Annotated in this window: 45 protein-coding genes (1 of these 45 only partly in view); 24 read left to right on the forward strand and 21 right to left on the reverse strand. The window is 60.3% G+C overall.

Annotated features, from left to right (window positions below; translation table 11 throughout):
• The 4 genes from ACQ4OB_RS13845 to ACQ4OB_RS13860 all read left to right on the forward strand — a co-directional run.
• A protein-coding gene (locus ACQ4OB_RS13845; protein ID WP_430955866.1) for a polysaccharide deacetylase family protein crosses the window boundary here: on the forward strand, positions 1 to 184 show its 3' end. The gene continues 704 nt to the left of window position 1, outside the view; 184 of the gene's 888 nt are visible here — the last part of the coding sequence; its start codon lies off the left edge, out of view; it ends in the stop codon at positions 182 to 184.
• Entirely contained in the window at positions 181 to 1,653 is a 1,473-nt protein-coding gene (locus tag ACQ4OB_RS13850) for an MmgE/PrpD family protein (protein ID WP_430955867.1), read from the forward strand. Before ACQ4OB_RS13845 ends, ACQ4OB_RS13850 begins: the two co-directional genes overlap by 4 nt.
• A 16-nt stretch (positions 1,654 to 1,669) precedes the next feature.
• Positions 1,670 to 2,848 carry an MFS transporter gene (locus tag ACQ4OB_RS13855; protein ID WP_102615457.1) on the forward strand — a complete coding sequence of 393 codons (1,179 nt, stop codon included), beginning with the start codon at positions 1,670 to 1,672 and terminating at the stop codon, positions 2,846 to 2,848.
• A 155-nt stretch (positions 2,849 to 3,003) separates the two neighbouring features.
• Positions 3,004 to 3,711 (forward strand): HPP family protein, encoded by a 708-nt coding sequence (locus ACQ4OB_RS13860; RefSeq protein WP_074876717.1) that lies wholly within the window; start codon positions 3,004 to 3,006, stop codon positions 3,709 to 3,711.
• Between the two features lie 131 nt (positions 3,712 to 3,842).
• Here the strand turns inward: ACQ4OB_RS13860 and astA are convergent, their stop codons facing one another.
• From astA to ACQ4OB_RS13895, 7 genes are all read right to left on the reverse strand, one after another.
• On the reverse strand, positions 3,843 to 4,877 hold the full coding sequence (astA, locus tag ACQ4OB_RS13865) for an arginine N-succinyltransferase (RefSeq protein WP_430955868.1): 1,035 nt from the start codon (positions 4,875 to 4,877) through the stop codon (positions 3,843 to 3,845).
• The gene (gene ctlX / locus ACQ4OB_RS13870; protein WP_430955869.1) at positions 4,874 to 5,812 is read right to left on the reverse strand and encodes a citrulline utilization hydrolase CtlX; all 939 of its coding nucleotides are present in this window, start codon (positions 5,810 to 5,812) and stop codon (positions 4,874 to 4,876) included. The genes astA and ctlX overlap by 4 nt, the downstream gene beginning before the upstream one ends.
• Positions 5,813 to 5,995: 183 nt before the next feature.
• Positions 5,996 to 6,475 carry an Lrp/AsnC family transcriptional regulator gene (locus ACQ4OB_RS13875; RefSeq protein WP_074876723.1) on the reverse strand — a complete coding sequence of 160 codons (480 nt, stop codon included), beginning with the start codon at positions 6,473 to 6,475 and terminating at the stop codon, positions 5,996 to 5,998.
• A 12-nt stretch (positions 6,476 to 6,487) separates the two neighbouring features.
• Positions 6,488 to 7,249 carry an ABC transporter ATP-binding protein gene (locus ACQ4OB_RS13880; protein ID WP_074876725.1) on the reverse strand — a complete coding sequence of 254 codons (762 nt, stop codon included), beginning with the start codon at positions 7,247 to 7,249 and terminating at the stop codon, positions 6,488 to 6,490.
• 56 nt (positions 7,250 to 7,305) lie between these two features.
• Positions 7,306 to 8,016, reverse strand: coding sequence for an ABC transporter permease (locus tag ACQ4OB_RS13885; protein ID WP_074876727.1), 711 nt, complete (start codon positions 8,014 to 8,016; stop codon positions 7,306 to 7,308).
• Entirely contained in the window at positions 8,013 to 8,738 is a 726-nt protein-coding gene (locus tag ACQ4OB_RS13890) for an ABC transporter permease (protein ID WP_033054762.1), read from the reverse strand. Before ACQ4OB_RS13890 ends, ACQ4OB_RS13885 begins: the two co-directional genes overlap by 4 nt.
• Positions 8,739 to 8,814: 76 nt before the next feature.
• Complete coding sequence (locus tag ACQ4OB_RS13895; RefSeq protein ID WP_074876729.1) at positions 8,815 to 9,594, reverse strand: transporter substrate-binding domain-containing protein; 780 nt, start codon at positions 9,592 to 9,594, stop codon at positions 8,815 to 8,817.
• A 446-nt stretch (positions 9,595 to 10,040) separates the two neighbouring features.
• Here ACQ4OB_RS13895 and ACQ4OB_RS13900 point away from each other — a divergent pair, with 446 nt between their 5' ends.
• Positions 10,041 to 11,147: an enoyl-CoA hydratase/isomerase family protein gene (locus ACQ4OB_RS13900; RefSeq protein ID WP_430955870.1), complete on the forward strand. Its 1,107-nt coding sequence runs from the start codon at positions 10,041 to 10,043 to the stop codon at positions 11,145 to 11,147.
• A 3-nt stretch (positions 11,148 to 11,150) separates the two neighbouring features.
• Entirely contained in the window at positions 11,151 to 12,302 is a 1,152-nt protein-coding gene (locus tag ACQ4OB_RS13905) for an acyl-CoA dehydrogenase family protein (RefSeq protein WP_430955871.1), read from the forward strand.
• A 171-nt stretch (positions 12,303 to 12,473) separates the two neighbouring features.
• On the opposite strand, the gene ACQ4OB_RS13910 is transcribed toward ACQ4OB_RS13905, so the two are convergent.
• The 7 genes from ACQ4OB_RS13910 to pssA all read right to left on the reverse strand — a co-directional run bounded on the left by ACQ4OB_RS13910 (position 12,474) and on the right by pssA (position 20,846).
• A complete protein-coding gene (locus ACQ4OB_RS13910) occupies positions 12,474 to 13,247 on the reverse strand; it encodes an enoyl-CoA hydratase (protein ID WP_030131385.1) in 774 nt (257 codons plus the stop codon).
• A gap of 14 nt (positions 13,248 to 13,261) precedes the next feature.
• On the reverse strand, positions 13,262 to 14,389 hold the full coding sequence (locus ACQ4OB_RS13915; RefSeq protein ID WP_102615452.1) for an acyl-CoA dehydrogenase: 1,128 nt from the start codon (positions 14,387 to 14,389) through the stop codon (positions 13,262 to 13,264).
• A 140-nt stretch (positions 14,390 to 14,529) separates the two neighbouring features.
• Positions 14,530 to 15,723: an acetyl-CoA C-acyltransferase gene (locus tag ACQ4OB_RS13920; protein ID WP_074876735.1), complete on the reverse strand. Its 1,194-nt coding sequence runs from the start codon at positions 15,721 to 15,723 to the stop codon at positions 14,530 to 14,532.
• A gap of 12 nt (positions 15,724 to 15,735) precedes the next feature.
• The gene (locus tag ACQ4OB_RS13925; RefSeq protein ID WP_074876737.1) at positions 15,736 to 16,497 is read right to left on the reverse strand and encodes an SDR family NAD(P)-dependent oxidoreductase; all 762 of its coding nucleotides are present in this window, start codon (positions 16,495 to 16,497) and stop codon (positions 15,736 to 15,738) included.
• A 16-nt stretch (positions 16,498 to 16,513) separates the two neighbouring features.
• Positions 16,514 to 18,178: an AMP-binding protein gene (locus tag ACQ4OB_RS13930; protein WP_430955872.1), complete on the reverse strand. Its 1,665-nt coding sequence runs from the start codon at positions 18,176 to 18,178 to the stop codon at positions 16,514 to 16,516.
• 252 nt (positions 18,179 to 18,430) lie between these two features.
• Positions 18,431 to 19,447 carry an AraC family transcriptional regulator gene (locus ACQ4OB_RS13935; RefSeq protein WP_074876742.1) on the reverse strand — a complete coding sequence of 339 codons (1,017 nt, stop codon included), beginning with the start codon at positions 19,445 to 19,447 and terminating at the stop codon, positions 18,431 to 18,433.
• Between the two features lie 55 nt (positions 19,448 to 19,502).
• Positions 19,503 to 20,846, reverse strand: coding sequence for a CDP-diacylglycerol--serine O-phosphatidyltransferase (gene pssA / locus ACQ4OB_RS13940; protein ID WP_074876745.1), 1,344 nt, complete (start codon positions 20,844 to 20,846; stop codon positions 19,503 to 19,505).
• Between the two features lie 238 nt (positions 20,847 to 21,084).
• Here pssA and ACQ4OB_RS13945 point away from each other — a divergent pair, with 238 nt between their 5' ends.
• Both ACQ4OB_RS13945 and ACQ4OB_RS13950 read left to right on the forward strand, forming a co-directional pair.
• The gene (locus ACQ4OB_RS13945; RefSeq protein WP_074876746.1) at positions 21,085 to 21,648 is read left to right on the forward strand and encodes a TetR/AcrR family transcriptional regulator; all 564 of its coding nucleotides are present in this window, start codon (positions 21,085 to 21,087) and stop codon (positions 21,646 to 21,648) included.
• Between the two features lie 56 nt (positions 21,649 to 21,704).
• Positions 21,705 to 22,181, forward strand: a complete 477-nt coding sequence (locus tag ACQ4OB_RS13950; protein ID WP_010460010.1) for a DUF1348 family protein — start codon at positions 21,705 to 21,707, stop codon at positions 22,179 to 22,181.
• A gap of 120 nt (positions 22,182 to 22,301) precedes the next feature.
• On the opposite strand, the gene sfnG is transcribed toward ACQ4OB_RS13950, so the two are convergent.
• Positions 22,302 to 23,396 (reverse strand): dimethylsulfone monooxygenase SfnG, encoded by a 1,095-nt coding sequence (gene sfnG / locus ACQ4OB_RS13955; protein ID WP_074876751.1) that lies wholly within the window; start codon positions 23,394 to 23,396, stop codon positions 22,302 to 22,304.
• 348 nt (positions 23,397 to 23,744) lie between these two features.
• On the opposite strand from sfnG, the gene ACQ4OB_RS13960 reads away from it, so the two are divergent.
• Both ACQ4OB_RS13960 and ACQ4OB_RS13965 read left to right on the forward strand, forming a co-directional pair.
• Positions 23,745 to 24,980 (forward strand): acyl-CoA dehydrogenase family protein, encoded by a 1,236-nt coding sequence (locus ACQ4OB_RS13960; protein ID WP_430955873.1) that lies wholly within the window; start codon positions 23,745 to 23,747, stop codon positions 24,978 to 24,980.
• A 209-nt stretch (positions 24,981 to 25,189) separates the two neighbouring features.
• Complete coding sequence (locus ACQ4OB_RS13965) at positions 25,190 to 25,969, forward strand: TSUP family transporter (protein ID WP_008152714.1); 780 nt, start codon at positions 25,190 to 25,192, stop codon at positions 25,967 to 25,969.
• Here the strand turns inward: ACQ4OB_RS13965 and nudC are convergent.
• Both nudC and ACQ4OB_RS13975 read right to left on the reverse strand, forming a co-directional pair.
• Positions 25,937 to 26,767 (reverse strand): NAD(+) diphosphatase, encoded by an 831-nt coding sequence (gene nudC, locus ACQ4OB_RS13970; protein ID WP_074876754.1) that lies wholly within the window; start codon positions 26,765 to 26,767, stop codon positions 25,937 to 25,939. The genes ACQ4OB_RS13965 and nudC overlap by 33 nt on opposite strands.
• Before the next feature lie 6 nt (positions 26,768 to 26,773).
• The gene (locus ACQ4OB_RS13975) at positions 26,774 to 27,586 is read right to left on the reverse strand and encodes a crotonase/enoyl-CoA hydratase family protein (RefSeq protein ID WP_430955874.1); all 813 of its coding nucleotides are present in this window, start codon (positions 27,584 to 27,586) and stop codon (positions 26,774 to 26,776) included.
• Between the two features lie 562 nt (positions 27,587 to 28,148).
• Between ACQ4OB_RS13975 and glgA the strand changes: the two genes are divergently transcribed.
• From glgA to ACQ4OB_RS14025, 10 genes are all read left to right on the forward strand, one after another.
• The gene (gene glgA / locus ACQ4OB_RS13980; RefSeq protein ID WP_074876758.1) at positions 28,149 to 29,735 is read left to right on the forward strand and encodes a glycogen synthase GlgA; all 1,587 of its coding nucleotides are present in this window, start codon (positions 28,149 to 28,151) and stop codon (positions 29,733 to 29,735) included.
• Positions 29,736 to 29,748: 13 nt separating this feature from the next.
• Positions 29,749 to 31,548, forward strand: coding sequence for a malto-oligosyltrehalose trehalohydrolase (treZ, locus tag ACQ4OB_RS13985; RefSeq protein ID WP_430955875.1), 1,800 nt, complete (start codon positions 29,749 to 29,751; stop codon positions 31,546 to 31,548).
• A complete protein-coding gene (gene malQ, locus ACQ4OB_RS13990; protein WP_430955876.1) occupies positions 31,545 to 33,623 on the forward strand; it encodes a 4-alpha-glucanotransferase in 2,079 nt (692 codons plus the stop codon). Before treZ ends, malQ begins: the two co-directional genes overlap by 4 nt.
• The gene (locus tag ACQ4OB_RS13995) at positions 33,620 to 36,406 is read left to right on the forward strand and encodes a malto-oligosyltrehalose synthase (RefSeq protein ID WP_430955877.1); all 2,787 of its coding nucleotides are present in this window, start codon (positions 33,620 to 33,622) and stop codon (positions 36,404 to 36,406) included. Before malQ ends, ACQ4OB_RS13995 begins: the two co-directional genes overlap by 4 nt.
• 21 nt (positions 36,407 to 36,427) lie before the next feature.
• Positions 36,428 to 36,745, forward strand: coding sequence for a DUF2934 domain-containing protein (locus tag ACQ4OB_RS14000; RefSeq protein ID WP_430955878.1), 318 nt, complete (start codon positions 36,428 to 36,430; stop codon positions 36,743 to 36,745).
• Positions 36,746 to 36,860: 115 nt separating this feature from the next.
• Complete coding sequence (gene glgX / locus ACQ4OB_RS14005) at positions 36,861 to 39,020, forward strand: glycogen debranching protein GlgX (protein ID WP_430955879.1); 2,160 nt, start codon at positions 36,861 to 36,863, stop codon at positions 39,018 to 39,020.
• 200 nt (positions 39,021 to 39,220) lie between these two features.
• Entirely contained in the window at positions 39,221 to 39,979 is a 759-nt protein-coding gene (locus ACQ4OB_RS14010; protein WP_074876770.1) for a PIG-L deacetylase family protein, read from the forward strand.
• A gap of 100 nt (positions 39,980 to 40,079) precedes the next feature.
• Positions 40,080 to 40,880, forward strand: a complete 801-nt coding sequence (locus ACQ4OB_RS14015) for an endonuclease/exonuclease/phosphatase family protein (RefSeq protein ID WP_074876771.1) — start codon at positions 40,080 to 40,082, stop codon at positions 40,878 to 40,880.
• 285 nt (positions 40,881 to 41,165) lie between these two features.
• Positions 41,166 to 43,727, forward strand: a complete 2,562-nt coding sequence (locus ACQ4OB_RS14020; protein ID WP_430955880.1) for an autotransporter outer membrane beta-barrel domain-containing protein — start codon at positions 41,166 to 41,168, stop codon at positions 43,725 to 43,727.
• Between the two features lie 323 nt (positions 43,728 to 44,050).
• Positions 44,051 to 45,124, forward strand: a complete 1,074-nt coding sequence (locus ACQ4OB_RS14025; RefSeq protein WP_074876775.1) for an autotransporter domain-containing protein — start codon at positions 44,051 to 44,053, stop codon at positions 45,122 to 45,124.
• A gap of 156 nt (positions 45,125 to 45,280) precedes the next feature.
• Here ACQ4OB_RS14025 and glgB read toward each other — a convergent pair whose 3' ends face one another.
• The 3 genes from glgB to ACQ4OB_RS14040 all read right to left on the reverse strand — a co-directional run bounded on the left by glgB (position 45,281) and on the right by ACQ4OB_RS14040 (position 53,013).
• On the reverse strand, positions 45,281 to 47,512 hold the full coding sequence (glgB, locus tag ACQ4OB_RS14030; protein WP_074876777.1) for a 1,4-alpha-glucan branching protein GlgB: 2,232 nt from the start codon (positions 47,510 to 47,512) through the stop codon (positions 45,281 to 45,283).
• Between the two features lie 2 nt (positions 47,513 to 47,514).
• Positions 47,515 to 50,856, reverse strand: coding sequence for a maltose alpha-D-glucosyltransferase (gene treS / locus ACQ4OB_RS14035; RefSeq protein ID WP_074876779.1), 3,342 nt, complete (start codon positions 50,854 to 50,856; stop codon positions 47,515 to 47,517).
• A gap of 162 nt (positions 50,857 to 51,018) precedes the next feature.
• Positions 51,019 to 53,013 (reverse strand): alpha-1,4-glucan--maltose-1-phosphate maltosyltransferase, encoded by a 1,995-nt coding sequence (locus tag ACQ4OB_RS14040; protein ID WP_102614332.1) that lies wholly within the window; start codon positions 53,011 to 53,013, stop codon positions 51,019 to 51,021.
• Between the two features lie 230 nt (positions 53,014 to 53,243).
• Between ACQ4OB_RS14040 and ACQ4OB_RS14045 the strand changes: the two genes are divergently transcribed.
• Positions 53,244 to 53,411: a hypothetical protein gene (locus tag ACQ4OB_RS14045; RefSeq protein WP_430955881.1), complete on the forward strand. Its 168-nt coding sequence runs from the start codon at positions 53,244 to 53,246 to the stop codon at positions 53,409 to 53,411.
• A gap of 122 nt (positions 53,412 to 53,533) precedes the next feature.
• Here the strand turns inward: ACQ4OB_RS14045 and ACQ4OB_RS14050 are convergent, their stop codons facing one another.
• Positions 53,534 to 54,040: an MgtC/SapB family protein gene (locus ACQ4OB_RS14050; RefSeq protein WP_074876782.1), complete on the reverse strand. Its 507-nt coding sequence runs from the start codon at positions 54,038 to 54,040 to the stop codon at positions 53,534 to 53,536.
• A 138-nt stretch (positions 54,041 to 54,178) separates the two neighbouring features.
• On the opposite strand from ACQ4OB_RS14050, the gene ACQ4OB_RS14055 reads away from it, so the two are divergent.
• From ACQ4OB_RS14055 to mapR, 3 genes are all read left to right on the forward strand, one after another.
• On the forward strand, positions 54,179 to 54,412 hold the full coding sequence (locus ACQ4OB_RS14055; RefSeq protein ID WP_074876784.1) for a DUF3203 family protein: 234 nt from the start codon (positions 54,179 to 54,181) through the stop codon (positions 54,410 to 54,412).
• Between the two features lie 195 nt (positions 54,413 to 54,607).
• A complete protein-coding gene (ccoG, locus tag ACQ4OB_RS14060) occupies positions 54,608 to 56,038 on the forward strand; it encodes a cytochrome c oxidase accessory protein CcoG (protein ID WP_430955882.1) in 1,431 nt (476 codons plus the stop codon).
• Between the two features lie 152 nt (positions 56,039 to 56,190).
• Positions 56,191 to 57,600 carry a GntR family transcriptional regulator MpaR gene (gene mapR / locus ACQ4OB_RS14065; RefSeq protein WP_076031034.1) on the forward strand — a complete coding sequence of 470 codons (1,410 nt, stop codon included), beginning with the start codon at positions 56,191 to 56,193 and terminating at the stop codon, positions 57,598 to 57,600.
• The last annotated feature ends 71 nt before the right edge of the window (positions 57,601 to 57,671 follow it).

Below are 57,671 nucleotides of genomic sequence, written 5' to 3' on the forward strand. Positions count from 1 at the left end.
CATTGCGACACCCGGGAGGATTGGCGTGTTGCGCGAGTTGCTGGAGGGGATTCAACAGCACGACGACGTGTGGATTGCCACAGGCGCCGACGTTGCTCAATGGTGGGCCGAATCGGCGCGGCCTGTGACCGAGGACCATCCGGCGGCCGTGTATGAGCGGCATTATCGGGATTACCTTTCATGAGTGAGCGGATGCAGCGTTTGGCGCAGTTCTGCGTCGACAGCCGATTCGAAGACTTGCCGCCTGCACTAGTGGCACAAGCCAAGCGACACATACTCGACACCTTCGGCGCGACCCTGGCCGGGGCTGGCAGTGATGTCGCGAAGCAGGCACGGCAGGTCTTCGACGGTGAGGTCGGGAACACGCTGATCTGGGGCACCGATCAACGCACTGGCGCGGCCCAGGCCGCCCTGCTCAATGGTGTCGCCGCCCATGCCCTGGAACTGGACGACACCGGTGGTTGCGACCACTCCGGCGCGGTGGTGCTGCCGGCAGTCATGGCGGCGGTGTCAATGTCTGGACAATCGGTGAATGGCCGGGAGCTGATCACCGCTGTGGTAATCGGCTACGAAATCGGCCGCCGGGTGCTCGAAGCCTGTGGCAGCTATTCAGCCCACAACGGCGCCGGCTGGCACTCCACCGCCACCTGCGGCGTGTTCGGTGCGGCGGCGGCCAGTGCGCGAATTCTTGGACTGGATACCGCGCAAACCGTCTCGGCGCTGGGCATTGCCGGCAGTTTCAGTGGAGGGTTGTGGGCGTTTATCCACGACGGTTCGCAAAGTAAAAAACTTCACAGCGGTCGTGCCGCCGAGGGTGGATTGCTGGCGGCGCGATTTGCGCAAAGAGGCATCACCGGGCCGACGAAGTTGTTCGATGATGTCTGGGGCGGGTTTCTGAAAACCCTGGCAGGCGAGACTGCACAACCTGACGCGCTGGATGCCGATCTGGGCGTCGTATGGAAACTTGCTCGCTGTTCGATTAAACCCTACGCCGCATGTCGCGGAACACATTCGGCCATCGATGCGCTGGGGCTGTTGCTGGATCAGCTGCAGGTCAGCGCAGATCAAGTCGAAGATGTTCAGGTGTCGTTGTGCGGGTTTCTTCAGGGCATGTGCGGCGGGCGCGACGTCGGTACGCTGGCGGCGGCGCAGATGAGCCTGCCGTATGCCCTCGCAGCCCGGCTGGTGCAGGGGCATTGCCGGCTGGAGGCGTATGACGATGAACAACGGGGCGATCCTCGGATTGCTCACTGGATGTCGCGCATCCGTCTTGAAGTGGATCCGCAACTGTCAGAGGATGGCGAGCCCATCGTCAGCGTGCGGACCGTGGACGGTCGGCAGGCGAGCCTGTGTGTCGACCCGCCATTGGGTGCGCCGGGCAATCCATTGAGTGATGCGGCGCTGGAGGAGAAGTTTTTCAGCCTGGCGTTGCGGGTGATGCCGCGGGGGCAAGCGGCAGAACTGCTTGAGCAGTTGTGGCGGGTTGAAGAGCTGGAATCTGTCGAGGCACTGATCGTTCCCACGCTCCGCGTGGGAATGCAGCCCGGGACGCTCCGCGTCCCAAAAGCGGACGCAGAGCGTCCGGTAAGGCATTCCCACGCAGACGGTTCGACGCCTCGACGTGGGTACGATCACTCAGAGAACATTAAATAAGGATATTTGCACCACCGTGGCCACTTACTCACTCGTTATCCGCCGGTTGATGATCGTTTCGCTGACCATCGTCGTCAGCCGCGCCATTACCAGCCCGCTGCTGACGCTGTTCCTGAGCAACAAACTCGGCCTCAACCAACAGGATGTCGGCTTGCTGCTGGGCATCGCGGTCTTCATCGCCACCCTGCTCGCGCTCTACGGCGGTTACATCATCGACCGCCTCGAGAAGCGCCGGCTGTTGATCCTGGCGATGCTCTCCAGCGCCATCGGCTTTGTGCTGCTGACTTTCGCCGACAACCTCTACCTGACCACCGCCACCCTGGTGATCACCGAAACCGCCTCGGCACTGTTCCTGATCGGTTCAAAGGCGATCCTCAGCGAAAACCTGCCCGTGGGCCAGCGCGCCAAGGCGTTTTCCCTGCGCTACACCTTGACCAACATCGGCTACGCCACCGGCCCGATGCTAGGCGTGGTGATTGCCGGCGTGTATCCGATAGCACCGTTCCTGATCGCGGGCGGCATCGCGTTCTTCAGTATTTTCCTGATGATCGGAATACCGAAGGATTCGGCCCAGGCTCCCGCGATTGGCCAGCCAACGAGTTTTCTCAAGACCCTGATCACCCTGAAAAACGATCGCACGCTGATCATGTTCACCTGCGGCTGCCTGCTCAGCACCGTGGTCCATGGCCGTTTCACCCTGTACCTGTCGCAATACCTGTTGGTGACTCAAGACACCAAACGGGCACTGGAAACCATGGCCGCCCTGCTCGCCTGCAATGCGATCAGCGTGATCCTGTTGCAATACCAGATCGGCCGTTTCCTCAAGCGCGAACAATTGCGTTACTGGATCGCGGGCGGTACCAGCCTGTTCATCGTCGGGTTGATCGGCTTCAGCCTGGCCGACAGCCTTGTGAGCTGGTGCGTGGCCATGTTCATCTTCACCCTCGGTGAAATGATCATTTACCCGGCCGAATTCCTCTTCGTTGACACCCTGGCGCCGGAAGAGCTGCGCGGCAGTTATTACGGCGCGCAAAACCTCGCAGCCCTCGGCGGTGCACTGAGCCCGGTGATTTGCGGTTTCCTGCTGATGCACACCCCAGCGCCAACGATGTTTTATGCCTTGAGCGCACTGACCGCGATGGGCGGATTCCTGTGTTTCATGAGCGGTCGCCGGGTGGCTTTACAGCAATATTAATGCACTAAAACTGCATTAATATGAATTTGTCAGCATCGGGAATGAGCGGCACACTGTGCCCCGTTCCTCCCCCAATAGTTGGAACAACTTCAAGGGCTTTCTGGGTATCCCAGCTAAGCCTTTTTTTTGCCTCGTTTTTTTGGATCGTCTGCCTCATGTTTGCTCGCTGGTTTCCCGCTGCCATCAACACCCGCCCCTCCGAATGGAGTCGCGCCGCGATCGGCATGTCCTTGGGCACGATGTTCAGCGTCTGGCTCTGCAGCCAGGTATTCGGCATGCAAGTGGCGCAACACCTGATCGGTCCACTGGGCGCATCGGCCGTGTTGCTGTTCGCAGTGTCCTCCGGCGCCCTTGCCCAGCCCTGGTCGATTCTCGGCGGCTACCTCAGCGCTGGAGTGGTTTCGCTGCTGGTCGCTCACGTACTGGGGCGAACCCTTGGCAGCGCTTGCCTGGCAGCCGGCATGGCGCTGATTCTGATGTGCTGGCTGCGTTGCCTGCACCCACCGGCCGGAGCCTTGGCGTTGCTGTTGGTATTGGCAGACCCGGCGACCATTGCCCTGGACTGGAAAGCCCTCGGCCCGGTGATGCTCAGCGGCTCGACCATGCTGCTCAGCGCCCTGGCCTACAACAACCTGACCCGTATTCGTTACCCAAAACGCGCCAGCGAACCGGCGTCCATCGTGCCGGCCGACCGCCCGCCCACCGACAGCCAGGCGATCACTGCCGCGGATCTGAAACTGGCCCTTGCCGACATGGAGGCCTTCTACGACGTCACCCCCGAAGACCTTGAACAGCTGATCCATGCCAGTGAGTTGCATGCCAAACGGCGCAGCATTGGTGAAGTCCTCAGCGGTAGAACCTGAAGAAACAAAGATCCCCTGTGGGAGCGAGCCTGCTCGCGAAGGCGGTGTGTCATACAAATCAATATTGACTGACAGCGCCCCATCGCGAGCAGGCTCGCTCCCACAGGTTCAGCGCCAACCCAAAAATCTGTTCAGGCTGCTGACTGTTGCCGCACCGGCACCGCCAGACTCACCGCGCGCACCGATGACCCGACATTCAATCCCAAACTCTTCGCAGTTGCTGCATCGACAATCAACGTCCCGGCAGCCACCCGCGCCGGTGCCGCGATAATCCGGCACTCGGCAAATTGACGGTTATGAATCAGGTAAGTCGCCGCCTGCTCCCCCGGTGTGCCAATGCTCAGTTGCAGCACCTGGCTGTCGCGCACCGCACGGATATCCCCGGTGGCGCATTCGATCAGCGGGCCGCCGTCGAAGATGTCGATGTAGTCGCGGTGCTCGAATCCTTCAGCCTTGAGCATCCCCAACGCCGGTTCGGTATTGGGGTGAACCCGCCCGATGACGGTTCGCGCCGCTTCAGGCAACAGGCAGGTGGGCAGCGGAAACTTGGGCATCAGCTCGGCGATGAAGGTTTTGTTGCCCAGCCCTGTGAGGTAGTCGGCATCGGCAAAGTCCATCTTGAAGAAGTGCCGACCCAGGCCTTCCCAGAACGGTGAAATGCCCTCTTCGTCCGAGTAGCCACGCATCTCGGCGATGACTTTCTCACCGAAGTGCTGACGAAATTCCGCCAGAAACAGGAACCGCGCCTTGGACAGCAAGCGCCCGTTCAGACCGCTGCGGTGATCGGCATGCAGAAACAGTGAACACAGTTCTGAGTGACCGGTCATGTCGTTACCGAGGAACAACGTCGGCAGTTGCTGATTGATCCCGAGGTTTTTCGAGGCCGCGACAAACAGGCCCAGTCGGTAGTTGTACCAGGGCTCGCGCAGGCCGACGGCCCCGGCCAGTGCGCAGATGCCGATGGCTTCATGCTGGTCATTCTCAAGCACAAACAGGTAATCGGCATCGGCGCGTTCGGCTTCGCCGGCGAAGGTCTTCGCTGCCCACTCCAGACGCTGGCGCAGACGCCCCGCGTCGGCAGGCAAGGTGGTCAAGCCGGTTCCGGCGCTATGGGCCAGGGCTAACAGTGCCGGCAGGTCTGCCGGTGTGGCTGGACGAACGATCATTGCATTTGCTCCTGGGTAGCCCGATGTTTGGACAGAAAGACTTCGGCCAACATGCAGCGCGCGCTGCCGCCGCCGATGCGTTCGATGGTGTCGATGTTCACGGGGAGCGGCGTGGCGTGGGTTTCGATCAAACGACGTTGGGCGGCATCCAGCGATTGCCAGGCCGTGCGCGACATCACCAGCAAGGGTTCGCCCGCAGCGTTGTGGACTTCCAGCATGTTGCCGGCGAAAGATTCCAGTTGTTCCCAGCTCAGGGCAATCACCTGTTTGCCGCTGTCTTCCAGGCGTTTACGCAGGGCCAGGCGTTCGGCCGGGTGCGTGACTGACGTCAGGCAGGCCACGGCCAGGCGTGTGCCGACACTCATCATCACGTTGGTGTGGTAAATCGCGACGCCCTGACGGTCCACCGCGTTGAAGGCGCACAGTTCGTAACCCAAATGACTGACCACCTGGTCCAGAGCGCGGGCATGGGTGCGGGTGGAGTAACCGGCGTAGCAAATTCGCTGCTGACGATCCAGCACCATGCTACCGGTGCCTTCGAGGAACACTTCCTGCTGTTCGAGGCTGGAAAGGTCCAGCAACTGTTCCACCCGGTACTCGTCCCGCAGCCAGTCAAGCACGCCTTTGTCCCGTTCCAGACGCCGATTGTGGCCCTGCATCGGGTACAGCACCAAGGTGCCGTCGGGATGGCTGCTCCACCAATTGTTGGGGAAGATCGAATCCGGGGTATGCGGCGCTTCGCGGTCGTTGTGCACCCTGACCTCGACACCGTGGCTGCGCAGCGCTGCAACGTAGCCATCGAACTCTTGCAACGCCTTTTGCTGCACGTCTTCGCTGACGGCGGCCGGCTGCTGGAAACGGTTGTTCGCCGCCGTGTCCTGATTGAAGGAGAAACGTGTCGGGCGAATCATCAAAACGGTATTGGTGGTTTGCATGGGCACAGATTCAATGAGGGCTGAGAGGTACTCATTGTCTGTTTCGCAGGCTGGAAAACCCGGTTGATAAGTGTCTGCGGCGTGATGGAAACGGCTGAAAAACGTGTGTGGCCCAGCCGATTCGGCGGAGCTGAACACAAAAAAAATCGCAGCCCGAAGCTGCGATTTTTTGTTCTGCCAAACCTATTCCATCGTGGTCTTGACCATCGCCAGTTCCGGATGGCTGACCAGTTTGTCGATGTGCAATTCCGGGTCATCGAACCAGACTTCGGTCAGCACCCGATAGTGCTCCATGTCCCGGCAACGCATGCGCAAGCTGTAGTCGAACGCACCGCTGATCAACTGACATTCCATCACCTGAGGGCAGGCGCGGACCTTGGCTTCGAACGCCTTCTGCGCCGCGCGCCCGCTCTGGTTCGACAACGCCACCAACACCAGCAACGACAAGCCTGGCGTCAGTTTCTTTTCATCGAGAATCGCGCCATACCCACGAATGACCCCGAGCTGTTCGAGTTTGCGCACCCGTTCCAGGCACGGCCTGGGCGTGAGATGGACGCGCTCGGAAAGCTTTTGATAAGTGATGCGCCCTTCGTGGCGCAACACTTCGATGATTGCCTGATCGATACGATCAAGCACGATCGACAGATCGCGGATATCCGCCATGTACGTCTTGCCTCACTTCAAACGACCCGATAGGAATTGCTGCAAACGTTCACTTTTTGGCTGGTCAAGGATCGTAGCATCACCCTGCTCCTCGACCTTTCCCTGATGCAAAAACAACACCTGGCTGGAAACCTGCCGGGCAAACCCCATTTCGTGGGTCACCATCAACATGGTACGGCCTTCCTCGGCCAGGGCCTGAATGACCTTCAGCACCTCACCCACCAATTCCGGATCGAGTGCCGAGGTCGGCTCGTCGAACAACAGAATCTCCGGTTCCACCGCCAGGGCACGTGCGATCGCCACCCGTTGTTGCTGGCCACCGGACAGAAACGCCGGGTATTGATCGGCCACTCGTTGCGCCAGACCGACCTTGTCCAGGTAAGCCCGCGCACTTTCTTCGGCGGCCTTGCGGCTGATCCCCAACACCCGGCACGGCGCCAGCACGATGTTCTCCAGCACCGTCAGATGGCTCCACAAATTGAAATGCTGGAACACCATTGCCAGGCGCGTGCGCAGACGCTGCAATTGCGCCGGATGAGCGACGCGCATGCCACCGGCACCCGGGCGCGTGATCACGCGCTCGCCGTCCAGTTCAATGGCGCCTTCGTCCGCGCGTTCCAGAAAGTTGATGCAGCGCAGCATCGTGCTTTTACCCGAACCGCTGGCGCCGATCATGCTCACCACATCGCCTGCCCGTGCATTCAACGAGACGCCCTTGAGCACTTCGTTGTCACCAAAACGTTTATACAGATTTTCAACCGTGAGTTTGTACATGTCAGCACTCCTGGAGCGGCAGGCCTGGCGGCACCGCTCTGGACAGAAAATGGGATTTAGTGAGTCGGGCCGAGAAAACCCAGCCAACGCTTCTCTGCGAACCGGAAGGCGCCGACCAGGCCGAACGACAGCGCGAGGTACAGCAGCCCGGCAATGCCGAAGGCCTGGAACGTCATGAAGGTCGCGGCATTGGCGTCCCTGGCGACTTTGAGGATGTCTGGAATGGTGGCGGTGAACGCCACTGAGGTCGCGTGCAACATCAGGATCACTTCGTTGCTGTAATACGGCAGTGCCCGGCGCAACGCCGAAGGCAGAATCAGCCGCAGGTACAGGCGCCAACCGCTCAAGCCATAGGCGTGTGCGGCCTCGATTTCACCATAGGGAATGCTGCGAATCGCCCCAGCGAAGATTTCAACGGTGTAGGCACACGTGTTGAGCGTGAACGCGAGCAAGGTGCAATTCATCGCATCGCGGAAAAATGCTTCGAGCAACGGTTGCGAGCGCACCACCGCGATGCCGTAGATCCCGCTGTAGCAAATCAGCAACTGGATATACAGCGGCGTACCGCGAAACACGTAGGTGAACAGCTGAACCGGCCAGCGCAGCAGGCCCCAGCGCGAGGTGCGCATGATCGCCAAGGGCAACGACAGGAAGAACCCCATCACAATGCTCGCCACCAGCAGCCACAACGTCATGGCCAACCCGGTGAGACTGTAGCCGTCGCTGAACAGAAAGGGTTTCCAGTATTCGGCAATCAACTCGATCATCGTGCCATCCCCCGCACACCCTGGTTATAGCGCCGTTCCAGCACGCGCAAAACGTAGTTCGAAGCGCTGGTGATCAGCAAATACAGCGCCGCTGCCAGCAGCAGGAAATCGAGCATGTTGAAGGTACTTTTTCCGGCTTCCTGCGCGACCTTGACCAGGTCCGACAAACCGATGATCGACACCAGCGCCGTGGCCTTGAGCAGTACCAGCCAGTTATTGCCCAGGCTCGGCAAAGCGAAACGCATCATTTGCGGGAACACCACAAAGCGGAATCGCTGCCAGCGGTTCAGACCAAAGCACGCGGCGGCCTCCTGCTGGCCGCGCGGCACGCTCAGAATCGCCCCGCGAAAGGTCTCGGTGAAATACGCGCCGTAGATAAAACCGAGGGTGATGACCCCGGCCACGAACGGATCGATTTCCATGTAGGGCCAGTCCATGGCTTCGGTCAGGCTGCTCAGCCAGCCTTGCAGGCTGTAGAAAATCAGCAGCATCAGCACCAGGTCCGGCACCCCGCGAATCAGCGTCGTGTAGAAGGTTGCCGGCAGGTTCAACAGCTTCAGCGGCGACAGTTTCGCTGCCGCGCCGAGCAGGCCCAGCGCCATGCTCACCAGCAGCGAGAGCGCTGACAATTTCAGCGTGACCCAGGTGCCATGCAGCAACAATGGGCCATAGCCTTGCAGGGCCGAGAGATCGACCCCGATCAGATTCAGGAAGGAGTTCACGTCAGTCACCTGTCTTGAGGCGCCCGCGCGCAAGCGCTGCGCCTGTCACCAGGACGCAGCCTTTGGGGCGCGGGGATCAGTAGTTGTAGAGGTCCAGATCGCCGAAGTGTTTCTGCTGGATCTGCGCGTAGATACCCTTGTCATGCAGGGCCTTGATGGCGGCATTGAGCATGCCTTTGAGTTCTTCGTTGCCCTTGCGTACGCCGATGGCGATGTCGGAAGGCACCAGCGGGTCGCTGATGCCTTCACTGTTCTTGAAGTCAGCGCCTTGAGGGGAAGTCAAAAAGCTCATCTGCGCCTGCATTTTGTCCTGGATCGAGGCGTCGAGACGGCCAAATACCAGGTCGGCGTAGACCTGATCCTGATTCTGATAGGCCCGCAGTTTCACACCGCCCGGCCCCAACTTGGCCTTGGCGTAGGTTTCCTGGATCGTGCCCTGCATGTAACCGATGGTCTTGCCCTGCAGCGACTCGGCGGTGGGCAACAGCCCGGAATCCTTGCGAGTGACGATGGCGGTCGGCCCTGCATACAGGCGGTCGGTGAAGTCGATCTGTTTTTTGCGCGCATCGGTCACGGTCATCGACGATTCGATGGCATCGAACTTGCCCGCCTTGAGCGCCGGAATCAGCCCGTCGAAGTCATTGCTGACCCACACGCATTTAACCTTCAATTCGGCGCAGATCGCATTGCCCAAATCCACGCCAAAGCCCTGCACGCCGCCATCGGCGGTGGAGGATTCAAAAGGCGGGTAGCTCGGGTTGACGCCGAATCGCAGCTCCTTCCATTCCTTGGCACTGGCGCCGGTGGTGCAGCACAGCAATGCGATTGCCGACAAGCTCAGCCATCTAGTCTTCATCTTCTTGAATCCCGATTTATTTGGAATTATCGCGGCCAGGCTAACCCGGCCACCTTTATGGGCAGGAACAGAGAGTCGATGCGGCTAACACCGCAACAGCGTTCTTATTGTTTTGCACGGTGGGCCGCACTCAGCGGCACCCGGCCTGAAACCCTCGGCAGAAGGCTTCAAACCCGAGGCCAGAATGCCAAGAGATGAGCGGGTACAGGTGTCGTACGGGCCGGTGTAGACACCCGGATTGCGCTGATAAGGCTGTTTTGACAGCCGAATCTGTCGTGAGCCCGGCCCACCGCCGTATTCAGAAAGGAATTCTCCACTGCCATTACAAAAATGCAGGCAAGACCTGCACATATGCCGGTTGTACATCACAAATTTGCACTGTTACGATCCAGCATCGCTCGCGCGCGAGCTTCTCTATAAAGAACAATAAAAGCAGGGAGTTAGTGATGACTGCTCAGGTTTCTTCTCCGCGGACTTCGTCCATGGATGCCACGCAAAACGAAGTGCTGGCCGAGGTTCGCAACCACATCGGTCACCTGACCCTCAATCGCCCCGCCGGCCTCAACGCCATTACCCTGAACATGGTGCGCAACCTGCAGCGTCAGCTCGACGCCTGGGCACTGGATCCGCACGTACACGCGGTGGTGTTGCGCGGTGCTGGCGAGAAGGCGTTCTGTGCTGGCGGCGACATCCGTTCGCTGTACGACAGCTTCAAGAACGGCGACACGCTGCACGAAGATTTCTTCGTCGAGGAATACGCCCTCGACCTCTCGATTCACCATTACCGCAAACCTGTGCTCGCCTTGATGGACGGTTTTGTCCTGGGTGGCGGCATGGGCCTGGTGCAAGGCGCCGACTTGCGGGTGGTCACCGAGAAAAGCCGTCTGGCCATGCCGGAAGTGGCGATCGGTTATTTCCCCGATGTCGGTGGCAGCCATTTCCTGCCGCGCGTTCCCGGTGAACTGGGGATTTACCTCGGCGTCAGCGGCGTGCAGATCCGTGCGGCCGATGCGCTCTATTGCGGCCTGGCCGACTGGTACCTGGAAAGCGACAAGCTGGGCACGCTGGACGAGCAACTCGATCAACTCGAATGGCACGAAACGCCGTTGAAGGACCTTCAAGGTCTGCTGGCGAAACTGGCGGTGCAACAGCTACCCGACGCGCCATTGAGCGCGTTGCGTCCGGCCATCGATCACTTCTTCGCCCTGCCCGATGTGCCGAGTATTGTTGAGCAACTGCGTGAAGTAACGGTCGCCGACAGCCACGAGTGGGCCATGACCACCGCCGACCTGCTGGAAAGCCGTTCACCGCTGGCCATGGGCGTGACCCTGGAAATGCTCCGTCGTGGTCGGCACTTGAGTCTTGAAGACTGCTTCGCCCTTGAGCTGCACCTGGACCGTCAGTGGTTCGAGCGCGGCGACCTGATCGAAGGCGTGCGCGCCTTGCTGATCGACAAAGACAAGAAGCCGCGCTGGAACCCGCCGACCTTGCCGGCGCTGGACGCCGAGCACGTCGCGAGTTTCTTCAGCGGTTTTGACCAAAGCGGGAGCTGAGCCATGCACGATATCGAATTGAGCGAAGAGCAAGTCATGATCCGCGACATGGCCCGGGACTTTGCCCGCGGCGAAATCGCCCCCCACGCCCAGGCCTGGGAAAAGGCCGGCTGGATCGATGACGGTCTGGTGGCGAAGATGGGTGAACTGGGCCTGTTGGGCATGGTGGTGCCCGAGGAATGGGGCGGCACCTATGTCGACTACGTCGCCTACGCCTTGGCCGTGGAAGAGATTTCGGCCGGTGACGGCGCCACTGGCGCACTGATGAGCATTCACAACTCCGTGGGTTGCGGTCCGGTCCTCAACTACGGCACCGAAGAACAGAAACAGACCTGGCTGCCGGATCTGGCCAGCGGTCAGGCCATCGGCTGCTTCTGCCTGACCGAACCCCAGGCTGGGTCCGAAGCCCACAACCTGCGCACCCGCGCCGAACTGCGCGACGGCCAGTGGGTGATCAACGGCGCCAAGCAATTCGTCAGCAACGGCAAACGGGCCAAACTGGCCATTGTGTTTGCGGTGACCGATCCGGACCTCGGCAAGCGCGGCCTCTCGGCGTTTCTGGTGCCGACCGATACCGCGGGTTTCATCGTTGATCGCACCGAACACAAAATGGGCATTCGCGCGTCCGATACCTGCGCGGTGACCCTGAGCAACTGCACGATTCCTGAAGCCAACCTGTTGGGTGAGCGCGGTAAAGGACTGGCCATCGCCCTCTCCAATCTCGAAGGCGGCCGCATCGGCATCGCGGCACAAGCGCTGGGCATTGCCCGCGCGGCGTTTGAAGCGGCGCTGGCCTATTCGCGGGATCGGGTACAGTTCGACAAGCCGATCATCGAGCACCAGAGCATTGCCAACATGCTGGCCGACATGCACACCCGGTTGAACGCGGCACGACTGCTGATCCTGCATGCCGCGCGATTGCGCAGTGCCGGCAAGCCGTGTCTGTCGGAGGCTTCACAGGCCAAATTGTTCGCGTCGGAGATGGCCGAGAAAGTGTGTTCGTCGGCGATGCAGATTCATGGCGGGTATGGGTATCTGGAGGATTACCCGGTGGAGCGTTACTACCGGGATGCGCGGATTACGCAGATTTATGAAGGGTCGAGCGAGATACAGCGGATGGTGATTGCCCGGGAGTTGAAGCACTACCTGGTCTAAATCAACGCCACAGAACTGATCGTTCCTACGCTCTGCGTGGGAACGCCGCCCGGGACGCTCCGCGTCCCTTCTCAAGCGTGACGCAGAGCGTCACAGGATGCATTCCCACGCAGAGCGTGGGAACGATCAAAGCTTCGACTTGCTCGCGAAAGAGCCTTCAAGGGCGCTACATCACTTGCCTTGGAATTCGGCTTCACGCTTGGCAATAAACGCCGCCATCCCTTCTTTCTGATCCTGTGTGGCAAACGCCGCATGGAACACCCGACGTTCAAAACGCACACCTTCCGACAGGCTCACTTCAAACGCGCGGTTGACGCTTTCCTTGATCATCATTGCAATCGGCAACGACTTCTTGGCAATCAGCGCCGCGACTTTCAACGCTTCTTCCAGCAACTCATCAGCCGGAACAATCCGCGCGACAATCCCGCAACGCTCCGCTTCCACCGCATCGATCAAGCGACCGCTGAGGCACATTTCCATGGCCTTGGCCTTGCCCACTGCGCGGGTCAGGCGCTGGGTGCCGCCCATGCCCGGCAGTACGCCGAGGTTGATTTCCGGCTGACCGAACTTGGCGTTGTCGCCGGCCAGGATGAAGTCGCACATCAGCGCCAGTTCACACCCACCGCCCAAGGCGAAACCGTTGACGGCGGCAATGATCGGCTTGCGGCGGTTAGCCACGCGATCGCTGTCGCTGAACAGGTCATCGAGGTAGATCTGCGGGTAGGTCAGCTCGGCCATTTCCTTGATGTCGGCGCCGGCCGCGAAGGCTTTTTTCGAGCCCGTGAGCACGATGCAGCCGATGTTCGAATCAGCTTCCAGGCCATCGAGGGCGTGGTTCAGCTCGCTGACGATCTGCGCGTTCAACGCATTCAGCGCTTGCGGACGGTTCAGGGTGATCAGGCCAACGCGACCATGGGTTTCCAACAAAATCGTTTCGTAGTTCACAAGTAGCTTCCTTCTCAAAGATTGCGCGAAATAACCATGCGCTGAATGTCGCTGGTGCCTTCGTAGATCTGGCAAACGCGTACGTCGCGGTAGATCCGTTCCAGCGGGAAATCGTTCAAGTAACCGTAACCGCCGAGGGTTTGCAACGCCGAGGAGCAGACTTTCTCAGCCATTTCCGAGGCGAACAGCTTGGCCATGGACGCTTCGACCAAGGCCGGCTTGCCGCTGTCACGCAGCGCCGCCGCGTAATGCACCATCTGCCGGGCGACGGCGATCTGGGTCGCCATGTCCGCCAGGCGGAACGCGACCGCTTGATGTTCGATGATCGGCTTGCCGAAACTTTCACGCTCGCGGGCATAGTCGCGGGCCGCTTCGAACGCAGCGCGGGCCATGCCCACCGATTGCGAAGCGATGCCGACACGGCCACCTTCGAGGTTGGCCAGGGCGATTCGATAACCTTCACCCTCCTCGCCCAAGCGGTTGGCCACCGGCACTTTCACGTCCTCGAACAGGATCTGGCAAGTGTCGGAGGCATGCTGGCCGAGTTTGTCTTCGACCCGTGCGACTTTATAGCCTGGCGAATCGGTCGGTACGATCAATGCGGTGATGCCGCGCTTGCCAGCACTCGGATCGGTCACGGCGAACACGATCACCACCCCGGCGTTCTGCCCGGAGGTGATGAACTGCTTGCAGCCGTTCAACACGTAGTGATCGCCTTCCAGACGGGCACGGGTTTTCAGGCCGCTGGCGTCGGAGCCGGCCTGCGGTTCGGTCAGGGCAAACGCCCCGAGCATCGAGCCGCTGGCCAACGGTTTGAGGAAGCGTTCTTTCTGGTCGTCGTTGCCGTACTTGAGAATCGGCACACAACCCACCGAGTTGTGCACGCTCATGATGGTCGAGCAGGCGCCGTCGCCGGCCGCGATTTCTTCCAGGGCCATGGCGTAGGCCAGGTAACCGGTGTCGCAACCGCCCCACTCTTCGGGCACCAGCATGCCGAAGAAGCCCAGTTCGGCCATCTCGCCGATGGCTTCCGTGGGGAAGCGATGCTCGCGGTCCCACTCGGCGGCGAACGGTTTCAGCCGTTCCTGGGCAAACTGCCGGGCCGCGTCGCTGATCTGAAGTTGTTCGTCATTGGGAATCATGGTGAATCCTTTAAATCCGGGGTACGGCACAGAACTCTGTGGGAGCCAGCCTGCTGGCGATGGCGTCGTGTCAGTCAATGTCTACTTTTATGACACACCGTCATCGCCAGCAGGCTGGCTCCCACAGGGGTGAGGTTGACCTAGTACAGGCATTCAACGGCCATGGCCGTGGCTTCGCCGCCGCCGATGCAGATCGCTGCAACGCCGCGTTTCAGGCCTTTCTGGCGCAGCGCCGAGAGCAAGGTCACGAGGATCCGCGCCCCGGATGCGCCGATCGGGTGGCCGAGGGCGCAGGCGCCGCCGTGAACGTTGATCTTCTCGTGGGGGATTTCCAGTTTGGTCATGGTCACCAGACTGACCACGGCGAAGGCTTCGTTGACTTCGACCAGATCGACTTCGTCCAGCGACCAGCCGGTTTTCTTCATCAGCTTCTCGATCGCGCCCACCGGTGCCACCGGAAACAAGCCCGGGGTGTCGGCAAACGCCGCGTGGCCGTGAATCACTGCCAGTGGTTTCAGGCCGCGCTTTTCAGCTTCGGAACGGCGCATCAACACCAGTGCCGCAGCGCCGTCGGAAATGGAGCTGGAGTTCGCCGCCGTCACCGTGCCGCCATCGCGGAACGCCGGTTTCAAGGAAGCGATTTTGTCCAGTTTGGCTTTCGGTGGCTGTTCGTCGTTGCTGATCAGCACCTGCTCTTTGCCGACGGTCACGGTGAGCGGCACGATCTCGTCTTTGAAGCTACCATCCTTGATCGCCTGCTGCGCGCGGGTGGTCGAAGCAATGGCAAACGCGTCCTGGGCTTCACGAGTGAAACCGTTGGTTTCAGCGCAATCCTCGGCGAAGGTGCCCATCAGGCGACCCTTGTCGTAAGCGTCTTCCAGGCCGTCGAGGAACATGTGGTCAAGGACGCGACCGTGGCCCATGCGGTAACCGCTACGGGCGCGGTCCAGCAGATACGGCGCGTTGGACATGCTTTCCATGCCGCCGGCGACAACCACGTCGGCGCTGCCGGCCACCAGCATGTCGTGGGCCAGAATGGCCGCTTCCATGCCCGAACCGCACATCTTGTTGAGGGTGGTGCAGCGGGTCGATTTATCCAGCCCGGCGCCCAATGCAGCCTGACGCGCTGGCGCTTGGCCAAGGCCGGCGGACAGGACGCAACCGAACAGCACTTCTTCAACCGAGTCTGGCGCCACACCGGCACGTTCGACGGCGGCGCGAATCGCCGCAGCACCGAGTTGCGGTGCGGTCAGGCTTTTCAGTTCGCCCTGGAAACCGCCCATCGGGGTGCGGACGGCGCTGACGATAACAATGGGATCGTTGGAAATAGTCATGACAAATCCTCCTTACTTGGCGGCCATGCGCAAGGCGCCGTCGAGACGGATCACCTCGCCATTGAGCATGCTGTTTTCAATGATATGCCTGACCAGCCCGGCATACTCGCTCGGTTTGCCCAAGCGTGGCGGAAACGGCACGCCAGCCGCCAAAGATGCGCGGACTTCCGGGGTCATGCCGGCCATCATCGGGGTTTCGAAAATGCCCGGGGCGATGGTCATCACGCGGATGCCGAAGCGCGCCAGTTCACGGGCGGCGGGCAAGGTCAGGCTGACGATCGCGCCCTTGGAGGCGGCATACGCGGCCTGACCGATCTGGCCGTCATAGGCGGCAGCCGAGGCGGTGTTGATGATCACGCCGCGCTCGCCGTCAGCATCGGCTTCGGTTTCGGCAATCGCCGCCGCGGCCAGGCGCAGCATGTTGAAACTGCCGATCAGGTTGACGTTGATCACCTGGCTGAAATTGGCCAGCAGGTGCGGGCCGTTCTTGCCGAGAATCTTCTCACCGCGCACGATGCCGGCGCAGTTGACCAGGCCATTGAGGCCACCAAAGGCTTTGACCGTCGCCTGCACAGCAGCTTCGGCCGCAGCTTCGTTGCTGATGTCCGCCACCACGCTTTGCGCGCCGAGACGTTCGGCCTGGGCCGCAACGGCTTCGGCGTTCATGTCCACCAGCATCACTTTGGCACCGGCCGCGACCAGCATTTCAGCCGTGGCCGCACCGAGGCCGGATGCACCGCCGGTGACGAGAAAAACCTTGTTTTCGATCTGCATCATTGTTTCCTTGGATTCAAGCTGAAACGTTCTTCGCGGCGGCCTCTTGAGCCTTGGCGATTTCCTGGTTGCGCAAGATAAAGCGCTGCAATTTGCCGCTTGGGGTTTTCGGCAATTCGCTGACAAACTCGATTTCACGGGGGTACGAGTGTGCGGCCAGTCGTTTGCGCACGTGTTGGCGCAATTCTTCGGCCAGTTCCGGCGCCGCGCGGTATTGCGGACTGAGCACGACAAAGGCTTTGACCAGTTCGGTGCGTTCCGGATCGGGCTTGCCGACCACCGCCGCTTCCACCACGGCCGGGTGTTCGATCAACGCGCTTTCCACGTCGAACGGACCGACGCGATAGCCGGAGGTGGTGATCACGTCGTCGCTGCGACCGACGAAGCTGATGCTGCCATCCGGGTTCCACTCGACGGTGTCGCCGCTCAGGTAATAGTTGCCGACGAAGGCCTTGGTCGGTGCGCCTTCGTAACCGGCGAACCAGCACATCGGCGACTGGGTGCGATCGATGGCCAGAATGCCCGGTTGGCCGACGCCGAGTTCCTTGTACTCGTCATCCAGCACCACGATGCGGTGGCCCGGCGAGGCAAAACCGGCGGCGCCCATGTGGATCGGGTGCTCCAGGCCATGGTGATTGCACAGCACCATGCCCAGTTCGGTCTGGCCATAGTGGTCGTGGATGACCACGCCGAGGTTGTCGGCGAACCAGCGAATCACTTCCGGGTTCAGCGGCTCACCGGCGCTGCTGACGATGCGCAGCTTGCCCTTGATCGAACGGGCGAACTCGTCGCCACCGGCGATCAACAGGCGATAGGCCGTCGGCGAACCGGTGAGGTTGGTGATCCCGTATTTGTTGATCACCCGGCAGGTGCTTTCGAGGGAGAACGGGCCATCGTAAAAGGTGATCGGATGCCCCATGGCCATCGGCCCGGTGACCCCGAAATAAATGCCGTAGGCCCAACCCGGATCGGCGAGGTTCCAGAAGGCGTCTTCAGGGCGCAAGTCCACGGCGTCACGGGTGTAGCTCTGGAAGGCGACGATGGCCTTGAGCGGAACGGACAGCGCTTTCGACGGACCGGTGGTGCCCGAGGTGAACATCAGCAGGAACGGGTCTTCGCCCGTCAGCAGGACCGGTTCGCACTCGGCAGAATAATTGGCCAGTTCGGCCCAGAAGCTGTAATCGCCGCGGACGATGCCTTGGCCTTTGGGGCCGGCCACGGTGACGATGGTCGGGCAGTCGGTGACTTCAGTAAGTTTGGAACGATTGCCCGCGTCGGTGACCACCACTTTGGCGCCCGAGGAGCTGAGGCGGTGTTCGATGGCTTTCGGGCCGAATGCCGTGAACAGCGGCTGGTAGACCGCGCCGATGCGCCAGGTGGCGAATACGGTGATCAACAGTTCGATGTTACGTGGCAGGAGACCGGCAACCTTGTCGCCTTTTTTCACGCCCTGGGCCAGCAGGAAATTAGCGAGACGCGCGGCTTTGTCCTGCAAGTCGCTGAAAGTGTAGGTCGCGCTGGCGCCATCGCGGCCTTCCCAGAACAGCGCGATACGCCCCGGCAAGGCATGCCGGTCGCAACACTCGACGCAGGCATTGAGGGCAGTCAAATCGCCTGCAAGTGCAGCGTTGACGGTGTGCTGATAATTGAACTGTGATGTAGCAGACAAGTAATCGCGCATTGCCAGAATCCCTTTGTTTTTTTATTAGGCTGGGGAACCTCGATTAACAAGGAAATACTCGCTCTGCGCGGGGCGCGGGACAATGGTCAAAGCTATCAAGTTGCGTGACTGGTTTGGCCAAGATTGGAGAGATACGGCGCCTGCCAGGGCCTCATCGCGAGCAGGCTCGCTCCCACAGGGGAACGCATTCCAAATGTGGGAGCGAGCCTGCTCGCGATAGCGTCAGCCCAGACACCACAGGCTTCGGATCAGTCAGCTGGCTTCGTTGAGGATCAGGCTGCGGTAATGCCCGGGATTTGACCCCGACCACTTGCGAAATGCCTTGTAGAACGAGCTGGTATCGGCAAAGCCCAGCCGCGTGGCGATCTCGGCAAAGCTGATGGTCGGTTCTGCCAGCCAGACAATCGCCAACTCCTTGCGCACGCTGTCCTTGAGCCCCTGGTAAGTCTGGCCCTCTTCGGCCAGGCGTCGACGCAAGGTGGAAGCCGACATGCACAGCTGTTGTGCCAGGGGTTCGGTTTCCGGCCAGTGTTCGGCGGGCAGTTGTCGCAAATCGTGCTTGATCCGGCTGGCCAGGCTCTCCGGGTCGCGGTACTTGACCAGAATATTGGCCGGCGCATGGGCCAGGAAACGCTTGAGTTCTTCCGGGCTGCGCTTGATCGGCAAGTCCAGGCACTCGGCGGAGAAAATCATCCGCGTGCGCGGCCGGTCGAAACGCAGGTTCTCGGAGAACATCACCTGATAGTCATCGCAGAAGTCAGGCTGCGGGCAGCGCAACTCGATGGCCAGGATCGGAATTCGTCGCCCCGCCAGCCAGCAGGCGACGCCGTGAACGATCATCCAGTAGGTGAAATACGTGAAGGCGCGGCGCGGGTCCTGGTCGTCTTCGAGCAGGACGATTTCCGCCAGGCTTTGCTGACGAACCAGTTGCGCGGGCAGGTGTTCGAGCATCAACGACAAAAAGCTCAAACCCGAGGTCAGGCCGGCAGCCAGGCTCGGCTGGACCATGGAGCAGCGACAGAGAAACTCAAGACTGCCGGATTTGAGTTTGCGCGGGTCCATGCCAAAAAACTCATCGTCCCCGCGTCGGGCCAGTAAACGCCACAGACGCGCATAAGCAGTGGCCGGCACGCGTGCATCGCTGCTGTCGAGCAGTGCCGGATCGATACCGACCTTGGTCAACACCTCATCGGTGGTCGCCCCGGGGGCGCAACTTTGCAACAGTGCTTCACGCACCAGTTGAATGGAGATGGTGTCTTTTTCCGACATTGACCGAGCTAAGCCCTGTTCTTGTTTGAAGTGGTGGGCCTATTTGCCCGCCGTGCTACAGAATCCGGTACAACAACCGCTCGATCCGCACCCGACTCACGCGCTTGAGAAACTTGGCCACCCCTGGCGGGTACTCCAGCAGCGTTTCCAGTTCCTGGTATCGCTCGATGCGACGGGTGTTCTCGAAAATCTCCGCCAGCTCCTTACGTCGCGGCTCCAGCAACTCGCCTTTCGGATCATCGATCAGCAAGGCGTTTTCCAGATCGAGCCGGAACGCCCGCGGGTTGAGGTTGTTGCCGGTCAGCAAAGTGTATCGCTGGTCGATCCACATGCCCTTGAGGTGATAGGTGTTGTCGCCGTCACGCCACAGATGCAGGTTCAACTGGCCGCTGTCGACGCTGCGATGATGACGCTTGGCGAAGCGCCGCAGGCTGATCTCGTAAAGGTACGGCAGCGCCGAAATCACCTTGAACGGCTCGCTCGGCGGAATGTAGAAGTCGTTGGCCGTCTTGTCGCCGACAATGATGTCGATCTTCACGCCGCGCGCCAGTGCCCGGTTGATTTCCCGGGTCACGGCCAGCGGCAGGTTGAAGTACGGCGTGCAGATGGTCAGTTGATGCTGAGCGCTGGCGATCAACTCGCAAATCACTCGACTCAACGGGTTGTTCTTGCCGACACCGAGCAACGGGCTGACCGACAAACTGCCCTTTTCCGTGGTGCCAGTCGTGGTGTCGTACGCCGCGTGCTTGAGGCGACTGCGCAGGTCGCCGATGTCGTTGCGCAGGCTGCGGGTGGTCGGCAGGTTTGGCAAATCCAGACGATGCACCGCTTTGGAGGCGATCAGACCGTGCTGGATCAGGTGCTGCATCGAATCGGCCAGGGCGCTGTTCTGCAGCAGGTGATAACGGTCGTAGCGGTACTTGTCGAATTTGTGCAGGTAAACGTTGTTCAGGCTCGCGCCGCTGTAGATCACGCAATCGTCGATCACGAAGCCCTTCAAATGCAACACGCCGAACAGCTCTCGGGTCTGCACCGGAACGCCATACACCGGCACTTCACTGGCATGAGTGCGGGTGGTTTCCTGATACCAGGCCGAGTTGCCCGGCTGCTTGCCGGCGCCGATCAAGCCGCGCTGGGCGCGCAGCCAGTCAACGACGACCACCACGTCCAGTTCCGGACGTGCCAGTTTGGCCGCGTGCAAGGCATCGAGAATTTCCTGACCGGCTTCATCCTGTTGCAGATAGAGCGCGACGATATAGATGCGTCGGGTGGCGCTGGCGATCTTTTCCAGCAGGCACCGACGAAACTCGGCAGCACCGGAAAGGAAGGTGACGGCATCGGCGGTCAGCGGAAAACTGCGCAGTTTAGGCAGCAGAGAGCGTTTGAAAAGCGACGGCATAGGGCTCGCAAAAAGGTCGAATCCGAAGAACCCGAGAGCTTACACCATGGATCGGCTCGGGTCTTCCCACCACATTGATCGTTCCCACGCTCTGCGTGGGAATGCATCCCGTGACGCTCTGCGTCACATCAACGGCGGACGCAGAGCGTCCATGGCGGCATTCCTTTGCGGCGCATGGGAACGAACAGTCAAAAACAATTGCTTGACCAAGGAGAACGATCGTTCTACTGTTCGCAACATGAACGAAATAACCAGCAACGACACACGCGACATCATTCTGGACGTCACCGAAAAGTTGATCTACAAAAGTGGCATCGCGGCCACCGGGATGGATCTTCTGGTGAAAACCGCCGGCGTCTCCAGAAAGAGCATTTACCGCTACTTCGCCAATAAGGAGGAGCTCACCGTCGCGGCGCTGCAACGCCGTGATGTGCGCTGGATGCACTGGTACAGAAGCGAAGTCGACCAGGCCGAAACGCCGGCCGACCGCTTGCTCAACCTGTTTACCGTACTTAAGGCCTGGTTCGCCTCCGAAGGCTTCCGTGGCTGTGCATTCATCAACACCAGTGGCGAAACCGGCGACCCGCAAGACCCGGTTCGCCTGGTTGCCAAAGAGCATAAACAGAAGCTGCTCGACTACGTGCGCGAGCTCTGCACCGAACATGGCGCCACAGACCCGGAGACGCTGGCCAAACAGCTGCTGATCCTGATCGACGGTGCCATTACCGTGGCGCTTGTCATGGGTGATCACAGTGCCGCCGATAATGCGCAATGCATGGCGCGAAAGTTATTGGACCTGTAACACTTTAATCAAGCCCGACAACTTGCTAGAACTTTACTTTGATAGGGAGACTATTAATGTCTAATGCCGAAGTTCGTCCGCCATTGCCGCCGTTCACCCGTGAGTCGGCCATCGAAAAAGTACGCCTGGCCGAAGATGGCTGGAACTCCCGCGACCCGGAACGGGTATCGCTGGCCTACACCCTGGACACCAAATGGCGCAACCGCGCCGAGTTCGCCTACAACCGCGAAGAAGCCAAAGGCTTCCTGACGCGCAAATGGGCCAAGGAACTGGATTACCGCCTGATCAAAGAACTTTGGGCCTTTACCGGCAACCGCATCGCCGTGCGTTATGCCTACGAATGGCACGACGACTCGGGCAACTGGTTCCGCTCGTATGGCAACGAAAACTGGGAGTTCGACGAAAACGGTTTGATGGCCAATCGGTTTGCCTGCATCAACGACATGCCGATCAAGGAAAGCGACCGCAAGTTCCACTGGCCGCTGGGCCGCCGGCCTGACGATCACCCAAGCTTGTCCGACCTGGGCCTGTAACTTCACATAGACCAAATGTGGGAGTGAGCCTGCTCGCGATGACGGTTGAACATTCAACAAATAAGTTGCCTGTTACACCGCTATCGCGAGCAGGCTCACTCCCACAGGGTTTTGGGGTGTTCAGGCGACCGCGGCCTGCTGCCTGGCCGCTGCATTAGCTTCCAGCTCACGCACCAACGGCAACACCCGCTTGCCGAAATACTCCACTTCTTCCTGGAAGTGCAGAAACCCCGCCAATACCAGGTCCACGCCCACCGCTTTCAACGCGACGATCCGCTCGGCAATCTGCTGCGGCGTGCCGATCAGGTTGGTCTTGAAGCCGTCGTTGTACTGCACCAGATCGTCGAACGTCGACTTGGCCCAGTTGCCCTCACCCTCAGGTGACGCCCTGCCCGCCTGCTTCGCCGCATCGCCAAACGCATTCACCGCCTCGGGGTCCGCCTGATCGATGATTTGCGCCAGCACCGCTCGCGCTTCTTCTTCGGTGTCGCGGGCAATGACAAACGCGTTCACGCCGACTTTCACCGAATGATTGTTCGCCGCCGCCTTGGCGCGGATGTCATCGACCTGGGCCTTGATGCCTTGCGGGGTGTTGCCGTTGGTGAAGTACCAGTCCGAAACCCGTGCCGCCATGTCCCGAGCCGCGCGGGAACTGCCACCCTGAAAGATTTCCGGCTGACCCAGCGGTTTGGGTTTGAGGCTGTAGTTGTCGAAGCGGTAGAAGTCACCACGAAAGCTAAAGTTGTCCTGGCTCCAAATGCCTTTCAGCGAGCGGATGAATTCTTCGGAGCGGCGATAACGCTCGTCGTGTTCCAGCCAGTGTTCGCCAATCGCCTGGAATTCCCCCTTGAACCAGCCACTGACAATGTTCACCGCCACCCGGCCGTTAGTCAGCTGGTCGATGGTTGCCAACTGCTTGGCCGCCAGCGCCGGTTGCCAAGGGCCGGGCAGGATCGCGGCGATCACTTTCAGTTTGGTGGTGGCGGCGAGTAGCGCGTGGCTGAAGGCAACCGATTCGTGCTGGTACTCGGCGCCGTAACCGGCGGTGAAGCGGATCTGCGTCAGGGCGTATTCAAACCCCGCCTCTTCGGCCAGTTGCGCCAGTTTGCGGTTGTAGTCGATGCCCCAGTGGGTGCGTTGCTCGATCTTACTGACCACCAGCCCGCCGCTGACGTTCGGCACCCAGTAGGCAAATTTGACGGCTTGCTGACTCATTGGCATGTCCTCGGGACGTTAGGGATGTCCTGGGGTGAGAGCAGCAACCGTGCCAGCGTTGAAATCTTGAGGTGAGCGAACTTTGTGGCGAGGGGGCTTGCCCCCGTTCGACTGCGCAGCAGTCCGATTTTTTGGGGCCGCTTCGCGACCCAACGGGGGCAAGCCCCCTCGCCACAAAGTGTGGTGTGCCTGGGGCAAATTGCTGATGCACTGTTGTTACAGCAACAATTCACTGCGTACCGACATCCAGTTTCTCCAGTAAATCCTGGCTCGCGAGTTTCGGCATGGACCCTGCAATTGCCCCTGGCAAACGCAACACTTTCTACTGCCGCCCCAAGGAGCTGTCCCATGACCGAACACCAGGTAATCAATCCGCTGTCCATTGGCACCGACTATGAAGCGCTTGCCGAAAGATTCCGGCCGATCTTCCAGCGCATCGCCACCGGTGCCGTTGAGCGCGAACAGTCCCGCAGTCTTCCGTACGAACCGATTCAGTGGCTCAAGGACGCCGGTTTCGGCGCGGTGCGGGTGCCGATTGAATACGGCGGTGGCGGTGCCTCCCTGCCACAACTGTTTGAGTTGCTGATCGAACTGGCCGAAGCCGACTCCAACATCCCTCAGGCCTTGCGCGGACATTTCGCATTCGCTGAGGATCGCTTGAACTCGCCACCCGGGTCGGCGCGGGATCTGTGGTTCAAGCGCTTCGTCGACGGTGACATCGTTGGCAACGCCTGGACCGAAACCGGCAGCGTGGCGATTGGCGACGTCATCACCAAAGTCTCGCCTCACGGCGATCAATGGAAGCTCAACGGCGAGAAGTTCTACAGCACCGGCAGCCTGTTTTCCGACTGGATCGATGTGTACGCGCAACGCAGCGACACCGGCGCCGATGTGATTTCCGCAGTCCGGACCCGCCAGCCGGGCATCGTGCTGAGCGACGACTGGGACGGCTTCGGCCAGCGCACCACCGGCAGTGGTACTTCACGGTTTATCGATGCCGATGTAGAGGCCGAGAACATCATCGACTTCGCCACTCGCTTCAAATACCAGACCGCGTTTTATCAGTTGGTGCTGCTGGCAACCCTGGCCGGGATCGGTCGTGCGGCGTTGCGCGATGTGGCTCATCAGGTGCGTGAACGCAAACGCATCTACAGCCATGGCAATGCGCAGCATGTCAGCCAGGATTCGCAGGTGCAGCAAGTGGTCGGCGAAATCGCGGCATTGGTGTATGCGGCCGAAGCGAGCGCCTTGAAGGCTGCACAACCGACGCAGCGGGCTTATCTGGCGCGTTTCTCGGGTGATGAGGCCGCGGAAAAAGAAGCTAATGTCGCGGCGGAAATCGAATCGGCCAAGGCGCAGGTGGTGGTGTCGGAGTTGATCCAGCGAGCGACCACAGCGCTGTTCAATGCGCTGGGGGCTTCGGATACTCGGGTGGGTAAATCGCTGGACCGGCATTGGCGCAATGCGCGGACGGTGTCGTCACACAATCCGGTGATCTACAAGGCGCGGATTGTCGGGGACTGGGCGATCAACGGGACCGAACCGCCGTTTGTGTGGCAGATCGGCAATGGTCCGCACAACTAACCACCACCGCGCTGATCGTTCCCACGCTCCGCGTGGGAATGCATCCCGGGACGCTCCGCGTCCCAGCGTTAACAGCGGACGCAGAGCGTCCATGGCGGCATTCCCACGCAGAGCGTGGGAACGATCAGCTGTAGGAGGACAACTTTATAGGTAAGATATCGGCCCTTCCCCGCAGCCTTGTCCTGCACCCCGCCGAATAAGCCGATTCCATGCCTTTCGAACTCAGTGTTGACCTCACCACCCTGGCCATTCTGGCCCTCGTCGCTTTCATTGCCGGTTTCATCGACGCCATTGCCGGCGGCGGTGGTCTGTTGACCACTCCGGCGCTGCTGACCGCAGGCCTGCCCCCGCATCTGGTGCTGGGCACCAACAAACTCAGTTCGACGTTCGGCTCGGCCACCGCCAGCTTCACCTTCTACCGACGCAAGCTGTTCCATCCAAGGCAGTGGATGCACGCGATTGTCGGCACGCTGGTGGGCGCGCTGACCGGTGCCGTGGTCGCTCACTACCTGCCGGCTGAATGGCTGAACAAGATGCTCCCGGTGATCGTTTTTGCCTGCGGCGTCTATCTATTGTTTGGCGGCACGCCGAAAGCGCCGCTGGACAGCGACGCACCGATCAAGAAAAAGTGGCAATCGACCCAAGGCTTCGGCCTGGGCTTTTACGACGGTGTGGCCGGTCCCGGCACGGGCGCGTTCTGGACCGTCAGCACGATGCTGATGTACCCCATCGATTTGGTGAAAGCCAGCGGCGTGGCGCGCAGCATGAACTTCGTCAGCAACATTGCGGCACTGTCGGTGTTCGTGTTTTCGGGACAAGTGGACTGGATCATCGGCCTGAGCATGGGCCTGTCGGTGATGGTCGGGGCGTTCTTCGGGGCTCGCACCGCCATCAGCGGCGGTGCGAAGTTCATCCGCCCGGTGTTTATCACCGTGGTATTGGGCTTGACCGTGCGGCTAGCCTGGCAACACTGGTTCAGCGTGGCCTAAGCGCCGCGCCACATAGACGTCGATCAGGTAACGGGCAATCGAGCGTGACGCCGGCAACGGCGGCAGCTCGTGCACGTTGAACCACTGGGCGTCTTCGATCTCGTCTTCCTGACACACGATCTCGCCACCGGCGTACTCGGCATGGAAACCCAGCATCATCGAATGCGGGAACGGCCAGCACTGGCTGCCCATGTACTGGATGTTCTTGACGTCGATCTGCACTTCTTCGCGGACTTCACGAATCAGGCAGTCTTCGGCCGATTCGCCCGGTTCGGCAAACCCCGCCAACGTACTGTAGACACCGGCGACAAAACGCGGCGAACGCGCCAGCAGGACTTCATCTCCCCGGGTCACCAGTACGATCATGCTCGGCGAAATGCGCGGATAGCTGCGTAAATCACACGGCTCGCAATACATCGCCCGTTCCCGGGTCACCTGGGTCATCGCCTGTCCGCAGTTACCGCAAAAGCGGTGTTCGCGGGCCCAGGTACCGATTTGCGCGGCGTAGCCGAGCATCTTGTAAACCGTATGGTCGCCTTCGAGCATGAACGCCCGCAGGCCTTTCCAGTTGCAGCCCGGCACTTCGCTGTGACTGCGTAGCTCCAGCAAATAGACCGGTTCGCCGTCCAGGTGACCGATGCCATGTTCGGCGAGGATCGACAGGTCCTGGCGCTTGAGCCATTCGCGGGGGAACAGCGCGCCATTGTCATCGAACAGAAAGCCTTCGGGGCTGCGCGCCACCGCCCAGCCGCCGGGCTGATCGGTGTCCAGTACTGCAGTGGTCCAGCGTGAAGTCATTTTCAATCAATCCAGAAATTCAGGTTTCTGTTTGCTCATATGGGCGGCCATGGCCACGCGCAGATCGTTGGATTGCAGCATGGCGGCGTTCCAGGTGGCGACGTATTCGAGGCCGTCGTCGATGCGATGGTCGCGCATGTAGCTGATCATCTCTTTGGTGCCGGTGATCGCAATCGGCGACTTGCTGGCGATCTCCCGGGCGATGCCCATGACACCGTCGAGCAGGCTGGCGGTGTCGCTGTAAACGCGATTGACCAGGCCCATGCCACGCGCTTCTTCGGCGCCGAACGTGCGACCAGTGTAAGCCAGTTCACGCAGCATGCCGTCACCGATGATCCGCGGCAAGCGTTGCAAAGTGCCAACATCGGCGGCCATGCCGATGTCGATTTCCTTGATCGAGAATTGTGCGTCTTCAGCGGCGTAACGCATGTCGCACGCGGAAATCAAATCAATGGCGCCGCCCAGGCAATAACCCTGAACCGCCGCCAGTATCGGCTTGCGGCAATTGTCGACGGCATTGAAAGAGGCTTGCAGGGCGAGAATCTTGCGACGCAGCAGGCGCGCGTTGCGCCCCACGTCCTTGCCCAGTTCATTGGCCACACCGGCCAGCATCATCAGGTCGATGCCGGAAGAAAAATGCTTGCCCGCACCACTGAGCACCACCACGCGGACTTCATCGGTGTCGTCGACCCATTGGAAAATCTCGATGATTTCGCTCCAGAACGCAGCATTCATCGCATTGATCTTTTCTGGCCGGTTGATCTGCACATGGGCGATTTTATCGGCCAGTTCGACGGTGAACGCAGTGTACTGAGACATGGCAGTGATCCTTTTACCGGGCAGAAAATGAGGCCCGGACTATAACAAGGCAACATGGCCGGCGGTAAGGCAGCGGTTCGGCCAAAGACAGGACTGGTCGTTATGCACCACAACAGTGCGCGAACGTGACCGCGCTTCGCACATTCATGTGACACCTAAATTATTTTTTGAGGCAAAAAGGTAAAAAAACATGCCCTTCATCGGGGCATTTTCCCTTCCAAGCGGTACGTCCGTACCTCTTTAAACCGATTGTCGAACAATTTTGCCATCCAGCGTCCCCCGCTCTAAGTTCTGGCCTAGACTCAGTTCCGCCAGGTAAAACCGGTCGGTCACAAAGTGAAAAAAAAGTCGAAACTTTTGCCGGTCGTGACGAGTCAGCTTAAAAGGAGGTGCGTTGCGACTGGTGCAATCCTTGCAACGATCTCTCCAGCCATTGTGCTTCAACGTGTTGGCAGCGTTTGCTCACCGATGCGTAGCGCGTTTGCGCCCGGCCACAGGAATTGGCCACGAAACAACGTTTCTGCCAGACCTAAGAATTAGATCAACAACATGGGAGATTCATATGATCAGTGCGGCTTTAGATATTCAGGGAGAACGTGCTCATCAGCAAGTCGGCGAAACAAGCGCCGTGAGTGCCCCCAGTCACCAATCGATCAGCGTCCCCGGCACCAAGACGCTGGCACCGGTGGCCAGTCGGAATCCCAACAGGAAGAAAGTGCTGTTCGTCACCTCGGAGATCGCCGACCTGGTGAAAACCGGTGGCCTGGGCGACGTTTCAGCAGCGCTGCCGCGAGCCATGGCTCATTTGCATGATGTGCGAGTGTTGATCCCCGGTTATCCGCAAGTGCTGCACAGTGAAAACCCGATTCATATCATTGGTGAGCTCGGTGGTCACGCCGCGTTGCCTCCCTGCAAGATCGGGCGTATGGACATGCCTGACGGTCTGGTCATTTACGTGTTGATCTGCCCCGAACTCTACGAGCGCGAGGGTTCGCCTTACGGCGCCAACAACGGCCGCGACTGGCCGGACAACCACATTCGTTTCGCCCGCCTGGGCCTGGCAGCCGCCGATATCGCCGCCAACCTCGCACAAATTCACTGGTGCCCGGACCTGGTGCACGCCCATGACTGGCCTGCCGGTCTGGCACCTGCTTACATGCACTGGCGTGGACAGCGCACCCCGACGCTGTTCACCATTCATAACCTCGCCTACCAGGGCGTGACCAGTCTTGGGTCGTGCCCGGAACTGGGTATTCCCATGCATGCCTTGCAACAGGAAGGCATGGAGTTCTACGGCAAGATGTCGTTCCTCAAGGCCGGCATGGCTTATTCGAGCCACATCACCACCGTCAGCGCCACCTATGCCCAGGAAATCACCACCCCGGCCTTCGGCTGCGGCCTCGACGGTTTTCTTGCCGCCAAGACCCAGCAAGGTCTGCTCAGTGGCATTCCCAATGGCATCGATGAAAGCTGGGACGCGGCCACCGACCCCCATTTGTTCTGCCCCTTCAAAATTGGCGACTGGGAAGGCAAAGCGGTCAACGCCGCCCACGTGCGTGAGCTGTTCGGCCTGGAAGATTCCAAAGGTCCGCTGTTCGCCGTGGTGTCGCGACTGGTCTATCAGAAAGGCCTGGACCTGACTGAAGCCGTCTCCGAGTACATCGTCAAATCTGGCGGGCAAATCGCGATCATCGGTCGTGGCGAGCCGGAAGAAGAACAAGCCATGCGTGAACTGGCCCTGCGTTTTCCAGGCCAGATCGGCGTGCGCATCGGTTTCAACGAGACCGACGCCCGGCGCATGTTCGCCGGCAGTGATTTCCTGCTGATGCCTTCGCGTTACGAGCCTTGCGGGCTGAGCCAGATGTACGCCCAGCGCTTCGGTTCGTTACCGGTGGCACGCAACACCGGAGGGTTGGCCGACACCATTGAAAACGGCGTGACCGGTTTCCTGTTCGACGAATCCACTCCTGAAAGTTATGAGGAAGCGCTAAGCCGGGCCTTCAAGGTTTTTGCATTCCCCGACCTGCTCAATGCCATGCGCTGCCGAGCCATGGCCGCGCCTTTCAACTGGTGCAAGGCGGTCGAACCGTACGCCGAACTCTACGAAAAACTGGTGACCAAAGCGCTGGGCAAATCGGGCAAACATTAAGAGGTTTTCAAAGATGCCGTTACGGACCCTTGAGACCTGGCCCCACGGCGCAATCATGCTGGACGCAGAACACACGCGTTTTGCCTTGTGGGCGCCAGATGCGTTTTACGTCAGTGTCGAACTGGAAGATGGACAATCCTTGCCGCTCCTGCCCCAGGCAGATGGCTGGTTCGTGATCAATACCCGCTGCCCCGCTGGCACGCGTTACCGCTACAACATCGACGGCGAGCTGGAGGTGCCCGACCCGGCCTCCCGCGCGCAGGCCGGTGATATCGACCGCCACAGCGTGGTGGTCGATCCACTTGCCTATCAATGGCAACACAGCGCCTGGCTCGGACGGCCGTGGAACGAGGCGGTGATCTACGAATTGCACGTCGGTGCGCTCGGCGGCTTCAGTGAAGTCGAGCAGCACCTGGCACGCCTCGTGGAGCTGGGCATCAGCGCAATCGAATTAATGCCGCTGGCGCAGTTCCCCGGTGATCGCAATTGGGGTTACGACGGGGTTCTGCCCTACGCGCCCCAAGCCTCCTACGGCACTCCCGAACAACTCAAACACCTGATCGACACCGCCCACGGCCATGGCCTGGCGGTGATTCTCGACGTGGTCTACAACCACTTCGGCCCGGACGGCAATTACCTGCATCGCTACGCCAAGGGTTTCTTCCGCGAAGACAAGCACACCCCGTGGGGTGCGGCGATCGACTTCCGGCGTCGCGAGGTGCGGGACTTCTTCATCGACAATGCGTTGATGTGGTTGCTGGAATACCGCTTCGATGGTTTGCGCCTGGACGCGGTGCATGCCATCGAAGACCCGGACTTTCTTCGGGAACTGGCACAAAAGGTTCGCCAGCAAGTCGATCCGGCCAGGCATGTGTGGCTGACCGTTGAAAACGAACACAACCAGGCCAGCCTGCTCGAAGAAGGCTTTGACGCGCAGTGGAACGACGACGGCCACAACGCCTTGCACGTGCTGCTGACCGGCGAAACCGACGCCTATTACGCCGACTACGCGCAAAACCCGACTGAACAACTGGCGCGCTGCCTGAGCCAGGGCTTTGTGTTTCAGGGCCACGTCACCCGTCACGGCACAACCCGTGGCGAGCCCAGTGGTCATTTGCCGCCGACGGCTTTCGTGCTGTTTCTGCAAAACCACGACCAGATCGGCAACCGCGCCCTGGGTGAACGGCTGCATCAACTGGCCAATCCCGACGCGCTCAAGGCAGCCACCGCATTACTGCTGTTGTCACCGATGATCCCGCTGATGTTCATGGGCGACGAGTTCGCCGCCGAGCAACCGTTCCTGTTCTTCACCAGTCATCACGGTGAGCTGGCGGAGTTGGTCCGCGAGGGACGACGCAACGAGTTCGCCGCCTTCAGCGCGTTTGCTGATCCGCACACACGCGAGCAGATTCCCGATCCCAACGCGCGCCAGACCTTCGAGGCTTCACGCCCCGAGCTGACGTCAACTCGACACTCCGCCATGCACGAGTTGTATCGCCAACTGTTGCAGATCCGCCACCAGCAGATCATTCCCCGTCTTCCAGGTGCGCAAGCCCTGGGCGCCGAGGTGCTGGCCACAGGCGCGGTGACGGCGCGCTGGCGACTGGGCGATGGCAGTCAGCTGCGCATTGACCTGAACCTCAGCGACACAGCTGTGGTCCACTCCCCACAGGCCGACGCTTCGTTGTTGTTGTTCGAATACCCGCCACAGTCAGCCGGCCTGTTGGATCAGGGCACACTTGCCCCGTATTGCGCGCTAGTCAGCCTCACGGCCGCAGCCCCTTTGCTACCCCCGGATGGAGAGCGCCAATGAGCGATGCGCAATTGGAAATACTGGCCAGCCGAGCTGGCCTGGCCGTCGACTGGATCGACGCCAACGGCCGCCCACAGAAAGTCGCGCCATCAGTGTTACGCAATGTCCTCACCGGACTCGGCCACCCGGCTGGCAGCGCTCAGGAAATCGACGCCAGCCTGCTGGAACTGCAGCAGGTGCAACAAACCCGACACCTGCCACCGCTGCTGACCGCAGACTTCGGTGTCGGCCTCAGCCTGGCGCATTACTTTGAGCCCAATACACCGTGCGAGATCCACCTTGAAGATGGCTCGCGACTTCATTTGAAACTGGATGCCGAGGCGGTATTGCCCGGCCTGGTCCCGGTCGGTTATCAACACGTCAGCATCGACGGACAGGCATTTACGCTGGCCGTGGCACCGGCGCGCTGCTACAGCGTCGGCGATGCCGTCGACAGCCCGATCCCTCGCGCCTGGGGCCTGAGCGTGCAGCTGTACTCGCTGCGTCGTCCGGGCGATGGCGGTTTTGGCGATACCCAGGCGCTGGAAGACCTTGCGCGGGTGGCCGGCGAACGCGGTGCCGAAGCGCTGGCGATCAGTCCGCTGCATGCGATGTTCGGCAGCGATACCCAGCGCTACAGCCCGTACTCGCCTTCCAGCCGTTTGTTTCTCAACAGTCTGTACGCCGCACCCGCCGCCATCCTGGGTGATCGAGCATTGCGGGCCGCGATAGATGCAACCGGCCTGGCGGCAGAACTCAAGCACCTTGAAGCCTCGCCGTTGATTGATTGGCCAGTGGCTGCCGAAGCCAAACATCGTCTGTTGCAGGCGTTGTACGAAGGCTTTGTCCAGGGCGAACACCCGCTGCATGCCGACTTCAGCAGTTTCCGCCACGCCGCTGGCGAAGCCCTGGAAAACCACTGCCGCTTTGAAGCCATTCAAGAAGCCCGCGCCGCCAAAGGTGAAAGCCTCGACTGGCGGCATTGGCCCGAGCAATGGCAAAACCCGCGCAGCGCGGCCCTGGCTGAATTCGCCGAAGAGAACGCCGGGCGCATTGGCTTCTTTGCCTTCTGCCAATGGCTGATCACGCGGTGCCTGGAACGGGCACAAACCGCCGCCCGTAGCGCCGGCATGAGCATTGGGCTGATCGCCGATCTGGCGGTGGGCGCCGATGGCGGTGGCAGTCAGGCCTGGAGTCGTCAGGACGAATTGCTCGCCTCGCTGACCGTGGGTGCACCACCGGATATCCTTAATCGTACCGGTCAGGGCTGGGGAATTTCCGCGTTCTCGCCCGAAGGCCTGGTACGCAACGGCTTTCGTGCCTTCATCGAAATGCTCCGCGCCAATTTTGCCCACGCCGGTGGCCTGCGCATCGATCACGTCATGGGCCTGCAACGGCTGTGGGTGATCCCCAATGACGCGTCCCCCGCCGACGGCGCCTACCTCTATTACCCGGTGGACGACCTGCTGCGTTTGCTGACCCTCGAGTCCCATCGCCATCAGGCCATCGTCCTTGGCGAAGACCTCGGCACCGTGGCTGACGGTCTGCGAGAAAAGCTTATCGCCCGCTCGATTCTCGGCATGCGCGTGCTGCTGTTCGAGCAGGACAACGCGCACTTCAAGCCGATTCTCGACTGGCCAGACAACGCACTGGCGACCACCAGCACTCATGACCTGCCCACGCTCAATGGCTGGTGGCATGGCCGCGATATCGACTGGAACGCCCGACTGGGCCTGGTCGACGCCTCGGGTGAAATCGAATGGCGCCACCACCGCGAACGCGAGCGTGAAGGCCTGCGCCGGGTGTTGAGCGAGGATCCGCAGAACTTTCGCGAAGAGTCCCATGAAACCGATCAGGTACTCGACGCCGCCGTACGTTTCCTCGGTCATACCCGTGCGCCGCTGGTGTTGCTGCCGCTGGAAGATGCCCTGGGCATCGAGCAGCAGGCCAACTTGCCCGGTACCATCGACACGCATCCCAACTGGTCCCGACGCTTGCCCGGCGACAGTGAAGCCTTGCTCGATAACCCGGACGCCGCCCGGCGCCTGGAACTGCTCGCCTGTGCGCGGCTTCAGGCGGCCGAGCGTGACCAATGAAGCAAACGCTTATCCAACCGCTGCGGGCAACCCTGCGGCTGCAGTTTCATAAAAACTTCACGCTGGACGATGCGGTGCCACTGGTGCCGTACTTTGCCAGCCTCGGTATCAGCCACGTCTATGCGTCACCGCTACTGAGTGCTCGCGCCGGTTCCATGCACGGCTACGACGTCGTCGACCCGACCACGGTCAACCCCGAGCTGGGCGGCGAAGCGGCGCTGCGGCGTTTGGTCAGCGCATTGCGCGAGCAGAACATGGGGCTGATCCTCGACGTCGTCTCCAACCACATGGCCGTCGGCGGTGGCGATAATCCCTGGTGGCAGGATTTGCTGGAATGGGGACGCTTGAGCCCTTACGGCGAGTTTTTCGATATCCAGTGGCATTCACCCGATCCGTTGATGGAAGGCCAGTTGCTGTTGCCCTTCCTCGGCAGCGACTACGGCATCGCCTTGCAGGACGGCACCCTGCCCCTGCGCTTCAATGCGCAAAAGGGCATGTTTTATGTCGAGCACTACGAGCACCACTTCCCGATCTGCCCGACGAACTACGGCGAACTGCTCAGGACCGATGACCCACTGAGCGCCGAATCGCTCAAGTCGCTGGCAGACCGTTTCAGCGCCTTGAGCTACCAGACTGACGCCCACAGCCTGGCAATACCGCTGAAAACAGAGTTGCGCGAGCTGGCCAATGATCCGGCGATTCTGCGGGCCATCGAGCAAAACCTCAGCACTTACGACTCGCTCACGGCTGAAGGTTTCCAGCGCCTGCACCAGTTGCTGGAACGCCAAAGTTATCGTCTGGCCAGTTGGCGTACGGCGGCCGATGACATCAACTGGCGGCGTTTTTTCGATGTCAACGAACTGGGCGGCCTGCGGGTCGAACGCCCCGCCGTGTTCGAAGCCACCCACGCCAAAATCTTCGAGCTGGTGGCCGAAGGCCTGGTTGACGGTCTGCGCATCGACCACATCGACGGTCTCGCCGACCCACGCGGCTACTGCCGCAAACTGCGGCGGCGAGTCGACAGCTTGTCGCCGGATCGGCACCTGCCGATCTACGTCGAGAAAATCCTCGGCGAAGGTGAAACCCTGCACCGTGACTGGTCGGTGGATGGCACCACGGGTTACGAGTTCATGAATCAACTGTCGCTGCTGCAACATGCTCCGGAAGGCGCCGACACGTTGGCCGAATTGTGGAATCGCTACAGCGAACGGCCCGCCGATTTCCGTCAGGAAGCGCAACTGGCCCGCCAGCAGATCCTCAACGGCTCCCTCGCCGGAGACTTCGAAAGCGTCGCCCAGGCCCTATTGCAAGTGGCCCGGGATGACCTGATGACCCGCGACCTGACCCTGGGCGCGATTCGTCGGGCGTTGCAGGAACTGATCGTGCATTTCCCGGTGTACCGCACCTACATCAGCCCCCGCGGGCGTTCGGCTGAAGACGATGTGTTTTTCCAGCAAGCCATGACCGGTGCCAGGCATGCCCTCAGCGAAGCCGACTGGCCGGTGCTCGATTGCCTGGCCCGTTGGCTCGGGGGTGAATCATGGCGCAAACGCCCGTTGGGCCGGCCGCGCAAGATGCTCAAGCATGCCTGTGTGCGTTTTCAGCAACTGACGTCGCCGGCGGCGGCGAAAGCCGTGGAGGACACCGCGTTCTATCGCTCGGCGACATTGTTGTCACGCAATGACGTGGGCTTCAGCACCGAACAGTTCAGCGCCCCGGTGGCCGATTTCCATGCGGCTTGCGTCAACCGTCTCGACGAGTTCCCCGATAATTTGCTGGCCACCGCCACCCACGACCACAAACGCGGCGAAGACACCCGCGCGCGCCTGGCGGTGCTGAGCGAGCGCAGTGCCTGGTACGCCGAGCAAGTCCCGCTCTGGCAGGCCCTGGCCCGCCCCCTGCGCGACGACGACCAGATGCCGACTGCGGGCGATGAGTTGATCCTCTATCAAGCGATCCTTGGCAGCTGGCCGCTCGATTTGCGCCGTGACGATCAAGCAGCGCTGGAGAACTACACTCAACGAGTGTGGCAGTGGCAACAGAAAGCTTTACGCGAAGCCAAGTTGCAAAGCAGCTGGAGCGCGCCGAACGAGGCTTACGAACAAGCGGTTCACCGATTCCTGCAACGTCTGCTGCGAAGTCCCGAAGGTGAACCGTTACGCGCGGCCCTCGGCAAGGCAGCCATGACCATCGCCGTACCCGGCGCACTCAATGGATTGGCGCAAACCTTGCTGCGCATGACAGTGCCGGGGGTGCCGGATCTTTATCAGGGCAACGAGTACTGGGACTTCTCGCTGGTCGATCCGGACAACCGCCGGCCGGTGGATTACGCCAGCCGTCAGCAGTCGATGCAGACACCCTCGGAACTGCCCGAGCTGTTGGCTGGCTGGCGGGACGGGCGCATTAAACAAGCGCTGATCGCTCAGGTGTTGAACTTGCGGCTCGAGCACACCGAGCTGTTTCGGCGAGGGACCTATCAAGCCCTTGAAGTCGTCGGCAGCCAGGCTCACAGGGTGCTCGCATTTGCTCGCACGCTGGAGGGAAAACGCGCCGTCGCGATCGTGCCGATTCGCTGCGCCGAATTGCTGAAAAACAGTGCCGAGCCCCGTATTGACGCGCCGCTGTGGGGCGATACACGGGTCAAATTACCGTTCACCGCCCCTGATGAAAATTTGAAGGGACTTTTTTCAAGCACAACAGTCACACACCAACGGGAGCTGAACATCAGCGACGCGCTGGGAGATTTCCCGGTCAATCTTTTAATCCAAACTACCCATACTTGAGTTCAGTTCAGGAGCATTGCGATGAGCATCAACGATAAACGCATCCGCGAATTCGCCTATCAGATCTGGGAATCGGAAGGAAAACCCGAGGGCCAGGACGCTCGCCACTGGGAGATGGCCCGCAAACTGGCCGAAGCCGAAGCTCTCGCACCGAGCAAATCGCCGAAAGCCGCTGGCAGCAAGACCGACGGCGCCAAGGCTCCGGCCAGCAAAGGCAATGGCAAGGCCGCGGCGCCAAAAACCAAAGCCAAGCCCGCCGCCGCCTCCAAGGTCGTACCGCCGGGCGAAAAAGCCAGCGAGAAAAAGCCTCGAGCAGCGCGTAAGCCGCCCGCTGTCTGACGCCTTTCACTTTTGTCCTGATTGACTTCGTGGCGAGCCTTCTCGCCACCGAGGGCTCGCTCGCCCTCGAAAAAAAACCAGAGCCACGAATTGTCCCCCCTTTGCAGGAGCACTTATGACCAGTCCGAAGAAAGCCGCGCCAGAACCTCAGCACGAGGCCTCGCGAATCCGTGAAGGCCTGCCCTTCCCGCTGGGCGCGACCTGGGATGGCCTGGGGGTCAACTTCGCCTTGTTTTCCGCCAATGCCACCAAGGTCAAGCTGTGCATCTTCGATGATGCCGGCGAGGTCGAACTGGAACGCATCGAACTGCCGGAATACACCGACGAGATCTACCACGGCTACCTGCCCGACGCGCACCCGGGGATGATCTACGGCTACCGTGTCTATGGCCCGTACGACCCGGCAAACGGACATCGCTTCAACCATAACAAACTGCTGATCGACCCCTACGCCAAACAACTGGTCGGCCAGTTGAAATGGTCCGAAGCCCTGTTCGGCTACACCATCGGCCACCCCGACGCCGACCTCAGTTTCGATGAGCGCGACAGCGCCCCGTTCGTGCCCAAGTGCAAAGTGATCGACCCGGCTCACACCTGGGGTCACGACCATCGGGTCAGCGTGCCGTGGGACAAGACCATCATTTACGAGACTCACGTGCGCGGTATCAGCATGCGCCACCCCTCCGTCCCCGATAACGTGCGCGGCACCTTCGCCGGGTTGATGGTCGATGACGTGCTGGAACACATCCGCAAGCTCGGCGTGTCGTCTGTCGAATTGCTGCCGATTCATGCCTTCGTCAACGACCAGCATCTGTTGCACAAAGGCATGACCAATTACTGGGGCTACAACAGCATTGCGTTCTTCGCTCCCGACCCGCGTTACCTGGCCAGCGGCAAGATCGCCGAATTCAAGGAGATGGTTGCGCACCTGCACGAAGCCAATCTTGAAGTGATCCTCGACGTGGTCTACAACCACACCGCCGAGGGCAACGAACAAGGCCCGACCCTGTCCATGCGCGGCATCGACAACGCCTCTTACTACCGCTTGATGCCCGACGACAAGCGCTTCTACATCAACGATTCCGGCACCGGCAACACTCTGGACCTGAGTCACCCGTGCGTGCTGCAAATGGTCACCGACTCCTTGCGCTACTGGGCTTCGGAAATGCACGTCGACGGTTTCCGCTTCGACCTGGCAACCATTCTCGGGCGTTATCACGACGGCTTCGACGAACGTCACAGCTTCCTTGTGGCCTGCCGTCAGGACCCGGTGCTGCGTCAGGTGAAAATGATTGCCGAAGCCTGGGACTGCGGCCCCGGTGGCTATCAGGTCGGTAACTTCCCACCGGGCTGGGTCGAGTGGAATGACAAATTCCGCGACACCGTGCGTGCATTCTGGAAGGGCGACGACGGCCAACTGGCGGACTTCGCCAGTCGCATGACCGCTTCCGGCGAGATGTTCAATCAGCGTGGCCGGCGGCCGTACGCCTCGGTGAATTTCGTCACCGCCCACGATGGTTTCACCTTGAACGACCTGGTGTCGTACAACGACAAACACAACGAAGCCAACGACGAGAACAATCAGGACGGCAGTAACAACAACCTGTCCTGGAACCATGGCGTCGAAGGACCGACCGACGATCCCGAGATCAATGAGCTGCGTCAGCGCCAGATGCGCAATTTCTTTGCCACGCTGCTGCTGTCCCAAGGCACACCGATGCTGGTGGCCGGCGACGAATTCGCTCGAACCCAGGAAGGCAACAACAACGCCTATTGCCAGGACAGCGAGATCGGTTGGGTCAACTGGGACCTGAGCGAAGACGGCAAGGCCCTGCTCAAGTTTGTCAAACGGCTGATCAAGTTGCGCCTGGCCTATCCGATCCTGCGTCGCGGTCGGTTCCTGGTGGGCAATTACAATGAGGACATCGGCGTCAAGGACGTCACCTGGCTCGCCCCGGATGGCAGCGAAATGTCTGTCGAACAATGGGAGGAAGCCCATGGCCGCTGCCTCGGCATGTTGATGGATGGCCGCGCCCAGGAAACCGGTATCCGCCGCAAAGGCGCCGACGCCACCTTGCTGTTGGTGGTCAATGCGCATCACGACATCGTCAATTTCCTGCTTCCGGAAGTGCCCGACGGCGGTTTCTGGACCTGCATGATCGACACCAACCAACCGTCGATCAGGGGGCAGGAACGCTTCGAGTTCGGGCACGAATATTCAGTCACTGGCCGTTCGCTGCTGCTGTTCGAATTGCAGCGTGAGGAAGAAGAGTGAAATAAACCTTCAAGACTTCCGGCCATATTCGCCCCCCACAGCGATCCATTGGCCGGGATCGGGACACAGCCGGGGGTAATAAAACCGCACCGGATTGAACATCGGGGCGACGAATAGCGTGACATGAGCAATACTCTGTTCGCGGCAATCCAGGGTTTGGAGCGCCGCACATTGCTATCAACGAGAACAAGGACGTAGCCATGAAAACGGTCTCCATCAGTGAAAGCAGACTCTGCGCCCAAATCTGGAACAGCGCGCCGCAACTGGACAACATCCCTGTCATCAGCACTCAGACCCTGGTCCCCGCCGGCGCACGCGCTGTAGTGATTGCCCCACACCCTGGCGATGAAGTCGTGACCTGCGGCGGCCTGCTGCAGCTGCTCAGCGCCTTGGGTCATCCCCTCCAATTGATCTCGATTACCGACGGCAGCGCCAGCCATCCGGGCTCGCAACAATGGTCGGAGAAACGCTTGAGCGTGTTTCGCCCCCAGGAAAGCCTCGAAGCCTTGCGCCGGCTCGGATTGCCGATGCACAGCCTCAAATGGATTCGTGGCGGCTTCACCGACAACGCCCTGGCCGAACGGGAGTTTCAGATGACTCAGTTCATTGCCCGTTATTTACGCCCCGGGGATGTGGTGTTCAGCACGTGGCGCGAGGATGGCATTGTCGACCATGACGCCGTCGGCCGGGCCAGCGTCAAGGCCGCGGCCATGGTCGGGGCGACGCTCAACGAAGTACCGGTCTGGGCCTGGCACTGGCCAACGCGTGATCGAGGGCTTATCCCCTGGCATCGCGCGCGCAAGGTTCGCCTGGACACCTGGACCGTCGCGCGCAAAAGCCACGCTACCCACGCCTATGCCAGCCAGCTCGACGGCGAACCGGCCATCGGCCTCGCCCCGCTGCTGCCCCCGGTGCTTCTGGAACGGATACGGTTGCCCTATGAAATTGTCTTCGTCTGACATAAGCCTGTAGCAGCTGTCGAGCTTGCGACGAATCACTCTGAACTGCCTGCCGCTGTATCAGTCGCATGCATAACCCATCCCATTCAGAGGAGTGAACGTGACCAGTGATTCCAAGTGGCAGGCCGTCGAATCATCTCCATTGAATACGCCCCCCGCGATTCATCGTCTGAGAGTGCTGACGGTCAACACCCACAAGGGTTTTACCGCACTCAACCGACGTTTCATTCTTCCGGAATTGCGTGAAGCGGTACGCAGTACCTCGGCGGACCTGGTGTTCTTGCAGGAAGTCGTCGGTGAACACGACCGCCATTCCACTCGCTACAACGATTGGCCACAGACCTCACAGTACGAGTTCCTGGCCGACAGCATGTGGAGCGACTTCGCCTACGGTCGTAACGCGGTCTACCCCAACGGTCACCACGGCAATGCCCTGTTATCGAAATACCCGATCCGCGAACACCGCAACCTCGACGTCTCGATCACCGGCCCCGAACGCCGCGGCTTGCTGCATTGCGTACTGGATGTGCCGGGTCACAAAGAAGTGCATGCGATCTGCGTGCATTTGAGTCTGTTGGAAAGCCATCGCCAACTGCAGCTCCAACTACTCTGCCAACTGCTCGAATCGTTACCCGACGATGCGCCGGTGATTATCGCCGGCGACTTCAACGACTGGCAGTTGCAAGGCAACACCGCCCTCGCCCGGCGCGACTATCTGCATGAAGCCTTCGAGCGCCACCACGGTCGCCCGGCAAAAACCTATCCGGCACGCTTTCCGCTGCTGCGCCTGGATCGGATTTATCTGCGCAATGCCAGCAGTCATGAGCCGCGAATATTGGGGCACAAGCCCTGGACGCATTTGTCGGATCACTTGCCATTGGCGGTGGAAGTGCACCTTTGAAACGCCCAATAGCTTCGTAGAATACGGTGCCTGAAAACGAAATCCCTTGCCCTACCTGTTACTTCTGACAGTAGCGACTTCCAAAATCTGTTGATACGGTTCGCAGGTCCGTACCCGTTGCATGTACGAGCTTTCAACCGTAGCAGCCAACGTTGCCGAAGGTTTCCAGTTCGGGGACTTGTATTACCGATGTCGTCTCGCAATTCACGCTGCCAAGGACGTCAGACTCTTTTTCACCCACTACGAGTGAAGGGGTCGGACGCCAATCGATGCGTGGAGACGAGCATGATATTTCCGACAGAATTGCCCAACTACCGTTACTCAGCCTGCGCCGTTTCTCTCTGTTTATGGATAGGCTGGTCCAACACCGCCCAGGCGAGCTGTACGCTCACACCGACCGCCGGCAACGACAATTACGTGTGCGACAGCACCAGCGGTGGCCCGCTGACCGACTTGTCGGGCAACAACACCCTGATCTTTCCCGCCAATGGCACCATCAATGGCGATGTAACCTTCGGCGCAGGTGCTGACCGGGTCGTCATGGCGGCGGGCACCATCGCAGGCGTACTCGATCAGGGCGACGGCGCCAATTTTCTGCAGATCGACAACGGGCAGATTACCGGCGAAGTCCACCAGCACAGCGGCATCGACACCTTCAACATGAATGGCGGGAGTATTCATTCTCTGGCGCAGGGCGATGGTTTCGACCAGTTCCTGATGACTGGCGGCACGATTGCCGAGGACTTTGAAGATGGTGACTTTGCGCAGATGACCGGTGGCACGATCGGTCGCGTCAATATGAAACTCGACGACAACACCTTCGACATGTCCGGCGGCCAGATCCTCGGCAACCTGGTGACTGGTTTCGGCACCGACACGATCATCGTGTCCGCCGGGCGAATCGGCGGCAACGTCAGTGTCAGCGGCGGCAATGACAGCATCACCGTGACGGGTGGCGAGATCCTCGGCGAGGTCCGTGCCAGCGCCGGTAATGACACGTTGGTGTGGAATGGTGGCGGCATCATCCGCTCTGCCATCCTCATGGGCACCGGCAATGACAGTGCCACCTTGGGAAATCTCGGCCAAAGCACCCTCGCCCTCACCCCGAGCATTGATGGTGGAGACGGCACAGACCTGCTGACCTTCGATGACACCACCGCAGCGGGTACTCCCCGGTACATCAACTGGGAAACGGTCAACCTGAACAATGGTTCGCAGATCGATCTGGCCGGCATTTTTGTATTGGGCGACAGTGCCAGCGGCACCGGTGTATTCAACATCGATGGCAGCAGCACGCTGACGTCGACCCAGGGCCGCATCACGCCATTCACCGCCGGCCAGCGTGCAACCTTGAACAATGCCGGGCTAATCGACCTCAGCAGCGGCAATAGCCGGACCGACGATACGCTCACGGTGCAGGGTAATTATTCGGGTAACAACGGCCAGTTGTTTTTGCAAAGTGCAGTCGGCGATGACAACTCCCCCAGTGACAAACTGGTGGTGAACGATGGGACATTGACCGGCAGCACATTGATCACGGTCACCAATCTGGGCGGAACCGGCGGGTTGACGTGGCAGAACGGTATCGAGTTGGTACAGGCGCAAGGCACTGCTGTCAGCACCCCCGATGCGTTTGCGCTCAAAGGTCCGGTCTCTGCGGGTGCCTTCGATTACTACTTGTTCAAAGGTGGCGTTACCGCAAACAGCCAAAACAATTGGTATTTGCGCTCTGCCATTGTGGCCCCCACGACCCTCACCCTCCCCAACCCGGATCCGGCCTTGCCACCGATTGTCGTCCCGGTTGTCGCAACGCCGGTACCCGCACTTGCACCCGTCGGCAGCCCACCGTTGCCGGTTTTGCCGACAGCCGTACCGGGCGCGTCACCGATTGCGCTGTACCGCCCCGAGGTTCCAACCTGGTCGGTACTGCCTCCCGCCGCCGCGCAACTGACCCTCAATGCACTCGGCACTTTCCATGATCGCCAAGGCGACCAGCGCCTGCTCCACGAAACCGGGGCCTTTGGCGCTGGCTGGGGCCGGGTCTATGGCAAGAATGTGAATCAGACCTGGGCCGGCACCGTAACGCCAAGGCTCGACGGTTCGCTCAGCGGCTTTCAGGTGGGTAACGATGTGTACAGCTCACTGACTGTCCATGGACAGACCCAACGCATTGGTTTTTTTGTCGGGCATACGCGTTTGCAGGGCGATGTCGACGGTTTCAACCAAGGGTTCGAAAACAAACGTGCAGGCAAAGTGGAACTTGAAGGCGACAGTTATGGCGTGTACTGGACGTTGACCGATCCCAAGGGCTGGTACGTCGACACCGTCCTCATGGGCACTCGGCTCGACGGTGACAGCCACTCCGAACGCGGCCTCAAGCTGGATAACCGAGGCCATGCCTTGACTGCTTCGGCGGAAGCCGGCTATCCAGCTCAAGTGACGGGTAACTGGGTGGTCGAACTCCAGGTGCAGCTCATCCATCAAAAAGTCTCGCTGGACAGCCAGGACGACGGCATTTCCCACGTCTCATTCGACTCCGACGGAGCCTGGACCGGTCGCCTCGGCGCTCGACTAAAAGGCCGCTACCAAGTCAGCGGACGACCACTGGAACCTTACATTCGAGCCAATCTGTGGCACACCCTTTCCGGTACCGACTCGGTCACCTTCGACGGTGTGGACCGGATCGATACCGAGCAAAAATCGTCATCGGCCGACCTCGGTGTCGGTGTTGTGGTTAGCCTCGCGAAAAGCGTGAGCGTGTATGGCGCAGTCGACTACACCAGCAATATCGACAGTCATCAGCAGCGCGCAACGTCTGCAAATATCGGTGTCAGGGTGAGTTGGTAGACCGGTAGCCCACTATTAAAAACGCTCTGGGACGCAGGTTTCTTGACGATTTTTCGAACAAACAACAGCTTAGATGTGCGGCGAAAATCAGTCACTTGCGAACCCTAAAATACACGTACCACTTATCGGCCATTTTCTTGACGCAGTATCAAGGGTCTTCTTAGCTACACGTTACTACCCCCGGAAATACACCAGGGGCAAGCCTCCAGACACCCGCAAAAACGGGCGGCCAGAGGCTTGCCCCATTACATTCGGTCGCCCCTCATTCGGGGTAGGAGAGACGCCAGAGCGAGATACCGCATGCGATTGCAAGGTAGACCTCCATGAAAACTTCATTCACCCAACAAGAGATCAAAGTTACTTTTTGCACTGTATCGAGCTCACTCCTTCTGTGCTCGTCCATGGAAGTGCAGGCAGGGCCGGCAGCGGATGAAGCCACGCCTTGGTACCGTCAGGATGTTCCGGTCATGACCTTACCCGCTGTCACTTTCACCGCTCCCTACTCCCGCCGCTTCAGCGCCGCCTCCGATACTCGAAGTTCGCGCCTGACCATCGAGGACGCTGCGCCTTCGGCCTGGGATCAGGTATATGGACAAGCTTCGCGGCAAGCGCAAACCGATGTTCTGGCTCAGGGGTTTGCCGGCCCTGGCAGTAGCGAATTCAAAGGTCCGGCGATCCTGACTCTAAAAAGCGGTAGCGGTCATACCCAGCGAGTCGGACTGGTTGGCGGCACCACTCAGTTACAAGGCAACAGCAACGGGCTGCTGACCGGTCGCGCCCATGCTGACCCCAGCCACGACACCCTCAGCCTCGAAGGCCAAAGCCTCGGTGCTTACTGGAGTTTGACCGGTCCCCAGGGCTGGCACGTGGATTTGACGGCCAGCGGCGGTCGGGTCAACGGCTATACCCGCAATGACCAGGGCGCCCGAATGGCGACCGAAGGCAGCGCGGTGACGCTGTCGGTAGAAGGTGGTTTCCCCATTGGCCTGAGCGACAACTGGGTCGTTGAACCCCAGGCGCAGTTGATCAATCAACGCATTACCCTGGACACCCCGTATGGCGGGTCTGGCAATGCCTCGTCCAGCGAACTGACGTCCTGGAGCGGGCGGGTCGGTGCACGCTTGAAAGGTAGTTACGACATCAACGGGCTGGGGGTCGAACCCTATGTGCGAACCAACCTGTGGCACACGGTGTACACCGGCAATACGGTGAACCTCGATCAGGTCGAGAAGATCAGCAGCAGCCGTTATTCATCGACCGTCGAAGTGGGTTTGGGCCTGGTGGCCAGAGTGACACCTGCTGTAAGTCTTTACGTCAGCGCCGACTACAGCAGTGATGTGGATGACAATGATTTGAACGGGTTGATTGGGAGTCTGGGTGTGCGGATGCGGTGGTGAAATGATCGTTCCCACGCTCTGCGTGGGAATGCCTCCAGTGACGCTCTGCGTCACATCGTAGGAACGCGGAGCGTCCCGGGCTGCATTCCCACGCGGAGCGTGGGAACGATCATGTGGGAGCGAGCCTGCTCGCGATGGGAGCGACTCGGTTCTGGATCAACCCTCCGGACGCAGCATCAACACTGCCAGCGGTGGCAGGTTCAATACCAATGAGAGTGCCTGGCCGTGGCTCGCCTCGTCCTCGGTAAACGCCCCGCCGCTGTTGCCATAGTTCGAACCGGCGTAAGTGGCCGCATCGCTGTTGATCACCTCGGTCCAACGCCCGGCAAACGGTACGCCGATGCGATAACCCTCACGCGGCACCGGCGTGAAGTTAGCCACCACCAACACCGGCCGCCCATCCCTGCTCCAGCGCATGAAGGCGTAGACGCTGTTGGTGGCGTCATCGCCAATCAACCACTGGAAGCCTTGTGGCGCGTCGTCCTGATCATGCAGCGCCGGTTCTTCGCGATACAGCCGATTCAGATCGCCGACGAGTTTCTGCACTCCTTTGTGTTCCGAATACTGCAGCAAGTACCAGTCCAGTTGCTGATCGTGGTTCCACTCACGCCACTGACCAAACTCGCACCCCATGAACAACAGCTTCTTGCCTGGATGTGCCCACATGAAACTGAGGTAGGCGCGCAGGTTGGCGAATTTCTGCCAGCGGTCGCCGGGCATCTTGTCGATCAGCGAGTGCTTGCCGTGTACCACTTCGTCGTGGGAAATCGGCAGGATAAAGCGCTCGGACCAGGCATACACCAGACCGAAGCTCAGTTCGTTGTGGTGATGGGCGCGGTACACCGGGTCTTGCTGGATGTAGTGCAGCGAATCGTGCATCCAGCCCATGTTCCACTTGTAGTCGAAGCCTAGTCCGCCCTGTTGCGTGCCCTGGCTGACACCCGGCCATGCGGTGGATTCTTCGGCGATCACCAGCGCGCCGGGGGCTTCGAGGTCGACCACGTCATTGAGATGGCGCAGGAAGTCGATGGCTTCGAGGTTTTCCCGACCGCCGTGGCGGTTTGGCACCCATTCGCCGGCCTTGCGCGAATAATCGCGATACAGCATCGACGCCACGGCATCGACCCGCAGGCCGTCGACGTGGAAATGCTTGAGCCAGTGCAGCGCCGAAGCCAGCATGTAGCCGTGCACTTCGGTGCGACCCAGGTTGTAGATCAGCGTGTCCCAATCCTGATGGAAGCCTTCCTGCGGGTTGCCGTACTCGTACAGCGCAGTGCCATCGAATTGCGCCAGGCCGTGGGTATCGGTCGGGAAATGTGCCGGCACCCAGTCGAGGATTACACCGATGTCGGCCTGGTGGCAGGCATTGACGAACGCGGCGAAGTCATCCGGCGAGCCGTAGCGGGCGCTCGGGGCGAATTGCGACAGCAGTTGATAGCCCCAGGAACCGCCGAACGGGTGTTCCATGATCGGCATCAGCTCGATGTGGGTAAAACCCAACTCCTTCACGTAGGGAATCAGCCGTTCTGCCAACTCATGCCAGGTGTACTGCCGGGCGACCTCACCCAGATCATCCAGCTCACATTGCCACGAGCCAGCATGCAATTCGTAGATCGACAGGGGCGCACTTGGCCGATGACGGTCGCCCCGCGATTGCATCCACTCCTGATCCTGCCAATCGATGTTCAGCGGCGAAGCGACTTTTGACGCGGTGTCCGGCGGCAGCGAAGTGGCCAGCGCCATCGGGTCGGCCTTGAGCGGCAGAATGCCGTGGGCGCCGAGGATTTCGTATTTGTACGTTTCCCCCGCTTGCATGCGCGGGATGAAAATCTCCCATACGCCGGTAGGATGGCGCAGGCGCATCGGGTGCCGACGACCGTCCCAGTTGTTGAAATCCCCGACCACCGACACCCTTTTGGCATTCGGTGCCCACACGGCGAACCGCACGCCATCGACACCATCGACGGTTTTCAGCTGCGCGCCCAGGCAAGCACTCAGATCGCGGTGATTGCCTTCGGCGAACAGGTACAAGTCCATCTCGCCGAGCAACGGGCCAAAGCTGTAAGGGTCTTCGCAAACCTGTTCGCCGCCAGCCCACCGGGTTCGCAGCAGATACGGCTGCGCCCGATCGAAGTGCCCGACGAACAGGCCCGGCGTCTGGGTGGCCTCAAGGTTGCCGAGTTCTTCCCCGGAGTCCTTGGCCAGGACCTGCACGCTCAAGGCGTCCGGCAAATAGGCCCGAATGAATTGCCCGCCGGCACCATCGCCGTGGGGACCAAGAATTGCAAAGGGGTCGTGATGTTCGGCGCGTACCAGCGCGTCGATGTCCCGCGATCTGGGCAGCAACGCTTCTTTAGCGTGTCCCTGTTCCTTGTTCGAGAAACTCATGACTACTCTCCACCAAGATCGGAAAAGGGTTTAAGCCCACTCAATAACCCATACAAACCGTGCAACGGCACGGGCAACCATGTGGGGCGATTTTCCGCCTCATAGGCCACTTCATACGCTGCCTTCTCCAGGCCGAACAACGCCAATGCGGCGTCCTCGCCTTCCGGATCTTGCCATGCATGAGCAAGACTAGCTGCCGCCAGCCGATAAGCGTCGACAAATGCTTGTCTTGCTTCAATCAAATAGCGATCGGCGACACGTTGACGAGCGGCTTGGGCATCGACCGTGTTGTCGACGTTGTGCACATTCATCGCCATTGCCGCAGCGTAGTCAAAGGAGCGCAATACCCCACTGACGTCTTTGTACGGGCTGTGTTTGCCCCGTCGTTCGTGCAGTGGTCGGGCCGGCTCGCCTTCGAAGTCGATCAGGTAGGCGTCACCCTTGATCACCAGCACCTGGCCCAGGTGCAAGTCGCCGTGGACGCGAATGCGCAGACCACCAACGGCTTTTTTGCCCAGCTCCTGAACATGGCTGAGGATGGCTTTTTTGTTGTCCAGTAAATGAGTGACCAAGGCTTTGTCTGCCGGGTTCAATTCGCTTTGATGCTGTTTGAGCAACTTCAGCGCGTGTTCCAGTTGCGCCACCACGTCCTTGGTGCAAGCCAGGGCATCTTTCTGGGTGGTGACCTGCGGGGCGAAGTCCGGATTGTCGCTGGGCGCTGCCAGTACCTGGTGCATTTCACCCAGGCGCTGGCCGAGCATGCCGGCGAAGTCTTTGAGTTCACCCAAGGCGTTGTAGTGTTGCTCCTGCTCGGACACGGCGTCGGCCAGTTCGTCGCGCAGTGCCCGTTCGAGGTTGTTCTGGGTCCATTCCCAGGCGTCGCCCTGATTGCTCAAGTAGCCTTGGGCAATCATCAGCAACGTTTCCTCGCCCGCCGGATCACGGCGAACCACTGAACCCAGCAGCGGCGAGATATTGCGGAAACCGGCGTGAGTCAGGTACGCGCTCATTTCCAGTTCCGGGTGCACGCCGGACGCGATCTTGCGGATCAGCTTCAGCACCAGACAGTTGCCGATCACCACCGAACTGTTGGACTGTTCGGCGGACAGGTAACGCACTTCCGATTCCCCGGTCAGGCCGAGTTTCGCCAGCTCCCACGTTGGCTCAAAGCAGATATCGCCCGCACTGGATGGCACTACGGTATTACTTTGCATGCCCTGCAACACTGCATGCACGAAGGTATCAAGGCTGAAGGCATCGGTGATCAAGCCGACCTGACGCACGCGCCGGACCCGCGACAAGGCCAGTTGCTGAGGCAACGCGGCGCCCACCTGATCTTCAGAGATAAAACCGAACGGTAACTGATAGCGGCTGGTCTGGCCGCCGCTGGTGACATCGATTTCACTCAGCAATACGGGATGCAGCGGATCGCCGAAGCGCACGCCGTAAGCGATGTTGACCTGTTCGATGGCCGCGTCCTTGCCGGCAAACCAGCGGCGGTTCTGCAGCCAGCTCGGCAAGATGCCCTGCTCCAGCGTGTCGCGAGACGGCGCTTCGAGCAGTTCTTCCATGCGTTTCTTCAGCACCAGCGTGGTGAAGTCCGGCAGGCTTTGCGCCGGTTCCACGTGCCAGCTCGGCATCTGGTTTTCCGCCGCCAATACAAACCAATAGAAGCCGTAAGGCGCCAGGGTCAGCAGGAAATTCAACTGGCCAATAGGCGGGAAGGCGTTACCGCCGAGCATCTCCACCGGCACCATGCCGACGTAGGCCGACAGGTCCAGCTCCGCTGCTTGCGCGCTGCGGGACACGTTGGCGACGCACAAGATGATTTCGTGCTTGCCGTCCGGTCCGGTGAATTCCCGGGTGTAGGCCAGGATTCGCCGGTTAGTCGGCGAAAGCATCTTCAGGGTGCCGCGGCCGAAGGCCTTGGACTGCTTGCGCACGGCGAGCATGCGCCGGGTCCAGTTGAGCAACGAATGCGGGTCGCCGGCCTGGGTTTCGACGTTGACCGACAAGTAACCATATTGCGGGTCCATGATCGGCGGCAGCACCAGGCTGGCCGGGTCGGCGCGGGAGAAACCGCCGTTACGGTCAATCGACCACTGCATCGGCGTGCGCACGCCGTCACGGTCGCCGAGGTAGATGTTGTCGCCCATGCCGATTTCATCGCCGTAATACAGGGTCGGCGTGCCGGGCATCGACAGCAGCAAACTGTTGAGCAGTTCCACGCGACGACGATCGCGCTCCATCAACGGCGCCAAGCGGCGGCGAATCCCCAGGTTGATCCGCGCCCGACGGTCGGCCGCGTAGTAATTCCACAGGTAATCGCGCTCCTTGTCGGTGACCATTTCCAGCGTCAGCTCATCGTGGTTGCGCAAGAAAATCGCCCACTGGCAGTTGGCCGGGATCTCCGGAGTCTGACGCAGGATATCGGTGATCGGAAAACGGTCTTCCTGGGCCAGCGCCATGTACATGCGCGGCATCAGCGGGAAGTGGAACGCCATGTGGCATTCGTCACCGTTCAGGCCTTTGGCGTCGGTGTCGCCGAAGTACAGTTGCGTGTCCTCCGGCCATTGGTTGGCCTCGGCCAGCAGCATGCGGTCCGGGTAGTTGGCGTCGATTTCGGCACGGATCTGCTTGAGGACGTCGTGGGTCTCGGGCAGGTTTTCGTTGTTGGTGCCGTCGCGTTCGATCAGGTACGGAATCGCATCCAGACGCAAGCCATCGATGCCCATGTCCAGCCAGTAGCGCATCACCGACAGCACGGCTTTCATGACTTGCGGGTTATCGAAGTTCAGGTCTGGCTGGTGGGAATAGAAGCGATGCCAGAAGTACTGGCCGGCCACCGGATCCCAGGTCCAGTTGGACTTCTCGGTGTCGAGAAAGATGATGCGGGTGCCGTCGTACTTATGATCGTCATCGGACCAGACGTAGAAATCCCGTGCCGCCGAGCCTTTCTTGGCCTTGCGCGCACGCTGAAACCAGGCGTGCTGGTCCGAGGTGTGGTTGATGACCAGTTCGGTAATCACCCGCAGGCCACGTTTGTGGGCTTCAGAGATGAAACGCTTGGCGTCGGCCATGGTGCCGTAGTCGGAATGCACGCCACGGTATTCGGCAATGTCGTAGCCGTCATCGCGTCGTGGCGAAGGATAGAACGGCAACAGCCAGATGGTGTTGACGCCCAGATCGGCAATGTAGTCGAGTTTGGCGATAAGACCGGGAAAGTCGCCGATCCCGTCATTGTTGGAGTCGAAATAAGACTTTACGTGAACCTGGTAGATCACCGCATCCTTGTACCAGAGCGGGTCCTTGATAAAGGTGGCAGCCTTGGGTTTCTTCGCCATTTGAAACTCCTGTTGAAAACTGGAAAGCGCCTTGTCCCAGATCGTTCCCACGCTCTGCGTGGGAATGCCTCCACGGACGCTCCGCGTTCGGCTCTGGATGGGACGCAGAGCGTCCCGGACTGCATTCCCACGCAGAGCGTGGGAACGATCAGTGCTTATCAGTTAAACGGTAATACGCCAGATCCCGAACGGTTGATACGCCGGGTCGATCCGCATGAATTGGTACTTGCCGTGCCAGGTCCAGCGATGGCCGTTCATCAAGTCTTCGCCGTGGGTACTGGCGTCGTCGGGCAAGCCCATTTCCCACAGTGGCAATTCGAAATTCGCTTCCTGGACGTTATGTGGATCAAGGCTGACGGCCACCAGAATGAAATTGCTGCCATCCGCGCTGCGCTTGCCAAAGTAAAAAATGTTGTCGTTCCAGGCGTTGTAGACCTTCAGGCCCAGATGCGTCTGCAGCGCCGGGTTTTGCCGGCGGATGCGGTTGAGCTGGGCGATCTCGGCAATGATGTTGCCCGGTGCATTGAAGTCCCGTGGGCGAATTTCGTATTTCTCGGAGTTGAGGTACTCCTCCTTGCCCGGCACCGGTGCCGCTTCGCACAGTTCGAAGCCTGAATACATGCCCCACAGACCGGAGCCCATGGTGGCCAGCGCCGCGCGGATCAGAAAACCGGCGCGCCCCGACTCATGCAAAAACGCCGGGTTGATGTCCGGTGTGTTGACGAAGAAGTTTGGCCGGAAGCATTCGCGCCACGGTGATTCGTTGAGTTCGGTGAAGTAAGTGGCCAGCTCGGACTTGTTGTTGCGCCAGGTGAAGTAGGTGTAGCTCTGGGAGTAACCGACCTTGCCCAACCGCGCCATCATTGCCGGGGTGGTAAAGGCTTCGGCCAGGAAGATCACCTCGGGGTACAGCGCCCGCACATCCGCGATCAGCCACTGCCAGAACGGCAGCGGTTTAGTGTGAGGGTTGTCGACGCGGAACAGCTTCACGCCCTCCTCGACCCAACCCACGACGATGTCGCGCAACTCGACCCACAGGCTCGGAATCGCATCGGTGGCATAGAAATCGACGTTGACGATGTCCTGGTATTTCTTCGGCGGGTTCTCGGCATATTTGATCGTGCCGTCGGGACGCCAGTTGAACCAGCCCGGATGCTGTTGCAGCCACGGGTGATCCTGAGAACACTGAATGGCAAAATCGAGGGCGATTTCCAGTCCATGATCTGCGGCCCTGGCGACAAGTCGCCGGAAGTCTTCACGCGTGCCCAGCTGCGAGTGAATGGCTTCGTGACCGCCCTCTTCACTGCCAATGGCATACGGGCTGCCCGGATCGTCCGGCCCGGCGGTCAGAGAATTGTTCGGGCCTTTGCGGTAGCTGCGGCCGATCGGGTGGATCGGCGGGAAGTACAGCACATCGAAACCCATGTCCTGGATCATCGGCAGCCGCGAATGCACATCGTTGAAGGTGCCATGACGGGCCGGATCGTCGGTAATCGAACGCGGAAACAATTCATACCAACTGGCGAACTGCGCCAGGTCCCGTTCGACGTCGAGCGGGTACTCAGGACTGATGCTCAAATAGGGACGATGATCGGCCAGCGTCATCAGCTCGGCGCTACGCTGGTGCAGAAACAGCTCGACCTGCTCGATTTCGAGCAACCCCGACAGATCATGGTGCAGCGTCGTAAGTTGCTCGCTCAGTTGTCCTTCGGTGCGTTCGGCGGCTTGCTGGACCAGCGTTCGCCCTTCCTGCAACTCCAGGCTGATCGGCACCCGGGCGGCGTGTTTTTTCTCCAGCTCATAACAGAAGCTGGCGAACTGATCGATCCAGGCTTCGATGCAAAACACATAACGGCCCTGGCGCGCGACCCGGAACTGACCCTGCCAACCGTTATTGCCCAGATCGGCCATGACTTCGCTATGCCAGGTTTCCTCGCCCTCGGCATGCCAGCGCACCCGCACCGCCAACTTGTCGTGACCGTCGGCGAACACTTTGCTGGTCACCACCACGTCCTGACCCACTACGGCTTTGACGGCGAACTGCCCGCCATCGAGGGTCGGCATGGTGTTTTCGATGGCAATGCGCGGCAGCAGTAAAGCCTGCGAAAGCGGCATATGAGGGTTGTAGTTCAGCTCTGTCGGTTTTTCAGCAGTCATCGAGCATCTCTCCTTTACGCCCCATGGACGCTCTTGTGTCTGTGGCTTGTAACAGGATAGTCATCCCGCAGGATCGTCCGCCCTGGAATGAACTCACTTAGGTTCCGAGCGACAGGCACCGGTAAAAGTTCACGAAGATTTGCCCGGGCCTTCGAAGGAATCAATTCCTTTGCGCAGTGGTCAACACACTTAAGCACGACTTACGCCATGTGCCACTGGAGGTTGAATTCATGAGCATTCCGATCCCTGCCGAAACGCCTGATCCAAACATCGACAACCCAACCATTCCGCCGACCGAGCCTGAACCTGTACCGGAGCAAGACCCGCCCGGCACCACTGCGCCACCACGCGAAGACCCGCCAGAGACGATGCCACCGGTGATCGTCACCCCCGAATAATCGCGCACTGATCGTTCCCACGCTCTGCGTGGGAATGCCTCCACGGACGCTCCGCGTTCGGCTCTGGATGGGACGCGGAGCGTCCCGGGCTGCATTCCCACGCAGAGCGTAGGAACGATCATTCACGGAGTTTGGTCCTTGTCCTTGTCGATCATCCGCACAACAGCGGGCATCACGCCGAGAATCGCCAATGCCAGCAACGTGCTGAGCACCGCCGTCGCCTCTCGCCCCAACCCGGCCGAAACACCAATGGCCGCGGTCATCCACAACCCGGCGGCGGTGGTCAGGCCTTTGACGTGCCCCTCGTCGCCATCGTTGTTTTTCAGAATAGTCCCCGCGCCGAGAAAGCCGATCCCGGCGATCACCCCCTGCATCACCCGGCTCATGGCATCGGCTTGCGAGCCGGACATTTGCGGCACCAGCACGAACAGCGCCGCGCCGAGGGCCACCAGCATGTGGGTGCGAACCCCGGCGGCCTTGCCCTTGTGCTCGCGTTCGAAGCCGAGAATCCCGCCCAACACCGCAGCCATCAGCAAGCGCACGGTAATGCGCGTCAGTTGTGAAGCATCGCCAATGTCGGCGAACTCCGCTTGCAGGGTCACCCAAACCTCATGCCACCAAGCGTTCATGGTGTTGTCCTTGTGATGACTTAATGGAAAGTTGCTCTATTGACGATGGACCGCGTCGACCATTAATCAGTTGCACAGAACGATGATCCAAGGCTGCGCCCTAACGTTTTAGAAACCACAGAAAAAAAGGACACCTTCATGACTGTGCGCATCGAAAACCAGACCTGCTTCTTCATTACCGCGAACGGCGAAGAAATTCGTTTGTGTCCCGACGTCACCATCGTCACCGACCCGGAAAAATCCATGTCGATGGTGGAACTCAATGACAAGCCTTTCTACATCACCGAAGCAGAAGCCGACGCATTGACCGTAGCAGGCGCAGTCGACGGGCGTAGGCATTTGAAAGCCACCGACAGTGGTTCGGTGATTTGACTGACCCGGATCAATAACCCCCGCCGGCGCTTGATATAGGCGTCCGGGTCCCGCTATAGCGGGTGCATCAACTTGTCGCAGGCAGCGGATCAAAGCCCATCTGATCCGCTTTTTATTGCAATAGGTGAGTCTGTTATGCAAACAGATCGGCGCTCATAGTGCTCAGGCCTGATGGAGGCTGATGAGCGAAAGACCATGAGCGATAGAATCCCCGTCCGAATTGTTGAAAGTGCCCCGTCCGTTCAAAGCTATGAGCCTTCGCGCCCAAAGATGAAGGCCAAGTCCAGCGACAACCTGATCCATACCCGCAGCTTCACCGGTCTATTCCGCACCTTGCGCCTGAGCGGCGCGGGTTTTTTGTTTTTGTTGTTCTTCGGAACGGTGTGGTTGAACTGGGGCGGCCGCCAGGCGGTGCTCTGGGACCTTTCCGAAAGCAAATTCCATATCTTCGGTGCGACCTTCTGGCCACAGGATTTCATTCTGCTGTCGGCGTTGCTGATCATTGCCGCGTTCGGCCTGTTCGCGATCACCGTGTTTGCCGGGCGAGTCTGGTGCGGTTACACCTGCCCACAGAGCTCCTGGACCTGGATCTTCATGTGGTGCGAGAAACTCACCGAAGGCGAACGCAACCAGCGGATCAAGCTGCAAGCCGCGCCCTGGGGCCTGAATAAGCTGATCCGCCGCTCGGCCAAGCACACCTTGTGGCTGGCCATCAGCCTGTTGACCGGCCTGACCTTTGTCGGCTATTTCACGCCGATCCGGCCACTGGTCGAAGAGCTGCTGACCTTGCAGATGGGCGGTGTCAGCCTGTTCTGGGTGCTGTTCTTTACCGGCGCGACATACATCAACGCCGGTTGGCTGCGTGAAGCGGTGTGCATGCACATGTGTCCGTATGCGCGGTTCCAGAGTGTGATGTTCGACAAAGACACCCTGACCATCTCCTACGACGTGGCCCGTGGCGAAAACCGTGGCCCGCGCAAACGTGACGTGGCACCGGCAGAAGTCGGCCTCGGGGATTGCATCGACTGCCAGGTGTGCGTGCAGGTCTGCCCGACCGGCATCGACATCCGCGACGGTTTGCAGATGGAATGCATCGGTTGCGCCGCGTGCATCGACGCCTGTGATTCGATCATGGACAAAATGGGCTACGCTCGCGGGCTGATCAGCTACACCTCCGAGCATCAATTGCAGGGTGGCAAGACGCATTTGTTGCGGCCACGTTTGATCGGCTACACCGCGGTCCTGCTAGTGATGATCGGAGCGCTGGCCCTGGCGCTGGTGGAGCGGCCGATGGTCTCGCTGGACGTGAGCAAGGACCGTGGCCTGTTCCGCGAGAACAGTCAGGGGCAGATCGAGAACATCTACAGCCTGAAAGTCATCAACAAGACCCAGCAACGCCAGGATTACCGCCTGACCCTGGTCGATGGCGACGGCTTCCTGCTGCAAGGCAAGACCGGACTGAGCCTGGCACCAGGCGAGATTATCGATGTGCCGGTGTCGGTGGCGATGACCACGGAACGGCCGAGCAGCAGTTCGCAGACGATCAGCTTCAAGATTGCCGACAGTGATGAGCCTGAGATTTATAGCGTGGCGAAGAGCCGGTTTGTTGCGCCGATGAACAGATGATCCCCTAGACTATGGAGCTCTGTGGCGAGGGAGCTTGCTCCCGCTCGGCTGCGCAGCAGTCGTAAAATTTCAGGGGCGCTGCGCACCCCAGCGGGAGCAAGCTCCCTCGCCACAACAGCGTATCTCCTGAATAACTTCATTCCAGGCACTCGATGAAACGCTACGAAAAATTCGCCGATGACATCGCTGAACTGATTCGCTCCGGCGTTCTCGGCCCCGGCCAGCGTGTGCCGTCGGTGCGCTACGCCAGCCAGACTTACGGGGTCAGCCCATCCACAGTGTTCCAGGCCTACTACCTGCTCGAACGTCGCGGCCTGATCCGCGCTCGTCCGCGTTCCGGCTACTTTGTCAACGCACACGCGCCGAGCCCGTTCTCGGAGCCGGTGATCAGCAGTCAGGTCAATGAATCCACCGAAGTCGACGTCAGTGAACTGGTGTTCTCGGTCCTCGATTCGATCAAGGACCCGAACACCGTGCCCTTCGGCTCGGCCTTCCCCAGCCCGACCCTGTTCCCGCTGCAACGCCTGTCCCGCTCCCTGGCCAGCGCCGCCCGCGAGATGGACCCGCGCATGGTCGTCACCGATATGTCGCCGGGCAACCCGCAACTGCGGCGACAAATCGCCCTGCGCTACATGGTCGGCGGCCTGATGCTGCCCATGGAAGAACTGCTGATCACCAACGGCGCGCTGGAAGCGCTGAACCTGTGCCTGCAAGCGGTCACCGAGCCCGGCGACCTGGTGGCCATCGAAGCCCCGGCGTTCTACGCGTGCCTGCAAATCCTCGAGCGGCTGAAGCTCAAAGCCGTGGAAATCCCCGTGCATCCGCGCGATGGCATCGACCTTGGCGTACTCGCGCAAACCCTGGCACGGCACCCGATCAAGGCTGTCTGGTGCATGACCAGCTTCCAGAACCCGATGGGCGCGACGATGCCCGAGGCGAAGAAGCAGGAACTGGTTGAGCTATTGCGCAGCCATCAGGTGCCGCTGATCGAAGACGACGTCTACGCCGAACTCTATTACGGCCAACAGGCGCCGAAACCGGCCAAGGCTTTTGATACCGAAGGGCTGGTGATGCACTGCGGTTCGTTCGCCAAAAGCCTGGCCCCCGGCTACCGCATCGGCTGGGTCGCCGCCGGACGTTATGCGCAGAAAATCGAACGGCTGAAACTCATGACGTCGCTGTGCGCATCGATGCCAGCCCAGGCGGCTATCGCCGATTACCTGCAACACGGCGGCTACGACCGGCACCTGCGAAAACTGCGTTACGCCCTGGAAGAACAGCAGAGCGCCATGCTCGCCGCTATCGCGCGCTACTTCCCGGCGCAGACTCGCGTCAGCCAACCGGCCGGCGGCTACTTTTTGTGGCTGGAGTTGCCACCGCAGATGGATTCACTGAAGTTGTTTCAGATGGCGTTGGCGCAAGGAATCAGCATTGCGCCCGGGCCGATCTTTTCTCCGACCCAGCGCTTTCGCAATTGCATCCGCCTGAATTACGGCAGCCCCTGGGATGAGACGGCCGAGAAGGCGATGGAGACGTTGGGTCGGATTGTGCGGTCGTTCTGAGGGCTTGGTTTTGCCGGTACCGGCCTCATCGCGGGCAAGCCACGCTCCCACAATGGACGGTGTCGATCAGA

This window comes from Pseudomonas sp. ES4, from assembly GCF_050586665.1.
Classification (GTDB): domain Bacteria; phylum Pseudomonadota; class Gammaproteobacteria; order Pseudomonadales; family Pseudomonadaceae; genus Aquipseudomonas; species Aquipseudomonas frederiksbergensis.

Coding starts and splice junctions, on each gene's coding strand:
- ACQ4OB_RS14040 (WP_102614332.1), bottom strand. CDS start 53,013: ATGACTGCTGAAAAACCGACAGAGCTGAACTACAACCCTCATATGCCG.
- ACQ4OB_RS14010 (WP_074876770.1), top strand. CDS start 39,221: ATGAAAACGGTCTCCATCAGTGAAAGCAGACTCTGCGCCCAAATCTGG.
- ACQ4OB_RS13900 (WP_430955870.1), top strand. CDS start 10,041: ATGACTGCTCAGGTTTCTTCTCCGCGGACTTCGTCCATGGATGCCACG.
- ACQ4OB_RS14025 (WP_074876775.1), top strand. CDS start 44,051: ATGAAAACTTCATTCACCCAACAAGAGATCAAAGTTACTTTTTGCACT.
- ACQ4OB_RS13885 (WP_074876727.1), bottom strand. CDS start 8,016: ATGATCGAGTTGATTGCCGAATACTGGAAACCCTTTCTGTTCAGCGAC.
- ACQ4OB_RS13930 (WP_430955872.1), bottom strand. CDS start 18,178: ATGCGCGATTACTTGTCTGCTACATCACAGTTCAATTATCAGCACACC.
- ACQ4OB_RS13880 (WP_074876725.1), bottom strand. CDS start 7,249: ATGTACAAACTCACGGTTGAAAATCTGTATAAACGTTTTGGTGACAAC.
- ACQ4OB_RS14045 (WP_430955881.1), top strand. CDS start 53,244: ATGAGCATTCCGATCCCTGCCGAAACGCCTGATCCAAACATCGACAAC.
- ACQ4OB_RS13975 (WP_430955874.1), bottom strand. CDS start 27,586: ATGTCTCAGTACACTGCGTTCACCGTCGAACTGGCCGATAAAATCGCC.
- ACQ4OB_RS13950 (WP_010460010.1), top strand. CDS start 21,705: ATGTCTAATGCCGAAGTTCGTCCGCCATTGCCGCCGTTCACCCGTGAG.
- ACQ4OB_RS13895 (WP_074876729.1), bottom strand. CDS start 9,594: ATGAAGACTAGATGGCTGAGCTTGTCGGCAATCGCATTGCTGTGCTGC.
- malQ (WP_430955876.1), top strand. CDS start 31,545: ATGAGCGATGCGCAATTGGAAATACTGGCCAGCCGAGCTGGCCTGGCC.
- treS (WP_074876779.1), bottom strand. CDS start 50,856: ATGGCGAAGAAACCCAAGGCTGCCACCTTTATCAAGGACCCGCTCTGG.
- ACQ4OB_RS13945 (WP_074876746.1), top strand. CDS start 21,085: ATGAACGAAATAACCAGCAACGACACACGCGACATCATTCTGGACGTC.
- mapR (WP_076031034.1), top strand. CDS start 56,191: ATGAAACGCTACGAAAAATTCGCCGATGACATCGCTGAACTGATTCGC.
- pssA (WP_074876745.1), bottom strand. CDS start 20,846: ATGCCGTCGCTTTTCAAACGCTCTCTGCTGCCTAAACTGCGCAGTTTT.
- ACQ4OB_RS13960 (WP_430955873.1), top strand. CDS start 23,745: ATGACCGAACACCAGGTAATCAATCCGCTGTCCATTGGCACCGACTAT.
- ctlX (WP_430955869.1), bottom strand. CDS start 5,812: ATGCAAACCACCAATACCGTTTTGATGATTCGCCCGACACGTTTCTCC.
- glgX (WP_430955879.1), top strand. CDS start 36,861: ATGACCAGTCCGAAGAAAGCCGCGCCAGAACCTCAGCACGAGGCCTCG.
- ACQ4OB_RS13965 (WP_008152714.1), top strand. CDS start 25,190: ATGCCTTTCGAACTCAGTGTTGACCTCACCACCCTGGCCATTCTGGCC.
- ACQ4OB_RS13860 (WP_074876717.1), top strand. CDS start 3,004: ATGTTTGCTCGCTGGTTTCCCGCTGCCATCAACACCCGCCCCTCCGAA.
- ccoG (WP_430955882.1), top strand. CDS start 54,608: ATGAGCGATAGAATCCCCGTCCGAATTGTTGAAAGTGCCCCGTCCGTT.
- ACQ4OB_RS13995 (WP_430955877.1), top strand. CDS start 33,620: ATGAAGCAAACGCTTATCCAACCGCTGCGGGCAACCCTGCGGCTGCAG.
- treZ (WP_430955875.1), top strand. CDS start 29,749: ATGCCGTTACGGACCCTTGAGACCTGGCCCCACGGCGCAATCATGCTG.
- nudC (WP_074876754.1), bottom strand. CDS start 26,767: ATGACTTCACGCTGGACCACTGCAGTACTGGACACCGATCAGCCCGGC.
- ACQ4OB_RS13935 (WP_074876742.1), bottom strand. CDS start 19,447: ATGTCGGAAAAAGACACCATCTCCATTCAACTGGTGCGTGAAGCACTG.
- ACQ4OB_RS13905 (WP_430955871.1), top strand. CDS start 11,151: ATGCACGATATCGAATTGAGCGAAGAGCAAGTCATGATCCGCGACATG.
- glgA (WP_074876758.1), top strand. CDS start 28,149: ATGATCAGTGCGGCTTTAGATATTCAGGGAGAACGTGCTCATCAGCAA.
- ACQ4OB_RS13850 (WP_430955867.1), top strand. CDS start 181: ATGAGTGAGCGGATGCAGCGTTTGGCGCAGTTCTGCGTCGACAGCCGA.
- sfnG (WP_074876751.1), bottom strand. CDS start 23,396: ATGAGTCAGCAAGCCGTCAAATTTGCCTACTGGGTGCCGAACGTCAGC.
- ACQ4OB_RS14050 (WP_074876782.1), bottom strand. CDS start 54,040: ATGAACGCTTGGTGGCATGAGGTTTGGGTGACCCTGCAAGCGGAGTTC.
- ACQ4OB_RS14020 (WP_430955880.1), top strand. CDS start 41,166: ATGATATTTCCGACAGAATTGCCCAACTACCGTTACTCAGCCTGCGCC.
- glgB (WP_074876777.1), bottom strand. CDS start 47,512: ATGAGTTTCTCGAACAAGGAACAGGGACACGCTAAAGAAGCGTTGCTG.
- ACQ4OB_RS14000 (WP_430955878.1), top strand. CDS start 36,428: ATGAGCATCAACGATAAACGCATCCGCGAATTCGCCTATCAGATCTGG.
- astA (WP_430955868.1), bottom strand. CDS start 4,877: ATGATCGTTCGTCCAGCCACACCGGCAGACCTGCCGGCACTGTTAGCC.
- ACQ4OB_RS13920 (WP_074876735.1), bottom strand. CDS start 15,723: ATGACTATTTCCAACGATCCCATTGTTATCGTCAGCGCCGTCCGCACC.
- ACQ4OB_RS13875 (WP_074876723.1), bottom strand. CDS start 6,475: ATGGCGGATATCCGCGATCTGTCGATCGTGCTTGATCGTATCGATCAG.
- ACQ4OB_RS14055 (WP_074876784.1), top strand. CDS start 54,179: ATGACTGTGCGCATCGAAAACCAGACCTGCTTCTTCATTACCGCGAAC.
- ACQ4OB_RS13915 (WP_102615452.1), bottom strand. CDS start 14,389: ATGATTCCCAATGACGAACAACTTCAGATCAGCGACGCGGCCCGGCAG.
- ACQ4OB_RS13925 (WP_074876737.1), bottom strand. CDS start 16,497: ATGCAGATCGAAAACAAGGTTTTTCTCGTCACCGGCGGTGCATCCGGC.